The sequence below is a fragment of the Mycoplasmopsis felis ATCC 23391 genome (genome assembly GCF_000701865.1).
Taxonomy (GTDB): Bacteria; Bacillota_I; Bacilli_A; order Mycoplasmatales; family Metamycoplasmataceae; genus Mycoplasmopsis; species Mycoplasmopsis felis.
Map to the genome: position 1 here is coordinate 1 of NZ_JNKA01000005.1, position 42,676 is coordinate 42,676.

20 protein-coding genes, 1 tRNA gene and 1 pseudogene are annotated in these 42,676 nt (G+C 25.0%); 21 read left to right on the forward strand and 1 reads right to left on the reverse strand.

What is annotated here, in order from left to right; all coding sequences use genetic code 4:
* From T405_RS03930 to T405_RS00890, 11 genes are all read left to right on the forward strand, one after another.
* Positions 1-291: IS3 family transposase (locus tag T405_RS03930; RefSeq protein ID WP_036430153.1), on the forward strand; the 291-nt coding region annotated here is incomplete at its 5' end.
* A 103-nt stretch (positions 292-394) separates the two neighbouring features.
* Positions 395-3,700, forward strand: coding sequence for a hypothetical protein (locus T405_RS00845; protein WP_036430155.1), 3,306 nt, complete (start codon positions 395-397; stop codon positions 3,698-3,700).
* 94 nt (positions 3,701-3,794) lie between these two features.
* Entirely contained in the window at positions 3,795-9,182 is a 5,388-nt protein-coding gene (locus tag T405_RS00850; RefSeq protein ID WP_051619514.1) for a PDxFFG protein, read from the forward strand.
* 7 nt (positions 9,183-9,189) lie between these two features.
* On the forward strand, positions 9,190-12,204 hold the full coding sequence (locus tag T405_RS00855) for an ABC transporter substrate-binding protein (protein WP_036430159.1): 3,015 nt from the start codon (positions 9,190-9,192) through the stop codon (positions 12,202-12,204).
* Positions 12,204-13,259 carry an ABC transporter permease gene (locus T405_RS00860; RefSeq protein ID WP_036430161.1) on the forward strand — a complete coding sequence of 352 codons (1,056 nt, stop codon included), beginning with the start codon at positions 12,204-12,206 and terminating at the stop codon, positions 13,257-13,259. The genes T405_RS00855 and T405_RS00860 overlap by 1 nt, the downstream gene beginning before the upstream one ends.
* Positions 13,259-14,299, forward strand: a complete 1,041-nt coding sequence (locus tag T405_RS00865; protein ID WP_036430163.1) for an ABC transporter permease — start codon at positions 13,259-13,261, stop codon at positions 14,297-14,299. Before T405_RS00860 ends, T405_RS00865 begins: the two co-directional genes overlap by 1 nt.
* Positions 14,300-14,305: 6 nt before the next feature.
* Positions 14,306-15,685, forward strand: a complete 1,380-nt coding sequence (locus T405_RS00870) for an ABC transporter ATP-binding protein (RefSeq protein ID WP_051619515.1) — start codon at positions 14,306-14,308, stop codon at positions 15,683-15,685.
* Positions 15,675-16,997 carry an ABC transporter ATP-binding protein gene (locus T405_RS00875; protein WP_036430165.1) on the forward strand — a complete coding sequence of 441 codons (1,323 nt, stop codon included), beginning with the start codon at positions 15,675-15,677 and terminating at the stop codon, positions 16,995-16,997. The genes T405_RS00870 and T405_RS00875 overlap by 11 nt, the downstream gene beginning before the upstream one ends.
* Before the next feature lie 198 nt (positions 16,998-17,195).
* Positions 17,196-17,459 (forward strand): HPr family phosphocarrier protein, encoded by a 264-nt coding sequence (locus T405_RS00880; protein WP_036430167.1) that lies wholly within the window; start codon positions 17,196-17,198, stop codon positions 17,457-17,459.
* A gap of 78 nt (positions 17,460-17,537) precedes the next feature.
* Positions 17,538-17,622 (forward strand) — tRNA-Leu (locus T405_RS00885).
* Between the two features lie 191 nt (positions 17,623-17,813).
* The gene (locus T405_RS00890) at positions 17,814-27,839 is read left to right on the forward strand and encodes an SGNH/GDSL hydrolase family protein (RefSeq protein WP_036430169.1); all 10,026 of its coding nucleotides are present in this window, start codon (positions 17,814-17,816) and stop codon (positions 27,837-27,839) included.
* 60 nt (positions 27,840-27,899) lie between these two features.
* Here T405_RS00890 and T405_RS00895 read toward each other — a convergent pair whose 3' ends face one another.
* The gene (locus T405_RS00895; RefSeq protein ID WP_036430171.1) at positions 27,900-29,780 is read right to left on the reverse strand and encodes a ribonuclease J; all 1,881 of its coding nucleotides are present in this window, start codon (positions 29,778-29,780) and stop codon (positions 27,900-27,902) included.
* Positions 29,781-30,005: 225 nt separating this feature from the next.
* On the opposite strand from T405_RS00895, the gene ptsP reads away from it, so the two are divergent.
* The 10 genes and pseudogenes from ptsP to T405_RS00940 form a co-directional block, all read left to right on the forward strand.
* Positions 30,006-31,709, forward strand: coding sequence for a phosphoenolpyruvate--protein phosphotransferase (gene ptsP, locus T405_RS00900; RefSeq protein ID WP_036430173.1), 1,704 nt, complete (start codon positions 30,006-30,008; stop codon positions 31,707-31,709).
* Positions 31,710-31,772: 63 nt separating this feature from the next.
* On the forward strand, positions 31,773-34,619 hold the full coding sequence (uvrA, locus tag T405_RS00905; RefSeq protein WP_036430175.1) for an excinuclease ABC subunit UvrA: 2,847 nt from the start codon (positions 31,773-31,775) through the stop codon (positions 34,617-34,619).
* 34 nt (positions 34,620-34,653) lie between these two features.
* Positions 34,654-35,625 (forward strand): HPr(Ser) kinase/phosphatase, encoded by a 972-nt coding sequence (gene hprK / locus T405_RS00910; RefSeq protein ID WP_051619516.1) that lies wholly within the window; start codon positions 34,654-34,656, stop codon positions 35,623-35,625.
* Positions 35,618-36,598, forward strand: coding sequence for a prolipoprotein diacylglyceryl transferase (lgt, locus tag T405_RS00915; protein WP_036430177.1), 981 nt, complete (start codon positions 35,618-35,620; stop codon positions 36,596-36,598). The genes hprK and lgt overlap by 8 nt, the downstream gene beginning before the upstream one ends.
* A gap of 9 nt (positions 36,599-36,607) precedes the next feature.
* Positions 36,608-37,537, forward strand: coding sequence for an NAD(P)/FAD-dependent oxidoreductase (locus tag T405_RS00920; protein ID WP_318024011.1), 930 nt, complete (start codon positions 36,608-36,610; stop codon positions 37,535-37,537).
* Positions 37,538-37,660: 123 nt separating this feature from the next.
* On the forward strand, positions 37,661-40,147 hold the full coding sequence (locus T405_RS00925) for a valine--tRNA ligase (protein ID WP_036430181.1): 2,487 nt from the start codon (positions 37,661-37,663) through the stop codon (positions 40,145-40,147).
* A complete protein-coding gene (locus T405_RS00930; RefSeq protein WP_036430183.1) occupies positions 40,135-40,965 on the forward strand; it encodes a bifunctional 5,10-methylenetetrahydrofolate dehydrogenase/5,10-methenyltetrahydrofolate cyclohydrolase in 831 nt (276 codons plus the stop codon). Before T405_RS00925 ends, T405_RS00930 begins: the two co-directional genes overlap by 13 nt.
* A 9-nt stretch (positions 40,966-40,974) precedes the next feature.
* On the forward strand, positions 40,975-41,949 hold the full coding sequence (pfkA, locus tag T405_RS00935) for a 6-phosphofructokinase (RefSeq protein ID WP_036430185.1): 975 nt from the start codon (positions 40,975-40,977) through the stop codon (positions 41,947-41,949).
* A gap of 94 nt (positions 41,950-42,043) precedes the next feature.
* Positions 42,044-42,169 carry a hypothetical protein gene (locus T405_RS04015; RefSeq protein WP_258408952.1) on the forward strand — a complete coding sequence of 42 codons (126 nt, stop codon included), beginning with the start codon at positions 42,044-42,046 and terminating at the stop codon, positions 42,167-42,169.
* 139 nt (positions 42,170-42,308) lie between these two features.
* Positions 42,309-42,676: pseudogene (locus T405_RS00940) on the forward strand (IS1634 family transposase); the annotation flags it as partial.

Genomic DNA, 42,676 nt, shown 5'->3' on the forward strand with positions numbered 1-42,676 from the left:
ATACATTCTGATCATTGTTTTCAATATACAAATCAAGTGTATATTGATAAAGTCAAAAAATCTAATGGCACAGTTTCACTTTCTAGAATTGGGAACTCATTAGATAATCGTGAAATTGAATATTGATTTGGTATCATAAAAACTGAATTATTAAATGATTTAGATTATTCAGAAATTACTTTTGATGAATTAAATCTTAAAATAAAGGAATATGTTGATTGATATAATAAAGAAAGAATTCAATCAAATTTAGAATGAAAAACACCACAGCAAACAGCTATGATGTTATAATTTACAAAAATGTTAATTTTTTGTGTCCATGTTAAAAAACTTTGTTTTTTTTTTTTTTTTTGATTAAATTAAAGTGATTTTAAAATGAAAGGAAATTAATAAAATGAATAAAAAGAAACTTATAATTGCTACAGGTCTTTTAACAGGTACTGTTATTGGAGTTGGTGTAGGAGTTGGTATTGCATTAAGTTCTTCTAAAAATACTGGTAATTCTGAAGAAGCAAAAAAAGAACTATCTAAAGAAATTCAAACAAGTAAAAGTTTTGAAAATGAACTTAGTTCACTTCAATATTCAACCATTAAAGGTGAATATTTATCATTAGTAAGTCAATATAAAAAACTATTAGAAAAAGAAGGTGTTACTTTTAAAGAATTAAGTGAAGGCCTAAAAACTTTTAAAACTAAACTTGAATTATTAAAACAAAGAAAAACTCAAGAAGATACAGCAAAAGCAAAAAGCATTAATGATTTAGATAATTTATTAAAAGAATCAAATGATTTTGCAAATTCGTTAACAAACGAAAAATACAGTGAAATTAAAACTAAATTAACTGATGCAATTACTTTAGCTCAAGTTGAGTTTAATAACAAAGATTCAAAATCTGCTTCTGAATTAAATACAGCAGTTAATAATCTTAAAAATATTTTAACAAAAGCAAAAAACGATTATGAAGCAATGCAAGATGAACAAACAAGAAAAATGAATTCTGAAACTGCATTGAAAAATAAAATAGATGAAGTAACGACATTTTTATCAGAATTAGGTGATACAGAAAAATACCAAGAAATTAAAAATGAATTATCTCAAGCAAAAACAACAGCAGATTCAGTTTACTCAGAACGTAATTCAAAAACTATAGAAGAATTAAAACAAGCATTAAATCAGTTGAATGATTCTTTAACTGCAGCAAAAACTAAAAAATCAAGCACAACTAATGCAAATGTAAACTTTACAGCTGAAACACCAACAAAAGAAGATGTTACAGGTAATACAAAATACAAATTTGTTGTACTTAATTTAACTTCAGATATTTTATTAGATTCATTATCTGATATTCAGGGTTTAATAGTAAATAATGAACCATATCAACTATCTTCAGTTGAATATAAAGCTAATTCAACTAATAAAAAAGAATTCACTTTAAAATTCCCAGTTGGTAAAAATGGAACTTACTCAATTAGTGCAGTAAAAATATTAGGTGTAGAACAAAACAAAACTTTTAGTCCTGTATCTATTAATATAACTGATTTTCCAAACAATTCTATTTCTTCATTTGAAGCAAACCCTAATCAAACCAATACTAAACCAACATTAGAATCTATAAATGTTCCATTAAGTGAATATAAAGATGGTTTATCTGAAGTATTCCAAGAAAATCAAATTCTAGATTTACAAGAATTAGAACATTATCTTTATTTAATAAATGGTGAGAGAGTGGAAAAATACTTACCTAAAAAAATTAGGTACCAAAATCAAGTTTATTCTATAAGTAATAAAAATACAGAAAACGACTTTAGTACATTCACTTCATCAAATAATCAAAATACTGCAAAAGATACTCAATATACACCAAAAACTTATAACTCAAATAAACCTACAAATAAAAATGTTGACAAAAATGTAAATGTAATTTATAAATTACAAACTCAAAACGAAACTACTACATCATCACAACAAGAAGGTTCTAATAAAAAAACAGTTATATTTAAAGTTAAATACATTGATTATGATGTAGAACCCTCAACATTTTTAAACACAACTAAACTTGAAGTAGTTGAAAATCTATCTAATGATTTTGTCAAAAGACATAAAAACAACGATAATCATGGTGTTGAGAAAACAATTGATGGAATCAGACATAATGAAAATAGATGAACCAACTGAAATGATAGATGAACCGATCAAAGTAATTTAAAAAATCAATTTGTTTATCAGGTAAAAAATAATGAACAAGTTTTAATTAATGGACTTATTTTAAACATAAGGGAAACTGATATTAATAATGGTTTAGGTGGATTAGTTATTCCTGAAGAAATTAGAATTTCTGTTTCACAAGATGGACAAAACTTTACTCCTGTTCAACACCAAGATAAAATCTCTCATAATGATTTTGGTTTAAGCGGAGGAACTAATAATGCAATATTACAAACATATTTCAATACAAGAGAAATTTCGATTAAAGCAGTCACTATCAATTTTGAACCAACTTTTGCTAAATACATTAAATTCCAATGAAAACCTCGTTCAAGAACAGGTTCAAATAATCAAATAGAACACTATTCATGAGAAATTTCTGAAATAGAATTCCAAGATTTAAATAATAAAGATTTAGATGCTCTAAAAAAAGAATATATTACTAAAACAAAACAACAAGATAAAATTATTGAAAAACTAAAAAAACTTATTGAATATTATGCTGATTTAACTGATACAAATTCTAAGAGATATTCATTTATTAAACTACAAGCAAACGATTTAAAAGATGAATTAAATGCACAAAAAGATTATTTAAAAATATTAGATGCTGAAAAATTCAAAAATAAAATAAATGAATTTATTAATAAAACAAAAACATTTGATATCGGAATAAATCAAGCAAATAATCAAAATCCTACTTCAGACATTGAACTAGAAAATGCTTTATTGCAATCAAGAGAACTAATTAATAATTTATATCCATATCTTGCAATAACTAAATCACATAGCAATTCTATGTATTATGACACAATTCTAAGAATGATAGATGAATTACTATCTCTAAACAATTCAACATCAAAAACAGTAGATAAATTGTTTAATGTAGTTTATTCAAATTTAATTAATTTTGATAAATTTAAAAAAGAATTTGAACAAATTACTAATACTACAACACTTGCTAGTGTGGATGAAGAAACCATTCAAGTTAAACAAAAACAAGGTTCTGTAAATGTTTATGAAGCTTCAATGGATTTAATAATTTATAATATCAAGAACAACGAAAATGCTAGCTTAAAACTAAAATTAAATCCAGAATCAACAGAAGTAGTTGTATCAGAAGTTCAATATAGTGACTGATCAAATAATCAATCATCATCAACAAGTTCTTCTCAAGATCAACCAGTGACTTCAGACCAATCAACTTCTGGTTCAACAGAATCTGCTCCAACTACTACTTCTGCAACTGAGACAGGAGATTCATCAGAAAATACAGATAATCAATCATCTTCTTCAGCAACAACTCAAGTAACAACTGAAAACAAACCAAAACGTAAAAGAATAACATTTACAATTACAAATAATTCTAATGCTCCAAAAACAGTTTCATTCAATGAAATATGACTAGGCGAAACAAAATTAACAGAATTATCAAATAATGTTGAATTAACAATTCCGAATAACCCTACAGTACAAACAGGACAAGTTTCTTAATTTATAAATAAAAATACATTTATTTTTTTAGTAAATGTATTTTTTTATTATAATTAAATAATATTTTATTTTTTATATTAAGATAAAGGAAATTATGAAAAAGAAATTGAGTTTAAAAGCTAAAATATTACTTTCTATAAGTATTCTAACTGCAGGTTCTGGTATAGCAATAGGTTCTATGTTTGCATATGCAAATAATTCAGATGAAGTAAATGGATCATATTTAAAAATAAATGAAAATGAATTTAAGAATGATTATTCTAAAATATATGATGATTCAAGGACTTTAATTCCTGAAATTTCTATACTAGACCCATTAAAAAAAATACAAGTTGCAACTATTTTAGATAGTGATTTTTCACAATACAGTTTTGTGGGAGAATCTGAAGTATATAATTTCGATGATTTTTTTAAAGAATATTTCAATAGATATAATGAGAGTTTCATATTAGAAGTAAAATACGGTTCATTTAGTTTTTATGATGAGTATGTTTTAGCTGTTAAACCAAAGCAATTCATAAACTTTACTAAATGATTTATCGAAAATGTAGCTTGAGGCCCTGATTTATTAACTTTAGATAGTTTTAGAATAGTTCCAGGAGTAGAACAAAACGGTAATGCTATAACATTGGGTGCTCATTCAACAGTTCATAAAGAAGTAAGCGAAATTAAGTTTTTCCCTGATGCATTCTTTGGTTCAATGCCTATTTATTCAATTTTATCTGGGCCAGGAAATTCTGATGATTCTTTAACATACTCATTATTTAAAACAGTTCAAAACAAAGATACAATTGAAGACTTTTTAAAATCAATTCCGTTAGCATCTAGTTTAAAAAATTCATTAGCTATTGAACATAACAATGCTTTTTGATCTCTTTCTATTCCTTCAAGAATAATAGGAAAACATTTTAAAATCTATCCTAGTTTTGGGAATAACATTAGAAGAGGTGAAGGAACAATTATTTTTGATAATTCTTTAACTAAAGAAGAATTTGATAAATATAAAGTTTCGCATAATTTAGATTCAAAACTTAATTATGAAGATTTAATAGATACAAAAGTATTAAGTGTAGTTTCTGATGTAAATGATAGTAACCCATTTTTAGAAATAGAATTTAATCATAAAATCAATAACCAAAATTTTAAATTTACAATGAATCAAGGTAATATTGATGAAACTTGAGATATTTCATATAACACCTTAAAAAAAGTTATTGATAATTCTATTAAACATTTTTTAGATTTCTACGATGTTAAGGCTTATGAAAATAAAACAATATGACAATACCAAAATAAAAATGGTGTAGTTTCTTATTATCGTTCAAAAGTAGAAGCTCTAAATAAAGAAAAAGAATTAATTAATTGAGCAAATTTAGATTCAGAACAACAAAACAAACTAAAAAAACTAAAAGTTGTTAATTTAGATGTTATAGATAAATCACTAAATATAACTTTTACTGATGAAAATCAAAATAATCAAACAATAACTTTTAATTCACAAAATATAACAAAGCAAGAACAAGAAAGTTTCAATAAATTCAAAATTGCTGTTGGTTATGGTGGAGGTATTAATCCGATTGCATTATCAGCTGGACCAGAAGATATTTCAATTTTAGATGATAATGGGAAACCTTTACGTGGTCTAGCAAGTAGAAAATACCAAGTTTATAACGAAGCATATACTGGTTTAATAGATAAAGTAATAGAAAAATATCCACATTTACTAAAAAAACAAAATGGACCTCATATTGTCAAAACACTTAATGATCAAGGATACTATGAATATTCTTTATCAGAAGGTGAATATTACGGTTTATCTGAAAATGATAGAATAGGACTCCCTCTTTTAATGGGTGCATCACTTGATAATTTTGACGGTGTGTCTGCTGATTTCTTAAAATATGTTGCAGCCCATGAATATGGTCATCATTTTACCTTAGATCAATCACAAGCTTTAAATCAAGATAATAATGCAATAATTGTTGGTGGTTTATCAACAAGAGGTGGAATTAATGAATCTTCATATTATTCTGCTAAAGCATTAAAAAATTATTTATATGCAAGAACCAACCTTGACTTTGTAAGAGTTAATGCACTAGGAACTGAAAATGAAAATACAAGGAAAAATGGAAGTTTTATAAAATTCTTATTTAAAGATAAAACAACTGGTGAATTTATTAAAGAATTAGATGATGATATCTGAGGAAATGCATTTAAATCAAATGATATATTTGAAGTATTAGATAATCCAAAGAGAAGATTTTTACAAACCTTTGAAGGATTAGAAAATGCAGCAAAATTAAGAAATGTTAAATTAGGTGACTTATTTATTGCGAACTCATTCGATGAGAATTCCGGTACTTTAAATCCATTTATCAATGGAAGTGCAAAATCTTTTGAGAAGAAATTAATTGATGGAAAAGAAGTGTTCGTTTTTAAAGAAGTTTCTGCACAAGATATAGTTAATCAATTGAAAGATGGTTTAGGAAATTCTATTGATAAAGTAATAGAAATTGTAGATGAACAAACAATAAGAATTTCTGTAGTTCAAACAGTACAAGAAGGCGAAATAACAAAAGCAACTAAAATAAATTTATTTAATAAAGATGGTTCTCCTGCTATTAATGTTCCTTTAAATGAACCTTTAGACCAAGCAAGTATTGATTATATTAATTCTCAAACAAATTTAATTACTAGAGCAATTGAAAACATAATTCAAACTAACTATAATGAATCAGGTTGAAACGAACAAGGAACATTCTTAGGTGGAGATATTTCATTAGGTTGAAATTCATTATTAAATAGTTCTTCAACAAACGGAATTAAAAACAATTTACTAAATAGAAACAATCCAAATGAAATAAATATATCTCACAATGAAATTAATAACCCAAATAACCCTCGTACAAGTTTTGAATACACTGCCTTAAGTAAAAATGTTTCTTTAGAACAAAGTCTAAGAGAATTAGCAAATGCAGTTATAGCAGTATCAAGATCACAAAATCAAGTTGGATGAAGACAAGCATCACAAGCTCAAGTTGGTACTGTTTTTGCATTTGTAGATAATAATCAAATTCAATCTAAATATACATTCCCTTATGCAAATGATTCATATTTATTAAATGAAATGTATTTAAGATTCCAAGAATTTTACAATATATTAGAAAGATTAAATCTTTCTAATATATATGGAATGATGCAATTACATCCAGGTTTTGGATTGTTATTACGTGGAAGTGGTATTTTAATGTCAGATCCAAGTCAAATAAATCCAATATTATCATTCCTAGATAGCTCAAATAATATTGTTTCACCAACAAGATTACAAAATGCTGTATTAAATAGAACTAATGAATTTACAGTAGCAGAATTAACTCATAAAATTACATTGAATAATATCAATGGAAGAGCAAATGGTTCGCTATCACTATATAGTGCTTATAATTCAACAATAAGAAGTCAAATTAATCAAGGTTCTCAAACAGCATATGCTCCTGTTTTTGATAATTTCGAAGCATTTTTAGACTTCACTTCAATTGATTATAGTAAAGCAAAATTAGTTAAATCTACTTATAAGGATAATAAAGCAAACGGTGAATTTAATTGAGATATTGATTATGTTAAATCAAAATTTGATTTTGAACTATTTAAAAATGCAGTATTAACTTCTGATGAAAATGAAGATATTAAAGAGTTTGTTAAAAAAGCATCTGAACAAAATATTGCTAATGAACTTATGTATAGATTCAGACATTCAAATCATTTCTTTACAGTTAAAGATTTCAATCCAATTAAAGACTTACAAGCAAATCAAGCTATTTTCTCAAGTAGATATGGCATTAATGTAATAAATCCTAACTTTACTGAAGGTTTTGTTTATGATTTAAATGATATTGGTGATTTAGATCCGAGAACATTCTTTGATGCAAATAAATTACAAGAAAAAATTAAAGAATATGTGGTGAATTTAGTAGGACAAGAAAAATCTCAAGAAACTTTTGAAACTCTGAATTCTCAAGATTTATATAGAATAATGGGAAATATTTTAACTTGAAATAATCAAGGAAAAGTAAATCAAGCAAGATTTGATTATATTTTATACCCAACATTTAGTAATGGTAAACCATCATCAGATGTTATTAACTATAACTTAACAAGAGTGGAAGCGTTATTAAATGATAAGTTTACTGATTATATCTATAATATCGCAGAAACTTTAACACGTGATTTTGTTCAAACTACATATGTTCCTGAAACAAAAGATTTCGAGAATCTACCTTCTTATTTTACTGGAATTAGTGAAGCACATACTGGTTTAGATTACGTAATTGATGCAACACAATTAAGTTTTTGAAATAATAATTTAAATAATCAAAATAATATGAATTTAGGTGTAGTTCAAGCAGTCAGATCTCAAAAATTCAATAATTATTATGACAAAATTAAACAAACTCATTTTATTTCTTCTAATTTAATTAAGCAAGAAAGAAAATTGGAAAGATCTATTAGGAAATTACTAAATGAAAGTAATAAAAGATTAGAATCCTTATTAGAACAATATAGAACAACTACTAACCAAAAAACTAAAGAGGAATTAAATAAAGAAATTCAAACTCAAAGGGCTATAGTAAAAACTTATGAAAAAAATGTTTTAGATATTCGTGCAAAAATTTCAGATATAACCAATGACAAATTTAAAGCAGTCGGAGAAATAAGTTCTAAAGAACTAGGTATTTTTAATCAAAGAAATCGTGATATTATAGCTAACCAAGAAATAAGAAATTCTTCTTATTTTGGAAACTTTATGACAAGAAATAATGGATATTTCAAAGACAGATTCCAAAAAGAAAAAATAGGTATGCATTTATATGACGATCAAGGAAAAGAAGTTATAGACAATGAAATTAGATTAAAAGATTTTGATGGAAATCAAATAACATCAAGACCTAGAGCATTCTTTATCTCTCAATTAATGAATTATGGTGTAGGAAACAGAACGATATCTGGTATTTTTAGAAATAAAAGATTAGATGCATTAGCATTATATGGTTATGTGAAAAATTCTGATGCTAAATTAATCAAGAAAATTCGTTTTACTGATGTACATACAAATGAAGTTAAATACTTACCTGTTAATTTTAAAGACACGAATAATATTTTTTACCTTAAACAACAAGGAATTAAGGAATCTAAAGTATCTATAGAAGATGAAGGTTATACATCTTGAATTTCTGATTTTGGTTTAATGGCAAAATACAGAAATACTTTATTATTACCAAAACATGAATATTATTTAGAATTTGTTGATGAAAATGATAATGTAGTTTCTGAAGTTGAATTAGGAGACTTAGATTTTATTGCAGAAAACGGAAAAACAGGAACACAAGCATCAGTAAAAATTTATAAAAACAAAAACCAAGATACAAATAATAAATATAAATCAATAATAAATATTGATTATCAATTCAATATTTCAGGATAGGAGGATTATGAAAAATAAAAAAATATTAAGTTTAATAACTTTCACAACGATATCAAGTAGTTCATTAGTTTTTGCATTAAGTTGTTCTCATAATTCAAATAATCCACAAAACAAATCATTAGCAAAAATTGATTATGATTTTGGTTTAGCAACTGAACCTTTAAATAACTTAAATTATATTAAGTATAAATCAATGGATAAAATATTACCTTCCCTAGTTGATTCGTTCTTAAAAACAGGACCAAGTGATGAACTAAAATCAATAGTTAAATCTAATGATTTTAATATGGTTATTGTAGATACAAACGGAACTATTAATAAAGATGGTGAAGTAAGTTCAAATTTCAATGATTTTTACAAACTTAAAGATAAATTAATTGAAGAAGAAGGATACGGAAGAATAACAGGGAGTTATTATGGTATCCAAAATTTTAGTACTATTGGTGGTTTAGGACGAGCATCAATTGGTGAATTAAGACGAAATTCAACAATTTATGCTTTTAGAAATCCTAAAAATCCAAATAACTATATGGGGATGACAGGTTTTATTAATAAAAAATTGAATAGATGATCAAACGGTGATTATATAACTGCTCAAGACCTCAGAGATTATCTAGAATATATTTTTGATTTAAGCACTGGTTCTCAAAAAGTAGATCAAGTACAGAAATTTGGTATTAGAGGTGCAGAAAAATTCCTTGATGCTCAAAAAGACTATATTCAAAAGTTTAATAAAAGTTATAAAAATCCATGAGGAAGAAGAAGTTATGTACTAGATTCAGAAGGAGATTTAGTTCAAAATCCAAATGAATCAGTCTGACAATCACAAACATTTGATGCTAATAACAATCCAATCGATACTAAAGAAGTGCAAGCAATTAAAGAAGCTGCATTAAATTTTGGTTTTTATACAGGACAATTATTTTTAGATTATTCAAATGAAGAAATAGAAGCTAATTTAAAAAATAATCCTAATTTTTCAATCGATAAAGAAATTCAAGATTTTACTTTTATAAATGAAAAAGGGATTGCAAAAACAAAAAAAATAGTTAAAAATGCATTTGTTAATCCATATCAAATATTTAATGTTGATAGTAAAATTCTTTCATCAATTAAATCATTAAGTTATGATGAAAATAGTTTTACTATAATATTTGATGAAAATCAAACTCCAGGAATTTCATTCTTCTTATTCCATGTTTTATCAGGACTATATCCTGTTAATCGTAAATACATTGAAACAGAAGGTGGAGGAATTGATGAATATGGTTCAAACACAAGCAAGTTTTTAACTGGTGGGCCATTTAATTTTGAACCAAGTGATATAGTGTTAGGGCCTCAAGGTTATATTATTTTAAATAAAAATAAAGATTATTTTGATGCAGAAAATACTATTTCAAATAAAATAAAAATTTATTTTTCTACAGATAGAAACACAAATTCTACTTTTTTTGAAGATGGTTATATTTCACAAACATATATTCCTGCAGAAAAAATCAATCAATATTGATCTAGTCCAGGTTATAAGGAATATTTAAATAAAAACACAGGCTATGGAACTATAGCTTTTGGCTTTAATTTAGATAATGAAACAAATGGCAATAGTTATATAATGGATCAAGATTTACGTAATGCTATTTATTATGCAATTGATCGTGAAAAAATAATGAAAATAGTCGGATGAGACTTTTCGTTCCCTGTAAACACATGAACTGCATATGGACAATATAGAACATTTGACGGAAAAAATATAGAAACTTATTTTTCTGATTTATCTACTAAATCTAAGGATAATGTAGAAATACCATTACAAAATTATGATTATGTTGTTCATTTATCAAAAGGATATACTTTTGAAAAAACTCAACGTGGTGATATAGCATATAAACCACAAACTTCTGAATTTTATATTAATCGTTTTAAAGAAAAATATCCAAATTTAAAAAATGTTTCTCTAACCTTTTTAAACAATTCAACTGATGAACAAAAAAAAGCAGGAACTTATTTAAAAGAAATTTTAGATACAACATTTAAAGGTTATGTTAAATTAGAAATCAAGAGTTTACCTGAAAATTCATTTGCTTCATTTATTGAAGAAGGTAAATATGATATTATTTACCAAAATTATGATCGTTTAGGAGGAAATGGTGCACAAGATTATGTTTCTGTTTTCTTTAAAACAGATGAAATAGATTCATTGAATCAAAAGTCAATTGGATTTAAATCAAATCCAGTTGGTTCATTTACTTATGCAGATTATGTTTCTGATTTATATAAAGAAAATAACAATATTCAATTAGAAAATTATATACATGAACATTTAGGTAAATATATTTTAAATATCATCGACAATGATTCAGAAATTTTAAATACTTATAATTCGATTCTTAAACAAACTTTTGAAAATCAAAAATTGTTAACTTTAGACTTTCAAAATAAATATTTAGAATTAATTTTTAACAAGTTATCAGAAAACAATCCAGATAAATACAATTTAAGAATGGTTAAAAACTATTTAGAATATAAATTAATCAATCATAAAAATATTAAATTAAGCAGATTAAAAAGAATTTTTAATGAATTACTTATTAATATTGAAGGATTAGAAAAAATTTCAAATAATACAAACTTAACTGCTCAAAGATTAAATTTCCAACAATCAATTGTAAATAATAATTCATCTAATATTGACTTTTGAACAAAATTTATTGAATTATCTTATATTAAATTAAATGAAACAACTGGTCAATATACAGATAGATTAAATGCATTCTTTTCAGGAAACTTTACTACTTTAGAAAATACACAAAAATGAAGTCAAGAAATAGTTTATGTTTTCATAGGGGAACTAGAAAAAGTAATTAGGGATGCAAGTCCTGTTATACCACTAATGGAAGTTGATACTAACTGAGAAATAACTCGTGTAGGTGGAGCAGTTTCATTATTTAACTTTGCATTACAGCATGCATATGACTTTACTAAACCCCCAAGACCTGGATTGCCTAGAAAGAAAGGAAATTAATGTCTCATAAATATCAAATTATTGATAACAAAAAAGTTTGAATAGACGAAAATAAAATTTATTTTTCAAACAAAAGGGTTAAAGAAAAATCATTAAAAGACAAATTATTAAATACTAACTCACCTCTTTGAAACTCATTATCAAGGTTTTTAGTTATAGTTTTAGAATTTTTCTTAATTGGTTTTATTGTCATTACTATTACTTTCTTTTTAATTAATGCTGTTCCTGGTTCAAATACATTAACTGCAGGTTTAGATGATGCTTCTCGTAAAGCAACTGAAGCAAAATACGGTTTAGATTTACCTTTGATCCAAAGATATTTTATTTATTTAAAAGGATTATCTAAAGGAGATTTTGGTATTTCACTTTCACTATTCCCTGCACAAGAAATTAATTCATTTATTTGAGAACGTTTTTATAAGTCATTTTTAGTAGGTATATTTTCAGTTTTAATAACAGTTGTAATAGGAATTTCTGTTGGTATTTGAGTTGGAAAAAATCCAGGTGGCTGAGTTGATAATATATCAACAGTTATTGTAAGTATTTTTTCATCTGTACCATCAATTATTTTTGCTTTAATTTTAGTCTTTTTAGGAAGATTGATTGGTTTACCATATATCTTTGATCATAATGATTTATTAACATATATTTTACCTGGTTTAGCTTTATCACTAGGAAGTATTATTGTTTATATAAAATATATTAGAACTGAATTAAACAGAGAACTAAATTCAGTGCACGCAAAATTTGCATATTTAAAAGGACTTACAAAAAATCGTTTTGTATGAGTTCATGCACTTAAACCTTCATTATTTCCTATTGCTACATTCTTTCCTGCTGTTATTTTTGGTTCATTTATAGGAAGTATTTTTATAGAACAAATCTTCTTTATTTCTGGATCTGGTGCTACTTTATTACAAGCAATTCAAACTAAAGACTATAATGTTATTTTATTTTTAATTGTTATGTTTACTATGTTAACAATATTATCATATGCAACACGTGATATTTTATATGAAGTTATAGATCCACGTGTGCGTAGAAAAGGAGTCTAATGGAACAAAAAAAATCAAAATTAGCATCTTCTTTTTCTAAATATGTTAATAAATTAAAACAAAGACAAGAATTAGGTCCTACAAATGAACTAACAAAAGAATCAGCACCAAATGCAATCTTACAACCTTTTCAATACCAAGCATGAAAAATCATAGGTAAAACCTTTGATTTTCAAGTAGACAGTCAATTAAAAGCAGAAACAAAAATTTTTAAAGAATTTGTCTATAGATTTTCCAAAAATTTTGGTGGTGTATTTGGTTTTGTTTTACTAGTTAGCATTATTGTTTTATCTATTTTTGTTCCTTTTACTACACTTAGTCCAACACAAAGTGATGTTGATGTTAAAAATTTAACATTTAATCAAACTGACTCAAATGGAATTTATCATATTCTAGGAACTGATTCAATTGGTAGAGATTTATGAGCTAGATTATGACACGGATTGAGATACTCATTATCATTAGCTATTGTAGTTGCAATAATTGAAGTTATTATAGGTTTAACTATTGGTATTTTAATGGGTCAATATGAAAAATTTGACAAAGTAATGACTTTTATCATTAAGATATTATCTGTTGTTCCTACAATTATTATTTTAATATTAATGACTATTGTTGTTAGTCCTAGTTTTTGAGTAATAGTATTTTCTTTATCATTTACTTCGTGAACAGGTATGGCAAATCAAATTAGAGCTCAAGTTAAAAGAGCAAAACATTTTGAGTGAGTTTCAGCATCTAAAGTTTTAGGAACTCCAAACTGAAAAATATTAAAAAATTATATTCCGGTTATTTTACCTATTTTAATTACTCAATTAGTATTTACAATTCCTGGTGTTGTGTTATCTGAAACTTCGCTTGCTTTTATAGGTTTAGCAATTGATGATGTCCCAACTTTAGGTAATTTAATTTCCGAAGGGCAAAAAGTCTTTCCAACATACTTAAGATATGTTTTTGTTCCATCAACATTATTAATTTTAATTACTACTTCAGTACAATTAATAGGTGCAAGCATTCAAGATGCTCTAAGAAGACAAAGATAGGAATTTATGAAAAAAAATAATAATATTTTATATAAGAAACAATATAGATATAAGAGAAAACATTCATATCAATTCTTAACCAAAAAAACTACAGAAGAAAGTTTATTAATTAATCAAAAACAAGAAATACTAACTAAAAATAGTGAATATAACAAAGATATAACAAAAAAACAAAACAAACCAATTGAAACACAAAAAACAAATAATCAATCAAATAATTTAAATAAAAAATCATTTTTTTCTAAATTATTATTTTGAAGAAAAAACAAGAAATTTGATTTTGATAAATTTTATGAAAATGTGCAATATAAAGAACTTAGCGATGGTACTAAGTTAAAAATAGCTGCAGAAATTAAAGATATCCACTTATCATTTACAAATCCTGCTGTTCCAGGTCAAAAAAATAAAGTATTAAGAGGTCCTTCTATAGAAATATATGAAGGCAAAGTTCATGCTATCATAGGTGAATCAGGTTCTGGAAAATCCGTTATAACATCATTATTATATGGACTAACAGGTGATAATGCTGTTATTGATTCAGGAACTGTTAAACTATATAATAACAATGTAGAAAAATTCACATTCAAAGATTGAGAAAAATCAAAATATCGTGGAAAAATAGTTTCTGCTGTTTTCCAAAATCCTATGTCTACTTTAAACCCAACAATGAAAGTAGGAAACCAAATCATTGAAGGTATGTTATTAAACAAGGTAGTTAAAAATAAAAAGGAAGCATATTCAAGAGCGCTAGAATTTTTAAAACTAACAAAAATTAATGATCCCGAAGCTGTTATGAAATTATATCCTCATGAAATGTCAGGTGGAATGATTCAACGTGTTGTAATTGCAGCAATTGTAGCACTAGAACCTAAAATATTAGTAATGGATGAACCAACAACAGCACTAGATCCAACGGTTCAAGCATTAGTTTTAGATATAATTAAAGAATTGCAAGAAAAACTAAAATTATCAATAGTTTTTATTACTCATGATTTAGGTGTTGTTGCTTCTATTTCTGATTACATTTCAATAATGTATGCAGGACAAATTATAGAAGAAGGAACTAGAGAAGAAATTTTACATTATCCTCAACATCCATATACATGAGGTTTAATTATGAGTATGCCTGATGTTAATAAAGGTTCTCGTTTAGCGACTATTAGGGGAAGCGTACCATCTAATTTGAATAATATTAAAGGTGATGCGTTTGCAGTTAGAAATGATTATGCATTGGGAATAGACTTTCAAGAAGAACCAGATTTCTATCAAATTTCAGAAACACATAGAGTTAAATCTGCTTTATTAGATCAAAATGCTCCAAAATATGAACCACCACTATTGATTCAAAAACTATGAAAGGGATATTTAAATAAAGATGGAAAATAAAGAGATACTTTATAAAGTTAAAAAATTCCCTTTTGGAACTAAATATATCTTAAGAAAACAAACACCCGGAACAAGTCAAATGCTTAAACCTAAGCACAATGAACAAGAATTAGTTACAATTAGAAATCTTGATATAACATATGGTTCTGGTTCAAAAGAATTTAAAGCAGTTATGGATTTAAATTTAAATATTTATCAAGGTGAAGTGTTAGGTTTAGTAGGTGAATCAGGTTCAGGTAAAAGTACAATTGGAAAAGCTTTGGTAGGTTTAGTTCCACATAGTTTTGGAGAAATTAAATTATTAGGTAAAACATTACCTAAAAAACTAGTTCGTGGTTTTAAATTTGGAAAGAAACTAAAAGAATATAAAGAAATTGAGCACTTCTTAGTTAATAAAGTGCAAATGATTTTCCAAGATCCTGCTAATTCCTTAAATCCTCACGTGAACGTAGAAACAGTTGTTTCAGAAGGTTTATCAAACACAAAAAATGCTAAAGAAATTTATTTATTTAATTTTGATCAATTAGCAAAAAAGGCTATTTATGAAGAATTATGTGATATTCATCATAGCCAATTTTTTGGTGATTATGAACAATTATTAGAAAAAGAAATTACACAAGACAATGAATCAAGTTATAATGCATTATTTGTTAATTTATACCAAGATATAAAAAATCTGAATAACAATTATTTATTAAAAATTATTGAAAAATATAAACAAGAAAGAGATGATATTTTAAAATTCTCTGAAAAACAATGCAAAAGATTATTAGTTAAAGAAATTTTAAAATCTGTTGGTTTAGATGATTCAGTTCTAAGAAGATATCCTTTAGAATTCTCGGGTGGTCAACAACAAAGAATTGGAATATCTCGAGCAGTTGTTCTTAGACCACAATTATTAGTAGCAGATGAACCTATTTCAGCATTGGATGTGTCAATTCAAGCACAAGTAGTAAACATATTCAATGAGTTAAAAGAAAAATATAAATTAACTATTCTTTTTATTGCTCATGATTTAAGAATGGTTGAATATATATCAGATAGAATCGCTGTAATGAACAAAGGTAGGCTATTAGAAATAGGTAAAACAAATGAAATAATGTATCATTCTCTACATCCATATACTAAAAGTTTATTAGATGCTGTTCCTTCAATTGAAGGAAATAAGGGAAGTTTAATTGGTTATGTATATGATATTAATATGCATAATTATGATTCAGAAAACCAACCAAAATGAATCAAAATTAATGATGATCATTTTGTTTTGGGTACAGAACAAGAAGTTGAAAATTGAAAAAAAGGAATTTATTAAATTATTAAAATAGAATATTTTTTTATTCGATTTAATTTCACTAAACTAAAATTTATTAAAAATTAATTTAAATGATAATTTAAACTTTTATAAATTAGATAGTAATTTAAAACATGTATTAAATATAGTTAAATATAATAATTAAATTTTTATGCTATAATAAATAAGCAATAGATCTATTTAAAAGAAAGGTTAACTATGAAAGAATTTACAGCAAAAATTGTAGATCCAATTGGATTACATGCTCGTCCAACTTCTATCATTTGTACTACTGCTTCAAAATTCAAATCAGACTCAAAATTATTTTTCAATGGACGTGAAGGTAATTTAAAATCTATTATGAATATTATGGCTTTAGGAATCAAACATGGTGCTGAAATAACAATTAAAGCATCAGGTGATGATGAAGATGCAGCTATTTCAGCTATCAAAAAAGCTTTTGAAGAAAATCAATTAATATAATTTTTACACCCCTTAAAGGGTGTATTTTTATTTATTTACTAGATATAAATAAAAATTATAGTAAAATATAAAAGTTATGCCCGAGTGGTGAAATTGGCAGACACGCTAGACTAAGGATCTAGTGGAGCAATCCGTGCAGGTTCAAGTCCTGTCTTGGGCACCAAATATATTTTTTTAAATTTTCTATAACTCTTTTATACAAGCATATTTTTTATAAATATGCTTTTTTCTTTTTTATATTTTACTTTTAAGTCTATAGAATAGGGAAAAACGAAAAAAATATTATTGTAAAATATGTTATTATTAAGTATCAAAATTTTGTTATATATGAAATATATAACAAAGGAGGATAAAATGAAAAAGAAAACAGTAATATTTTCAAGCACTATAGCTTTATTAGCATCTATATCTATGACTGTATCTTGTCAAGCACCTGGTTCTTCTAAACCTATTCAAGGAGGAGGACAAAAATTCTTAGAAGAAATTCAAAGAGATGATTCTGATAACCAATTAATCGAATTAAATACTACTTTTGTCCAAAAACCTTCTGATAATTCTAATAAATTAAATTCAGATATTTTCATTCAAATAAATCCTACTAAAACAAAATCATATAGATTGTCTTCAGATAAATTAATTAAAAAATTTGACAAAATTAGATATGTTGCTTTAGGTGATTCAATAACCGAAGGATTTGATGGAACACTAACACAATCATATCCGGGAAAAAGAGAAAGTGATGGTTCTATATCTGGTGTGTCATATCCTGCTTATTTAGCTAGATTATTAAATTTTAATAATCGAGTTGAAAGTTTTAATAATTATGGTATTTCAGGTTCAAGAATTTTAGATTGAATAAAATTCTTAGGTATAGAATACAATGATAGTACTGTTTCTAATTATGATTTAACGAAAATATTTGGTGCAAACTGACAAAGCAAATCTAAAGAAATTAAAAAAGAATTAAGTCAAGCAAACTTAATCACATTTACACTTAGTGCAAATGACTTATTTTTCTTATTTTTTCAATCAGCTGCACAACAAGATGTTGCTAAGTTAATTAAAACAGTTTTAGAAGATGGAGCAGTTATTGGTGATGCTTTAGTCTTTGTTGATAAGTTATTTAAAAACTCACTAAGAGAAATGAAAAAAAGATTAATAACTTTTGTGTCTAATTTGAAATTATTAGCACCAAAAGCTAATATTAATTTAGTTGGTTATCCAACCCCTATGTTAGGTTTTGCAAACGTTATTTCTGAATATATTAGTTCATTATTAGGCATTAATATTGAAATATCACCTGTTCAGTTATTAACAGATTTAATTAATAAAGGGTTAAAAGAAATTTCTGAAATAACTCAGATTAACTTTATTAATCCAGTTAATGTTAATTATTGAAATAAGAATACAGAAAAAGTTTCTACTTTATTTTTTGATATTCATCCCAACTCTTATGGTTATAAAAAAATGGCAATGGATTTATATTTAAAAATAGCCAATCCATCTTTAGATATAGAAGATTTTAAAAATTATGACTTTAATCAAGAATTTATTGATTATGATAAAGAAAGCTTAAAATATCAAATTGAGGTTAATATAGAAGATTCTGCTTTATTTGGAATTAATACACTATCTTATTTAGAAAATAAAACAGAACAAGAACATAATGTGGATATTGAAAGAAATATTCATAATTTTGGTCAAAGAATAGCAGAATTAACAAAGACTTTTCAATATATAACTAGAGAAATATTTAACTATTTAACTGATAACGTAATATATAATGAAATAGATCCAGACCATTTAGTAAAAAATATTTTACATAAAGAAATAACACAAAATAAATTTGGTATGGATACAATTGTGGATAGTATTATAAATTCAAATGGTATTCAAAACATTTTATTTAATATTGAAAATCAATTGGTTTTATTAAGAGAAAATAATGAATTAACTTTACCTAATGTTTTGCAAACATTTACTAAATCTCTTTTTAATGAGCAAAATTTAGCAATTATCTTTAGTTCAATTTCAAAAAGTGAAGTCTTTGTTCAAAATAAAACTGAAATTTCTAATGCTTTAAAAGTTATTTTAAATAATGTTATTAAGATATATGGTTTAAATATTAATAAGACAATCTCTAATATTCTTATAGAAAAAGTACAAAAATACAACATAAATAAAGACGAGTTACAAAACATAATTCAATCTATAATTACTTCTGAACACACAAAAGGAATTATAAATTCCTTAGTTGATGCATTTGCTTTATATCCTGAAAACTTTAGCAATGTTCAAAATTTTAATGATATTATCCATTCGTTGTTTAAACAACCGCAAATAAATGAATTACTCGCTAAAAATATTAATAATTTAATTAAAGAATTATTAACAAATACAAAAGTAAAAGATATTGCTGTTGACTTTCTTTTTGATATCTTAACAAAAGAGAATTTAGCAAATAATATATCAAGAGAACAAATTGATTTAGTTATTAGCGATTTAATTAAACTTTTTGATACTATAAATACTGATTTTAGTTTAATAAATAGAATTACTCATGAAGTTTTAAATAATTTTTCAGCTTATGGAATTGATAATATAACTTCTTTATTTATTGATTCAATTGAAATTGTATTTAGAAGAGACTTCAGTAATGTTAAAGATGAATTATTGTTAGATTTATTACAAACAATAATAGGTTCTGATTTCTTTAATAATCATAAAGACTCAATTAAACAATTATTAAGAAATATTTTAGTTCAAGAGAATTTAGAAAAAATTTCAAATATAACTTCTAAATTACTTGAAAACACTAAATTAGTTAAATATATTTCCCAAGAGGGATTACAAAAATTTATTGTTATTGTATTTAGTCAACCTCAAATTTTGGAAATCCTAAATTTTGGTTTAGATAGTTTAATTGATAATTCACAGGAATTACTAAAAGCAAGAACATTAGATGATTTACTTAATGAAATTATTAAGCATTTAAATTTAGAAAACATTCAAGACTTATTAGTACCATTTGTTAATAATATTTTGAATAATGCAGAATTTCCTAATGTTATTAAGGATATCTTAACAACTTTAATGAGCAACTTTAATTTTGATTTAGAAAATGAATTAAATATACAATTCATTAATGATTTTTCAAATAATGTAATTAGTTTAATTAATGAATATAACATTATTGAACCTATTATTAATCAAATAACAAATCAAATAAAAATTGCAAGAACTTCAACTGACCCGACTTCTGAAATAAAGAAAATCCCAAGTTTATTACTTGAGATATTAAAAAATAAATTTACTGAAAATATAATTCCTAATATAAAAAATTTACTAAATAAAGATTGAGTTCAAAATAATCCACATGGTATATCAAATTTAGCAAGTGTTGTATTTGTTCAATTAAAAGATACAGGTATATTAAACCATGTGATTAATGATATTCTTAATATAGAACTAGAAAAAGAAACTATTATAAAATACATAGATAAAGATGAAGTTTTAGGATTAATAGATTCTCTTATTAATACTGAAGGAATAGCAGAATTAATACAAAAATTAATATTTACTGGATTAACAAATAGTGATTGAATTGATAACGTTAATAATATCAATCAATTTCTTAATTATTTATTAAATAATAATTCATTCAAAGAAGTTATAGTAAATAATTTAAAAACAATTTTAAAACAATTAGTTTTAGAAGGAAAATATCAAAAAACAATAGTTAAAACGATTAAAGTTTTATTAAATGATAATGGATATGTAGTAAACAATAAGTATGATGAAGTATTTTTAAATATAGTTCCAAGTATATTAAACACACTTACTACAACAAATAAATTTGATAATTTACTAGATACACTATTTAATGTAATACAAAAAGCAACTAACTTAAGTGATATTCAAAATAATTTACCTAATGACTTATTGATAAGTATAAATTTAAAAGATTTAAATTTATATACTAATTTATTAAAAACACCTTTATTTTCAGAAAATAAGGAATTAGCAAAAGAATTATTTAGAAATTTATATGACACATTTAAAAATGATCATTTACAAAAGGTTTTAAATTTAATTTTACCTAATCAAATTCTAGGAATATCGAAAGTTGATTTATCAAATTTAATTCTTAAAATTTCAAAAAATACAAACTTTATATCATTTATAAATAATTTATTTGGTTTCATTGTTGATAATTCAAGTAATATTGGGAATTCAGAAAACTTCATTCAAATAATTAATATATTTCTTAAAAATACAGAATTTATTAATCAAAATAAATCTTTATTAACTAATATTTTAAATGAATTAAAATCAAATAACACATTTGTGGAATTTATTAGCAATTTCCTTAAAGAACAATTATCTTCTTCTGAATTAAATTGAATATTTGCAAATACAACCAATGCAAACGGATTAATTAAAGAAATTCTAACTTTTAGTTTAGCTCAAATTGATCATTTTCATTTATTTGAACATCTATTTAATTCACTAAGTGAATATAGTTTAAGTTCAGAACAAAATTATCATTCAATCATTACAAATTTCTTAAATAATTTAAAAACAGAATTTACCGAAGATAAATTAAAAAATAACATAGTACATATAATAAAAAGTCTTCCAGAAAATTTTATTAATATTCATATAAATGATATAAAACAGGTTTTAGTCAACGTTTATGATTATTTAAAACAAAGACCTAATTTAGGTCAAACAATTTTAAACTTTTTACCAGTGAATTTAAAACAAGAAGTTCATAAATATGTTTCAAAAGAAGTCTTGAATAATATTTTATTTAATATTTTAAATAAAGAACAAACACGAACATTGTTTATTAACACAATCGATAATTTATTAAATATTAATAATTTAAATCAGTTAAATTCCTTTGATGACTTAATTAAAGCATTACTAAGAAACATCAATGGACAAGAATTAAAATCTAATCTAATTGCTTGATTAGATGAAATTGTGAGTGATACAAAATTATTAAGTAATTTAACTAGTGTTATTTCGAATGTTATTAAGTTTAATTTTAATAATTTATATAATAATCCACAAACTGATGAGTTTTTAAAATTATTTATTCCCGAAGTATATAGTTGAATTAAAGAATTCAACTTATTAGAAATAGTTTTTGAAGAAATTGTTTTACTATTAAATATTAATAATAACGAAGACCTTAATACAAAAATAAACACATTTAAAAATAATTTAATAACAAAATTAAAAGATAAAATAGTAGAAAATTGACATCCTTTAGTTAAAAAAATTTATGAATCTAACTTCTTTAATGAACAAAAAGAATATACAAAGTTCTTATTAAATGGAATTTTTGAGATTTTAGTTGATAATTTCGTTATCTTCAAAGATGTTTTAAATAATTTATTAATTGAAAATCAATTCATTGATTCAAACAATAAATTAACAGAGGATCAAATTAATTTATTAAAACCTTTATTAAAATCAATTAACAATATAGATACAAATGTTTCAATAATAGATAAACTAATAGAAATAGATAAATCATTAATTTCTCAAACAAATAATTCAAGTGAATTAATATCATTGTTAACTAACAAGTTAATAGAGTTTATCAATATAAAAGACTTTAAGTTAGTTAAAATCCTTTTAGGTTCTGATTTTATTAAATCTAACAAAAGTTTATTTAAACACATTTTTGAGCAACTATTAAGCAATCATTTTAATAAAACAAATATCGATAAACTTATTAATTTAATTCCTTTAGACACACTTGGTTCAAATTTAGGTATAAGAACGAATGATTTAAATGATTTTATTTCACAAATTCTTTTATCAGATAATTTAAAAAACATAATTAAAACAATTGTTAACTCAAGTATTGATAATATAGAAAGATTATCACAATCAAACTCATTTAATGAGTTGTTTATAAATATATTTAATATAAATAATTTAAAAGATAATATCAAAAATGATTTTGTTTCATTAATTAAAAATACTTTAACTGATAATAATGTTCAAGATAAACTAAGAGAATTTATTATTAATTTATTTAACAAGGAAATTTTAGTTCCTTATTTAGCAAATGTATCAGATAAAAATACACTAGCTCAAAATATTGTGAATATCTACCAAATAATTGACAATAGATTAAATATAAGTGAACTAATATTTGAAATTGTTTATTCACAATTAAGTAATAATGGAATTGATTTTAATGTTTCTAATTTTATTAATGCTTTTATTAATGGATTTAAACAAAAACTAGGAACAGAACAAGAACAAGAACAAAATTTAATTAATTTAATTAAAGATATTTTAAAATCTAATTTATTTAGTCAAAATAAATCAGATTTAGTTCAAATTGTAGTTAACATTATAAATAAACTTGCAGATGGTACTTTAGTTGATAATTTAATTAACAATTTATCTGATGACTTGAAAAATAACATTCAGAGATTCATTTCAATAGATTCATTAAAGGTAGTTTCTAAAGGAATATTTAAAAATCAACATTTTATAAATATTATCAAAGGTACAATTCAAAAAATTATAGAACATTCTAATGAGTTTGAAGATATTGATTCATATAGTTCATTAATCAAAAAAACACTTTCAATTATTTCATTAGATGAAGTTAAACAAGATTTAACTTCACTTATAACTCATATAGTTTCTGATAATGAAATCAAAAATGGGTTCGTTAACTTTTTAAGGACTACGCTATCTATAAATGGTGTTAATATAAAAAATACAAATATTTCAAATTTCATAAATGGTTTTGTAGAGAATTTAAATTCCATTTTGAATGATTTACAAATAATAAATCCAACAATAGATTCAATATTTAATTCGCTTATTGAAATTTCAAATACTCAAGATAGCAATGTAGTTGATCAATTTTTAACAATTCCTAATAAATTGATTGAAATTATTAAAGATATAGTATTTAAAAATCCTAAGACTTATCTTGATAGAATTTTAAATAACACATTTATATCAACTAATAAGGAAACATTTATTAAGATTGTTAGTTATATACTTATTCATAACAAAAACGTAGGTTCATTTGATACATTAATAACAAATTTAATAAATAAATTAGACAATAATCAAGAAATATTTAGGTTTATTGATAAAAATAATTTAAGAAATATCGCTTTATTCTTATTAAAAGATAACATTACAACTGAATTTATTGAACAAGTATTTCCTGAATTAATTGGGAATACAGATTGATTAAACAATTTAGATAATACATTTTTACTTGTAAAGAATTTATTAAATAATCCAAATATAGAAAATTACTTTAAAAATTCTTTAACCAAATCCCTTGAAAGAATTTTTGGACAAAGAGAATTATCTGTTATTTTAAGTTCTGTAATTGATTTTGTTTTAAGTAAATTTAATATAGATTTAACTGGTATTAATAAAATTAATCTTGTTAATAATATATTTAGTTCTGTAATTCCGTTTTTAAAAGATATCAATGTATTCAATCCTTTTGTTAACACATTAATTGATTCATTAAAAACTACAAATTCATTTGAAGAATTTTCTTCAAAATTATTGATTGAGATACCTAAATTATTTAATTTTAATTTCACAACAGTCAAATCATTTTTAAACAATTTCTCAACTATTAAAAATTCAAAAGATACCATAATACAAATAATTAATAGAATTTATACAATAATAACAACGAATGATAATGTGTTTAATAAATTGTTTAATTTAATTAATATAGATAGTCTTTTAGAACCATATAACATTACTAAAACACAAGTATTATATTTAATTAAAGTAATCTTAAAAGATAATAACTTTAGAATCCATTTAAGTGATGTAATTAATAATCTTTTAACTAGAATTGACATAATCAAAGAAGCAAGCAATTACAATGATTTAACCAAAAAAATATTAAATGATCAAAACTTAAAAAATACATTAAACACTATTTTCCAAAATACACTACAAGACTTATATAATGAATATGATTTTAAAGATGTTATAGCAAAAGTAGTTATTAAGAAAATTGAAGATACCAAGTTTTCTTATATATTCCAAGGGATTCCAAATAAAGAACAAATTGGAAGAACTTTAGTTGATATACTAAGAATTACTGACAGACATATAAGCATTTCTAATAATTTGATAACTTCATTAATTAATGAAGTTGCTACAAATGGTCTAGAATTAAACTTAAATAACTTGCTTGCTACAATAACTCAAGACTTAAATACTTTCTTTAATTCAAGTAATTTCGAACAAACTGCTATTAATTTATTAAAAGAAATAGCAACAAGTTCATCAATACAAAACAATAAAACTGATTTTTATAAATTAGTAGAAAACATTTTAGATTTTGTTATTCAAAAAACTGATTTAGGTTCAATGATATGAAACATCTTGAGTTCAGATATTCATGGATTTATAACTAAAAACCTAATTAATAAAGAAGAATTTGCGGGTGTTATTAATAAAGCATTAAAAGTAGACAGTTTAAAAAATGTTGTTTCTAACATAATTAAATATTTTATTGAAAATCACAGTCAATTTAGCAATTCTCATTCTTTTATTGATATTGTAAAACAGTATTTATCAATACAAAATAATGAAACAGAATTTAAAAATTCAATTAAAAAAGTTATTTTAGATGGTTTATCATCAACTGAAACAAGCAATTCTATCAAAGTCATAATTAACAAAGCAACTAGATTTTTAAATATAACTACAAATAATGAAATTAATACATTCATTCATAATTTTAGTTCTGGTGTTGGTCAACTTCTAGATAGGACAGGAATTTTAGAACAACTAACAAATGGTTTAGTCAAAACATTTAAGGAATCAAATAACTTAAATGAAATTCAAACAAACTTTTTTAATAATATCACTTCTAGCATAGAACTAACAAATATTACATTTATAACTAAAATAACTAATGATGAATTAATTCAAAATAATAAAACAGGAGTTAAAGATTTTTTAAGAAATTTAATTACTAATTTATTAGATAATGAACAAAAAATAAGAGAAGTTATTACAGAAATAAACATTGCTAAGTTATTGTTAAATAACACTGCTTTAAGTTCTTTGGTTAATGATACTATTATTCTAGCGTTAAGAAATCAGGATATTAGAGATGTAATCAACATTATATTTAGTGATTTTATTGATAGAGCTAGTTCTTATAGAAATAATCAAAATTGATTTGGTGCTATTAAAACCTTGTTAAATTCTCCAAGATCTAATGATTTAAAAATAAAATTAACTGGATGAGTTAGAACACTTTTTAAAAACCCTGATCCAAGATTCATGAAGGGTGCCGCAACCTTTTTAATTGATAAATTAAGAAATAGTGGTTATAATTTATCTCAAACCAACGATTTACAACTATTTGAAAATGTCATTAGAAACTTTTTCAAAGCATTAGAAAGAAGACCAGAGTTATATAAAATAATTGATAAAATCTATGAAAATATTAAATCAATAAACTTTGCAAATGGAGTTGAAAATACAAAAGACTTTAAAAAAGCGATTTTAAATGGTGCTTTACACTTAATATTAACAAATGATTATACTAACATTTCATTTTCATATTTATTAGATCAAAAAGATTTAATCAAAGAATTAATTAACTCATTAGGTGATGATAATTATGTTCAATTAATTCACAGATTATTTGAATCAAGTAATAGACATAATATGTCTGGAATATACAAGATAGTAAATAATTTTTTAGTTAAGACAGATTCAAATTCAAATTCAGATTCAAATTCAAATTCAAACCAAGTAGATAGTTATGGTTTTTCATTTGATGAAAATATCTTTAAAGTAATACCAAAAACAAGAGATTTCCTTTCAGTCTTATTCCAACCTATTTTCAGAAATATGATAAGAAAATCATCAAATAGAACATATAATCACAATCAACCAAAAGAAAACCCTGAATATAAAGCAATGTATAGATTATCTACTTTTATTTTATGATTTATCTATGAAAACGGTGGAGATGGTGGAAAATTCTGGAATGTATTTGGTCTTGATGTACAAGGGACATTTATGTCTGGTTTAGAAAGTGCTTTTCATGGTGCAAAATCTGAATTAACAAATATGTATAATGGATTATCAAATCAACATAAAGTTAATATTGGAGCATACTCTACTAGATATCCAAATGATTATAATAAAGAATTTATTTTAGGTAACCGTTCTGGTTCTACTACTGCAAGTAATTATTGAGCAGACCAATTGCTTGCATACATTTATTATAGAAAAGACGGAAGAAATTATCGTCGCGATAGATATCAAAGAAACAAAAACTTTAATGATGTTTTATTAGATTCTTTTGAAATAGGTTATTTAACACGATAATTTACATAATTAAAAATCAAACCCTTATTAAGGTTTTGATTTTTAATTTACCATTTAATCTTAAATTTCGTCTTCTTCATCTAAATCATTATCAGAATCAATATCGCCAAACATTTCTTGTTTTAACTCATTAAGCATTTTTTGTTGTTTATTAATTTTTTGTATTTTTGCTTCATTAACTTTAATTTGATTATTAAATGTTTCTTTATTATTTACAAAATTAATTTTATGTTCTAATAAATCAGTATCAGGTTCTTCATCTATATATATTATTGTAGGAACGATAATAGGTTTTCTTCTTTTTTCTTTAAAAAATAAATAAGATAATCTATCAATGATTACTTTTTTAATATCTTCTGTTGTTCAATTAGGGTTATTTTTTATCTGATGTAAAACACCACCATGACTAACTCTTCTTGCTTCTTCAACTAAATCTTTTGAAGTTTTTACAAAAAAACTCCCCCGGGTTATTATTTGAGGTCTTCCGATTATTATGTTTTTGTGTTTGTCAATTAAAAAGACAATATTAACAAAACCAGATTGTTTTAATTTCTCTCGCTCATTAATGATATTTGCGCTTGTGCTTAACACTGTATTTCCATCTATATAAATTGGACCAAAGTCAATTTTTTTATTACTTTTTGTAATCTTATTATTAAGCATGTGTCAAACTTGACCTTTTTCTAATAATAAAACATTTTTAGGATTCACACCATTTTCTATTGCTGTATTTCCATGAACAACTGACATTCTGTATTCACCGTGGTAAGGTAAAAAGTATTTAGGTTTAGTTAATCTAAAAATTTTATCATGTTCAAACTTATAAGCATGTCCTGAAGTATGTAAATAACCATCAATACCATTTTCTTTTATTATAACACCTAGTTTATACAATCTATTTACCAATAATTCTACTACCATTTTATTACCAGGAATAGGACTTGAAGAGAAAATCACAACATCACCTTTAGTTAATTTTATGGTTGCATGTTTTCCAAAACTCATCCGAGAAAGAGCAGCTAATTGTTCTCCTTGTGAACCAGTAGTTAAAATAACTAGATCTTTATCGGGGGTGTGAGGTAGTTGTTTTTTATCAATAAAAACACTATCTGCAACATTGATATAACCAAGTTTTCTACCTATTTTAACACCTTGTATCATTGATCTACCGAATGTAATAACTTTTTTCTTTAATTTTTCTGCTAATTCTATAATAACTTTAACTCTTGTTAAATTTGATGCAAACGTAGTTACAATAATTTTGTGTTTGGCTTGCTTCATTATATTTTGAATATCAGTTAAAATATCACTTTCACTTGGTGAATGATTTTCTCTCATAGCATTTGTTGAATCAGAAAGTAAAGCAGTTAGTCCTTGTTTACCAATTTCATCAAGTCTTGCAAAATCTGTGTAATTACCAATAGGTGTATAGTCAAATCTGAAGTCTCCAGTACACATAATAGAACCGTTAGGTGTTGTTATTCTAATACCAAATGCATCAGGGATTGAGTGTTGTGCAGTTCAGAAATCAACTTGACAGTTGTTAGCAAATTTATGCACATCACTTTTTTGAATTTCAATAAATTCAACTTTTTTTGTTATCTTATGTTCTTCAAATTTTAATTTTAAATATTGTATTGCTATTCTGGGTGCATAAATCTTATTTAATTTTGTCTGTTTAACTAAATAAACTACTCCCCCAATATGATCCTCATGACCATGAGTTATAAATAAACCTTCTATTATTTTGTCTTCTTGATTTAAATACTCATAATTAGGGATAATACCTTTAATACCAGTATTAAAGGTATCAGCAAATTTTATACCTGCATCAATAATGAAGATATGATTTTTATGTTCAATCAATAGTGTGGATTTTCCAATTTCTTCAAAACCACCCAAACCCACTATCTTAGTAGGTATTTTGTTTTTTGGATTCATAATTCTCCTAGTTTATTCTATGAATTTAAGAATATTAATTAAATTTAATTAATAACTTATTTATTATATAAAAAAACTCAAACATTAAATTATTTTTATTAAATAAATAAGATAATTAATTTATGTTAATATTTACATATTTTTTTGATAGTTATTTTTTAGAGAAATTATTATATATATTAAATTAATGTAAAATTCCATTCATACTCAATAAAGGAGAGAATTATGAAAATAAAAGGTATCGGAGCATCAAAGGGCGTAGCAATTGCAAAGGTATTTAAAATAGAAGAATTACCTGTAGAAATTACACAATTTACAAATAATATAGATGCAGAATTAAATTTATATAAATCATCAAGAGATGTTGTAGTAAATAATATTAATAAAACAAAGGAATTAGCAAGCAAACCAGAACATGCAGCAATTTTTCAAGCACACATTGATTTTGTTTTAGATCCATATGCAATTGAAACAATAGAAAATAATATTAAAAAAAATAAATATACAGCTGAATATGCAGTTAATTCATTTTACACTGAATTTGCAAACATGTTTGCAAATATGGATGATGAATATATGAAAGAAAGATCATCTGATGTCAAAGATGTTCTTAAAAAAATATTATATGCATTAAATGGTATAACAGAATCTAATTTATTAAGTATTAATGAAGAAGTTGTTATTGTAGCAGAAGATTTAACTCCTTCTCAAACAGTGCAATTAAATAAACAATTTGTTAAAGGTTTTGTAACTAATATAGGTGGACCTACTTCTCATACTGCAATAATGGCTAGAAGTTTAGGGATACCAAGCGTTGTTGGAACTAATAATGTTTTAGAAAAAGTAAAAAATGGTGATTTAATAGCTTTAGACGGAACAAAAGGTGATGTTGTTATTAATCCAAATCAAGAACAAATGGAATACTTTACTTTACAAAAAGAAAAATTCTTAAAGTATTTAGAAAGATTAACAACTTTAAAAGGCAAAGAATCTAAAACAAAAGATAATCATAAAGTAGAATTAGCAGCAAATATTGGAACCCCAAAAGACATTCAATCAGTTTTAGATAATGATGCAGAAGCAATAGGGTTATTTAGATCAGAATTTTTATATATGGATAACAATGATTGACCAACTGAAGAAGAACAATTCCAAGCATACAAAGCAGTTGTTGAAAAAATGAATGGAAAAAGAGTTGTTATTAGAACTTTAGATATTGGTGGAGATAAAACATTAAAATACTTTAAGTTTCCATATGAAATGAATCCATTTTTAGGTTATCGTGCAATAAGATTTTGTTTACAAAACAGAGAAATTTTTAAAACTCAACTTAGAGCTTTAATTAGATCTAGTGAATTTGGTAAGGTAGCAATAATGTTTCCAATGATAACAAATGTTCAAGAATTTTTAGATGCAAAAGAAGTGTATAAAGAAGCATACGATGAAGTTTATAAAGTAAACAAAAACATCAGACCAATTGAAGAAATTGAAGTAGGATTAATGATGGAAACGCCGGCAGCTGCTGTATTAAGTGATAAATTTTCAAAATATGCAGACTTTGTGTCAATTGGAACAAATGACTTAATTCAATATTCAATGGCTTCAGATAGAATGAACGAAAATGTATCTTATTTATATCAACCTTTAAATCCATCAATTTTAAGACTAATTAAACAAGTTATAGATGGAGCACATAAATATGGAAAATGAGCAGGAATGTGTGGAGAAATGGCTGGAGATAAAAGAGCACTACCTATTTTATTAGGTCTTGGACTAGATGAATTTTCAATGTCTGCAAGTAATGTATTAGAAAGCAGAGAATTAATTAACAATTTATCATTTAAGCAAATGCAAGAATTAGCTAATCAAGTTCTTGATTTAGATACAGAACAACAAGTTATTGACTTTTTAAATAAAAATCTTAAATAAATACTGTTTTAGTATTTATTTTTTGTATATATCAATTTAATATAATTAAATAAAGGATTTAAGATGGAAGAAGATAAATTAATAATTAAAGGTGCCCGTGAAAATAATTTAAAAAACATTGATTTAACTATACCGAAAAACAAATTAGTTGTTTTTACAGGATTGTCAGGGAGTGGAAAAAGTTCTTTGGCTTTTAATACTATTTATGAAGAAGGTAGAAGAAGATATATAGATTCATTGAGTGCATATTCTAGAATGTTTTTAGGTGGAACTAAAAAACCTGATGTAGATAAAATTCAAGGTCTCTCTCCTGCTATTTCTATTGAACAAAAAACAACTCATAATAACCCTCGTTCTACAGTAGGTACTGTAACTGAATTGTATGATTATTTTAGATTATTATTTGCTCGCATAGGAAAATCATACTGTCCTAATCATGATATAGAAATTTCTTCACAAACTAACAAGGACATTATTGAACAAATTTTTAATCAATGAAAAGGTCAAAAAATTAACATTTATGCCCCATTAGTTCAAGGAGAAAAAGGAACTCATCAAAATTTGTTAGAAAAACTCAATAAAGAAGGGTATCTAAGAGTTAAAATAGATGGAAATATTTATTCACTAGATGATGTTATAGATTTAAATAAAAATCAAAAGCATGATATTGATTTATTGATTTTTAGAACTGAAATTATTGAAGATAAATATAACGAAATATCTGAATCGATTAACATAGCAACTAATAAATCTGGAGGATTGGTTAAAATAGAAAACACAGAAAATAACCAATCTAAAATTTATTCAAAACTATATTCATGTATTTACAAAGATTTTTCTGTTCCTAATATAGAACCTAGATTATTCTCATTTAATGCACCATATGGAATGTGTTTAAATTGCAAAGGTTTAGGTGTTGAATATAAAGCAGATATTGATGTTTTAATTCCAGAAACTTGAAGAACAATTAATCAAGGGGCAATTAAATATTATGCAAATATAGTAAATACAGAAAACCTAGAATGACAAACATTTGATGCTTTATTAACTCACTATCAAATACCTAAAGATTTACCGTTTGATGAAATGAATGATTTTCAAGTTAATAAAATATTATATGGCTCTAAAGATGAAGAAATTGAATATGTTTTAGTATCAAGCACGGGAAATAAATATCGTAAAAAAGAACCAATTAATGGTATTTTAACAATGATTGAGAATTTGTATTATGAAACAAGTTCTGAAAACAGAAGAGATTATTTAAAGAAATATATGGGAACTTTTGCTTGTCATTTATGCAAGGGTTCAAGACTAAATCAAAATGCTTTAAGTGTAAAAGTTGATAAATTAAATATTTATGAATTTATGCAATTTTCAATAGAAAAACTAATAGAAAAATTCGATGAATTAATTAATAGTTTTTCTGAAAACGAAAAAACCATTTCTAACTTAATTGTTAAAGAAATAACAGATAGATTGAGTTTTTTAAAAAATGTTGGTTTAGAATATTTAACATTAGACCGTAGTGCTGAAACACTTTCAGGAGGTGAAGCTCAAAGAATTAGATTAGCTACACAAATTGGTTCAAATTTGAGTGGTGTGTTATATGTTTTAGATGAACCTTCCATAGGATTGCATCAAAGAGATAATTTAAAATTAATCAAAACATTAAGAAGTATGGTTGATTTAGGAAATACATTAATAGTAGTTGAACACGATGAAGATACAATGTTTGCAGCAGACCATATCGTAGATATTGGACCTTTAGCAGGTGAACAAGGTGGACAAGTTGTAGGTAATGGAACTATAGATGATATTATCTTACAAGAACAATCTATTACAGGAAAATATTTATCAGGAGAGTGAAAAATCGGTATTCCTAATAAAAGAAGACCTGGTAATGGTAATTTTATAGAAATTAAGGGTGCAAGAGAAAACAATTTAAAAAATATCGATGTCAAAATTCCATTAGGTAAACTAGTAGGAATCACAGGAGTATCAGGAAGTGGAAAAAGTACACTAATCAATGATATTTTAGTTAACGGTATCTTACACATGAATGGTAGTGCAACTGAAGGTATAAGTAAAAAAGCAAAATTTGATACTATTAAAGGTCTAGTTAATGTTGATAAAGTTGTAGCAGTTTCACAATCTCCTATAGGGAGAACTCCGAGATCTAATCCAGCTACATATACAGGAGTTTTCGATGATATCAGAGAAGTTTTTGCTAATTTATCTGAATCAAGATCACGAGGATATACTAAAGGAACATTTAGTTTTAACACACCAGGAGGAAGATGTGAAAGATGTTCTGGTGATGGTTATTTAAAAATAGAAATGCATTTTTTACCTGATGTTTATGTACCTTGTGATGATTGTCAAGGCAAACGTTATAGCAAAGAAACTTTAGAAATTTTATACCATGAAAAAAACATTAATGATGTTTTAGAAATGAGTATAGATCGGGCATTAGAATTTTTTGATTCAAATAAAAAAATCATTGAAAAACTACACTTTTTAAAAGATGTAGGTCTAGGTTATATTAAACTAGGTCAAATGTCTACTACATTATCAGGTGGAGAAGCACAAAGGGTTAAGTTAGCTACATATTTACAAAAAAAACCAACTGGAAAAACAATTTATGTTCTTGATGAACCAACAACAGGACTTCATATTCACGATGTTAAAAAATTAATAGAAATTTTAAATAGAATTGTTGATAATGGAGACACAGTAGTTGTTATTGAGCATAATCTAGATGTAATTAAAAATTGTGATTATTTAATTGATCTAGGGCCAGAAGGCGGAATTAAAGGTGGTCAAGTAATATCACAAGGTTCTCCAGAAACAGTTGCACAGTCTCAAAGAAGTTATACAGGTCAGTTTTTAAAAAAAATATTAAATAAATAGTTAAATTATATATAATTTTAATATTTAGGAATTTATGGATCAAAAACTTAAAAAAAATCTTAATATAGTTGATAACTTAAAGCAAAAAAAAGTTAGTGTTAAAGAAATAGTTAATTTTTTTAATTTAAAAATTATCAACGAAAAAACATCAGAAATTAAATGAGGTTATATTTATCAACCCGCAATCAAAAGAGTTGGTTTAGAACTATCTGAATTAATTAATAATGAACGATTGAATCGAAATGTAATTGCTTGAGGAACAAGTGAATCATTATGATTCCAAAAAATAGGTAAAGAGCGTTCACTTAAAGCAATTGAACATATTTTTAAAGAACAACCACCTTTAGTGATTTTATCTAAAGGAGTTATGAAACCATCATTATCTTGAGTTTTATCAATGGCAGATAAATATGGAGTACCATTATGCTTATCAAAAGTAAGCTCATCGTTTATTAGTACTAACATAGGTTCATATTTAAATAATTATTTCGGTGAAGAAATACAAGTACATGGATGTTTGGTTTTAATTGGTGGTACTGGAGTTTTAATTATTGGACAAAGTGGTGCTGGTAAATCTGAAGCTGCTCTTGAATTAGTTCAAAGAGGACATGTTCTCATTAGTGATGATTCTGTGTTAATTAGAGATAACGGAAATATCTTTATAGGTAGTTCTCCTAAGATTACAAAAGATTTCTTAGAAGCCCGTGGAATCGGGATAATTGATATCAAGCGTGCATATGGTATTAGATCTGTTACAGGTTCTTCCATTATTAACTTAGTTGTTGAATTAGTTAAAGTAGACAAACAAAACGAATTAGATCGTTTAGGTGTTGATTTTCTACAATTCCCAATCTTTGGCCGTTATATTAAAAAAATTCAAGTTCCAATTAAAGAAGGTGGATCTGTTGCGTCATTAATAGAAGCTGCTGTAAATTCATATTTATTAAGATTAGATGGTGTTGATGTTTTAAAAGAAATACAAGGAAGGAGTTCAGATAATGAATAATACCCCTATTTATGTTCCGGAATATGCTTATCAAGCTGGTAGTTCAACTCCATTGTTTAGCATTGGTTCATTTGATTTTCAAGTATATTCTTTAACTATTATGCTTGGTTATTTATGTTCAATTTTAACAATCTTATTTTTCTGAAGAAGAGAAAAATTAAATATGGAAAAATTATATGTTCTGATTTTAATTACAATACCAATGGGAATTTTAGGTTCGCGTTTTGGTTATATGGTAGAACAATGAATTTATGCAGATATTCCTTTTAATGGTTCTGCTTGGTGAAAAATATGAGAAGGTGGACTAAGTATTCAAGGTGGTTTAATAATTACTATTTTAGTAGATTTATTTTATTGTTATACACAGCGAAAATATTTAGATATTCGAAAAGCAGCATCATTAATTATTCCTACAATACTAATAGGACAATTTATTGGTCGTTGAGGAAATTATGCAAATCACGAAGTTTATGGAAAAATAGACTGAACCGGTTCTAGTGTTTTAATTTTCGGAAAAGGTTTTGCTCACAATATGTTTATTTCTGATGCATATACTAATTCATTAGGATTACATGGAGCTTATAGATATCCATTATTCTTATATGAAGGAATTGCAAACTTAGTAGGTTATTTACTAATAGTATGAGTTGCAAACTTCTTTGGTTTATTTAAGCCAGGAACAAGCGTTGGTCTATATTTAATTTGATACGGATTAATACGTATGGGAATGGAACCACTAAGAGAAGAATCGTATAATTTATATGAATATGTAGCAATAGGATTTGTCTTAGTTGGTGCATTAGTATTTGTCTATTACCAATTCTGAAATAACATTAAATATACAGTTACAAAAAAACATAAAGTATTCAAGTTTTATAATTATGAAAATGAAGAATCATATTTCATTCATGTAGATAATACATCTATACCTCATTTATTTAAAAAAAACTTAACTTATACATGATTTAAATAAGGAGAAATAATGGAAAAAGAAATTTTTGATTTATTAATCATCGGAGCAGGACCTGCTGGTTTAAATGCTGCAATGTATGCATCACGTGCTAATTTAAAAACTATTTTTATAGAAAAAGGTGCTCCTGGTGGGAAATTAGTATTAACAAATAAAGTAGAAAATTGATTAGGAACAGAATTAATTGAAGGATGACAATTAGCAACTAATTTTTTTGAACATTCAAAAAAATATGGTGCTAAATATAAATATGGTGAAGTTCAAGAATTAATTAACCATTCTGATTTCAAAAAAGAAGTTAAATTAAGCAATGGAGAATTAGTTTTTGCTAAAACAGTTTTAATAGCAACAGGAATGAAAAATAGAGAACCAAAGTTTGTTAAGAATTTTGATAGTTTTGTTAACAAGGGAGTTAGTTTCTGTGCTATTTGTGATGGTCCATTATTTAAAGGATTGCCTACATTGATATTAGGTGGAGGAAATTCTGCAGTTGAAGAAGGAACATATTTAACAAACATTGCTTCACACGTATATATAGTTATTAAAGATGCTGAATTTAATGCAGAAAAAAGATTAGTTCAAGAATTATTACAAAAAACAAATGTAACAGTTTTTAGAGAAAGTCAAATCAAAGAAATTAATGGTTCAGATTATTTAGAAAGTGCAATTATTATTGATAAAAATAATCAAGAACAAGAAATTAAAATTGGTTCATTCTTCCCTTATATAGGTATGGAACCTACAACTACTTTCATCAAAAATCTAGATATTTTAGATGAAAAAGGATTCATTTTAACTGATGAATTTATGCAAACACAAGTTAAAGGAATTTTTGCAGCAGGTGATATAAGAAAAAAAGAAATAAGACAAATTATTACAGCTTCTTCTGATGGTGCAATTGCTGCAAAGAAAATTTCTGATTTATTGAATTTTGAACAATAAAAATCCTTTTAAATTTAAAGGATTTTTATTTTTATTTTTCTGAAAATTTAGTATATGCAAATGAAAAAAAGAAAATAGTTTATAATTATATAGTTAAATTTAGTTTAAGTCCAAGGGGTTGATGTGAATAAAAATTACAACCATAAGTTAGTCGAAAAAGACACAGAAAGAAAATGAAGAAAAAAGAAGTTTTTTATAAATCATGATTTATCTAAAAAACCTTTTTCAATTTTATTACCACCTCCAAATGTAACTGGAAAATTACACTTAGGTCATGCATTAGATTCTTATATTCCTGATACTATTATAAGGTATAAAAAACTTAAAGGTTTTGATGTTATGTGATTACCTGGTATGGATCATGCAGGAATTGCTACTCAATCTAAAGTAGAAGATTATTTATTAAATACAGAAGGTATTGATCGTATAAGTTTAGGTAGAGAAAAATTCATACAAAGAATTTGAGGGTGAAAAGAAGAATATTCAGAAATCTTTAAAAAACAATGATATAAAATGGGTCTTGCTTTAGATTATTCAAATGAAAGATTTACATTAGATAATCAAGCAAATCAAGCAGTTCAAAAAGTTTTTATAGACTTATATAACAAAGGTTTCTTATACAAAGGAATAAGACCAATTAGTTGAGATATTAAATTACAAACTGCAGTTTCTAATATTGAAGTAAATAATGAACCAACTGAACAAAATATGTATTATATTAAATACAAGGTTAAAGAAACAAATGAAGATTTAATTATTGCAACAGTTAGAACAGAAACACTATTAAGTGATGTTGCAGTAGTAGCAAATCCAAAAGATACTCGATATTTAAAATATAAAAATATGCATATTATTCATCCTCTTACAAAGAAAGAATTACCTATTGTTTATGATGATTATGTTGATATAAATTTTGGAACAGGTTTAATGAAATTATCAGCTCATGCTGAAGCTGATATTGAAATTATTCAGAAATTAGGTCTAGAGATAATTGAAAGCATTGATAAAAAAGGATTTATTAATTATCCAGAATCAGAGTTTCATAATTTAGAAAGATTCCAAGCAAGAAAATTAATTGCTCAATATTTAGAAAAAAATAATTATTTATTAAAAAAAGAGAAAGTTATTTCTAATGTTAGTGTTTCAGATAGGTCTAAAACAGTTATTGAAACATTAGTCTTACCTCAATGATTTGTTAAAATGGATAAATTTAAAAACTACATACTAGATGATTTAAAATCAAAAAATGGAGTTAAGTTTTATCCAAAACGTTTAAAAGACACAATGAAACAATGAATGGAAGATGTTCATGATTGAACTATTTCAAGACAATTATGATGAGGTCACAGAATCCCTGCTTGATACAAAGGAAATGAAGTTATAGTTCAAATTAAAAGTCCAGGAAAAGATTGAGTTCAAGATGAAGATGTTTTAGATACATGATTTTCATCAGGGATTGCGCCGTTTGTATTCCTAGGTTGGCCTAAAGAAAATGAATTATTAAAAAGATACTATCCATTTTCTTTATTAGTTACAGGTTATGATATTATCTTCTTTTGAGTAGCTAGAATGTATTTTATGAGTTTAGAATTTATGAAAGAAATTCCATTTAAAGAATTATTATTCCATGGTTTAATTAGAGCTTCAGATGGAAGAAAAATGTCAAAATCTTATAATAATGGAGTAGATCCAATGGAATTAATTGATGAATATGGTTCTGATGCTTTAAGATGATTTTTATTAACGAATACATCACCAGGATTAGACATTAAATTCTCAAAAGAAAAAATTGAATCTGCATGAAGATTAAATAATAAATTATGAAATATAGTAAATTACATCAAAGAAATTCCAAATACTAAAAATAATCAAAAAACTTTTGCTGATAAATGAATTTTAAATAAATTGAATGATTTATCTAAGAAAATAGATAAATCAATGAAGAAATATGATTTTACTGTAATAGGTAGTGAAATATATAAATACATTTTCAATGATTTAAGTAGTTGATATGTAGAGTTTTTAAAATCTTCACCAAGCAAAAAAAATGCATTAAATATTTTAAAGAAAACTTTAATCATCTTACATCCGTTTTTACCCTTTTTAACTGATAAGTTATATTCTGAGTTATTTGCAAGTGAATTATTAGAACAAAAATGACCAAGAATAATGACAAATAAAGATGCAAATTATATCGATGAATTAATCTTAGTTATATCTGAAATTCGTAAGTATCGTGAAGAATATAATATTTCTAAAAAAGAAATTATTCAATATTGATATCCATCTTTAACAAATCAAGAAGGAATTGATATTATTAACAAATTAGCAAATGCCAAAGAATTTCAAAACAATGACTTCTTAATTTCGGTAAATAATAAAGAATTATTTATATCTATTAATCAAGAGCAAAAAGAAAAAAACAAAATGGACTTATTGAATAAAATCCAAAAGGTAGAATTTGAAATTCAAAGAGCACAATCAATGTTAAATAATGAAAAATTTGTTAAATTTGCTCCAGAATCAAAAGTTCAAGAAGAAAGAAGTAAATTAGACAAATACACTAAAGATTTAGAAAAATATCAAGAGGAGTTAAAATGAAAATATTAACAGGAAAAGAATTAGCTCAAGCTGAAATTTTAAAATTAAAAGAAGAAGTAGCACAGTTAGACCCACAATATCTTCCCAACCTTTCTATCATTCAAGTTGGTGATAATCCTGCTTCTAATAAATATATTCAACAAAAAATAAAAAAATGCAATGAAATAGGTATTGAGTGTAAATTATGAAAATTCCCAGAAGATATTACTCAAAAATCTTTATTAAAGAAAATTGATGAAATTAATGATGTTTCAACTGGTGTAATTGTACAATTACCATTACCTAAACATTTACCTAAACAAGTTATTTTAGATTCTATCCCTTTATTTAAGGATGTAGATGGACTATCAAGTAGAAATCAATTTTTACTATACAATGATTTACCAGATAAACATTTTGTTCCAGCAACAGCAAGAGCAGTTTTAGAAATCTTAGAGCATTATCAAATTGATTATACAAATAAAAAAGTTTGTGTTGTTGGAAGAAGTCATGTGGTAGGTAAACCACTTGCACATATAATCAAAAGACAAGGTGCAGATGTTGCTACATTTAATGAAAAAACAGGATTAAAAGGTGTAGAAACTGGTGATATAGTTATAGTAGCTATCGGTGTACCAAATTATGTGAAAGCAGAAAACGTAAAAGAAAATGCAATAGTTATTGATGTAGGAACTAATTTAGATGATAATTTACCAGATAAAATATATGGTGATGTAGACTTTGAAAGTGTTAAAGATAAAGTTCCTGCTATTACTCCTGTTTTAGGTGGTGTAGGACCAATGACAGTTGTTTGTTTATTAAAAAATCTAATTGAAATAGTTAAATAAGGAGAAAAGATGAGAAAAATTGCTGTATTAACATCAGGTGGTGATGCTCCTGGAATGAATAATGCCATTAGAGGTGTAATTAAAGCTGCTAAAATGCATGGACTAGAAACTTATGTAGTTTTAGAAGGATATAAAGGTTTATATAATAATGAAATTTATCCTTCTGATAATTATGAAGTAGATAAATATTTAAATCAGGGTGGAACATTTATTTATTCTGCTAGATTTCCTGAATTTAAAAATCCAGAAGTAAGACAAAAAGCAAAAGAAAACTTATTAAGCAAAGGTATTGAAGCATTAGTAGTAATTGGTGGAGATGGTAGTTATAAAGGAGCTCAATTACTTCATGAATTAGGAGTTAAAACTATTGGATTACCTGGAACTATTGATAATGATATTGCATCAAGTGATTATACAATTGGTTATGACACTGCACTAAATACAATTGTGCAAGCAATTGATAGAATAAGAGAAACAGCAAGTAGTCATAAAAGAATTATGATTGTCGAAGTTATGGGAAATGGATGTGGAGATTTAGCTTTATATTCAGGATTAGCTACTGGAGCTGAAATAATTCTAACTAATCAATATAAATTATCACATCAAGAAATTATTGAGAAAATTAAACCATTAACTGAACAAAAAAATAGAAGAAGTATTATCGTTGTTGTTTCAGAAAAATGTTATGACATTAAAGCATTAGAATCAGAAATTCAAAATGCAACTAAGTGAGATACACGTTCAAATCAATTGAATCACATCCAACGTGGAGGAACACCAACTGCTCAAGAAAGAATCCTAAGTACTTTATTAGGTATGAAATCTGTTGAATTAATCTTACAAGGACAATCAGGATTAGCATTAGGAATTATTAATAATGATATTAAAGCTACACCAATCTTAGAAGCTTTATCAATGGAAAATACATCTAAAAACAAAGCAACACAACGTGCAGAAAAATTCAATAAATTAAACCAAGCATAATTTAGAAAGTGGAAATCAAATTATCTTCTTGATTTTGATTTCCGCTTTTAAACATATTTATAATTCTTATTTATATAATAATTAAAGGAGTAAAATGAATAAAAATCTATTTGAAGAAGTAACAGAATTATTATTATCAAATCCTAAATATGTTAGTTCACCCGAGTTTCCCGCTTGTTTATTAAAAAAACACTTAAACACCTACATTATAGATGTTTAAGTGTTTTTTGTTAATTATTTATCCTGAGTTTCTGAGTTGAAGACCAAATTTTTAATTTTTTAGAATCTATATATGTATACATATATAGAAATTTTTATTTTTTGTTTTGAATACTATGATTACAATGTATAATTATTATATGAAAGTGAATAATTACATAATTGGAAAAAGCAAAAGAGCAAAAGGAACATATATTTTTGCTGGCATTTCTGGTGGGTATGGTGCTGGTACTAAGAAACAAATTGGTTTGGGTTGGTTAGAACAATTAGAACAAATTAATCCTGATGTTATTTCTATTTTAAAAACAAAAGCAAAAGAACTTACAGAAGATATGGAAAAAGATTTCGTTAAACAAGAATTACTAAATTCTATTCAAAATCAAAAAATTACAGTTAATTCAATTAACTATGGAATAGAAGTTATTTATAAATTTATAGACAAACTACAAATCTTTGAATCGATATCAAAAACCAAGCATAAGGATTTAAAATCAATTTTAGAATATTG